The sequence below is a fragment of the Stutzerimonas stutzeri genome, from assembly GCF_018138085.1.
In the GTDB taxonomy this organism is placed as follows: Bacteria; Pseudomonadota; Gammaproteobacteria; order Pseudomonadales; family Pseudomonadaceae; genus Stutzerimonas; species Stutzerimonas stutzeri_AI.
On the sequence record NZ_CP073105.1, the window covers coordinates 673357 to 730337 of the forward strand.

50 protein-coding genes (2 of these 50 only partly in view) are annotated in these 56981 nt (G+C 64.5%); 19 read left to right on the forward strand and 31 right to left on the reverse strand.

Annotated features, from left to right (window positions below):
• The 3 genes from KCX70_RS03315 to KCX70_RS03325 form a co-directional block, all read right to left on the reverse strand.
• Positions 1 to 1014, reverse strand: the 5' portion of a protein-coding gene (locus KCX70_RS03315; RefSeq protein WP_021210031.1) for an AMP-binding protein. Its footprint begins 438 nt before the window's first position; only the first 1014 of its 1452 coding nucleotides appear in the window; its start codon is at positions 1012 to 1014; the stop codon falls past the left edge of the window.
• On the reverse strand, positions 998 to 1687 hold the full coding sequence (locus KCX70_RS03320; RefSeq protein WP_212619264.1) for a thermostable hemolysin: 690 nt from the start codon (positions 1685 to 1687) through the stop codon (positions 998 to 1000). Before KCX70_RS03320 ends, KCX70_RS03315 begins: the two co-directional genes overlap by 17 nt.
• A gap of 149 nt (positions 1688 to 1836) precedes the next feature.
• Positions 1837 to 2232: a YkvA family protein gene (locus KCX70_RS03325; protein WP_212619265.1), complete on the reverse strand. Its 396-nt coding sequence runs from the start codon at positions 2230 to 2232 to the stop codon at positions 1837 to 1839.
• A gap of 54 nt (positions 2233 to 2286) precedes the next feature.
• On the opposite strand from KCX70_RS03325, the gene KCX70_RS03330 reads away from it, so the two are divergent.
• Together KCX70_RS03330 and KCX70_RS03335 are read left to right on the forward strand one after the other, a co-directional pair.
• Positions 2287 to 3240: an SdiA-regulated domain-containing protein gene (locus KCX70_RS03330; RefSeq protein ID WP_021210028.1), complete on the forward strand. Its 954-nt coding sequence runs from the start codon at positions 2287 to 2289 to the stop codon at positions 3238 to 3240.
• A 133-nt stretch (positions 3241 to 3373) separates the two neighbouring features.
• Positions 3374 to 3799 carry a hypothetical protein gene (locus tag KCX70_RS03335; protein WP_021210027.1) on the forward strand — a complete coding sequence of 142 codons (426 nt, stop codon included), beginning with the start codon at positions 3374 to 3376 and terminating at the stop codon, positions 3797 to 3799.
• A gap of 85 nt (positions 3800 to 3884) precedes the next feature.
• On the opposite strand, the gene KCX70_RS03340 is transcribed toward KCX70_RS03335, so the two are convergent.
• Complete coding sequence (locus KCX70_RS03340) at positions 3885 to 4625, reverse strand: phosphatase PAP2 family protein (RefSeq protein ID WP_212619266.1); 741 nt, start codon at positions 4623 to 4625, stop codon at positions 3885 to 3887.
• A 240-nt stretch (positions 4626 to 4865) separates the two neighbouring features.
• Between KCX70_RS03340 and KCX70_RS03345 the strand changes: the two genes are divergently transcribed.
• The 6 genes from KCX70_RS03345 (at position 4866) to KCX70_RS03370 (ending at position 10858) form a co-directional block, all read left to right on the forward strand.
• Positions 4866 to 5549, forward strand: coding sequence for a response regulator transcription factor (locus tag KCX70_RS03345; protein ID WP_021210025.1), 684 nt, complete (start codon positions 4866 to 4868; stop codon positions 5547 to 5549).
• On the forward strand, positions 5539 to 6813 hold the full coding sequence (locus KCX70_RS03350; RefSeq protein WP_102847102.1) for a sensor histidine kinase: 1275 nt from the start codon (positions 5539 to 5541) through the stop codon (positions 6811 to 6813). The genes KCX70_RS03345 and KCX70_RS03350 overlap by 11 nt, the downstream gene beginning before the upstream one ends.
• Positions 6814 to 6895: 82 nt before the next feature.
• Entirely contained in the window at positions 6896 to 7573 is a 678-nt protein-coding gene (locus KCX70_RS03355) for a class I SAM-dependent methyltransferase (RefSeq protein WP_212619267.1), read from the forward strand.
• Between the two features lie 2 nt (positions 7574 to 7575).
• Positions 7576 to 8283, forward strand: coding sequence for a lipopolysaccharide kinase InaA family protein (locus KCX70_RS03360; RefSeq protein WP_212619268.1), 708 nt, complete (start codon positions 7576 to 7578; stop codon positions 8281 to 8283).
• A gap of 41 nt (positions 8284 to 8324) precedes the next feature.
• Positions 8325 to 8678 (forward strand): diacylglycerol kinase, encoded by a 354-nt coding sequence (locus tag KCX70_RS03365; RefSeq protein ID WP_021210021.1) that lies wholly within the window; start codon positions 8325 to 8327, stop codon positions 8676 to 8678.
• Between the two features lie 41 nt (positions 8679 to 8719).
• Positions 8720 to 10858, forward strand: coding sequence for an LTA synthase family protein (locus tag KCX70_RS03370; RefSeq protein ID WP_212619269.1), 2139 nt, complete (start codon positions 8720 to 8722; stop codon positions 10856 to 10858).
• A gap of 385 nt (positions 10859 to 11243) precedes the next feature.
• Here KCX70_RS03370 and trmA read toward each other — a convergent pair whose 3' ends face one another.
• Positions 11244 to 12332: a tRNA (uridine(54)-C5)-methyltransferase TrmA gene (trmA, locus tag KCX70_RS03380; protein ID WP_212619270.1), complete on the reverse strand. Its 1089-nt coding sequence runs from the start codon at positions 12330 to 12332 to the stop codon at positions 11244 to 11246.
• A gap of 39 nt (positions 12333 to 12371) precedes the next feature.
• The gene (locus tag KCX70_RS03385; protein WP_021210018.1) at positions 12372 to 13667 is read right to left on the reverse strand and encodes an NCS2 family permease; all 1296 of its coding nucleotides are present in this window, start codon (positions 13665 to 13667) and stop codon (positions 12372 to 12374) included.
• Positions 13668 to 13969: 302 nt separating this feature from the next.
• On the opposite strand from KCX70_RS03385, the gene KCX70_RS03390 reads away from it, so the two are divergent.
• The 5 genes from KCX70_RS03390 (at position 13970) to KCX70_RS03410 (ending at position 19673) form a co-directional block, all read left to right on the forward strand.
• A complete protein-coding gene (locus tag KCX70_RS03390; RefSeq protein ID WP_212619271.1) occupies positions 13970 to 14947 on the forward strand; it encodes an XdhC family protein in 978 nt (325 codons plus the stop codon).
• Entirely contained in the window at positions 14901 to 15533 is a 633-nt protein-coding gene (locus KCX70_RS03395) for a nucleotidyltransferase family protein (protein WP_212619272.1), read from the forward strand. The genes KCX70_RS03390 and KCX70_RS03395 overlap by 47 nt, the downstream gene beginning before the upstream one ends.
• Before the next feature lie 422 nt (positions 15534 to 15955).
• A complete protein-coding gene (locus KCX70_RS03400; protein WP_212619273.1) occupies positions 15956 to 16489 on the forward strand; it encodes a (2Fe-2S)-binding protein in 534 nt (177 codons plus the stop codon).
• Positions 16486 to 17472 carry an FAD binding domain-containing protein gene (locus KCX70_RS03405; protein ID WP_212619274.1) on the forward strand — a complete coding sequence of 329 codons (987 nt, stop codon included), beginning with the start codon at positions 16486 to 16488 and terminating at the stop codon, positions 17470 to 17472. Before KCX70_RS03400 ends, KCX70_RS03405 begins: the two co-directional genes overlap by 4 nt.
• Entirely contained in the window at positions 17469 to 19673 is a 2205-nt protein-coding gene (locus KCX70_RS03410; RefSeq protein WP_212619275.1) for a xanthine dehydrogenase family protein molybdopterin-binding subunit, read from the forward strand. The genes KCX70_RS03405 and KCX70_RS03410 overlap by 4 nt, the downstream gene beginning before the upstream one ends.
• 150 nt (positions 19674 to 19823) lie before the next feature.
• Here the strand turns inward: KCX70_RS03410 and KCX70_RS03415 are convergent, their stop codons facing one another.
• The 4 genes from KCX70_RS03415 to KCX70_RS03430 form a co-directional block, all read right to left on the reverse strand.
• Positions 19824 to 21050 (reverse strand): MFS transporter, encoded by a 1227-nt coding sequence (locus KCX70_RS03415; RefSeq protein ID WP_212619276.1) that lies wholly within the window; start codon positions 21048 to 21050, stop codon positions 19824 to 19826.
• 459 nt (positions 21051 to 21509) lie between these two features.
• Positions 21510 to 21917: a carboxymuconolactone decarboxylase family protein gene (locus KCX70_RS03420; protein ID WP_212619277.1), complete on the reverse strand. Its 408-nt coding sequence runs from the start codon at positions 21915 to 21917 to the stop codon at positions 21510 to 21512.
• A 56-nt stretch (positions 21918 to 21973) separates the two neighbouring features.
• Positions 21974 to 22351, reverse strand: a complete 378-nt coding sequence (locus tag KCX70_RS03425) for a MerR family transcriptional regulator (protein ID WP_212619278.1) — start codon at positions 22349 to 22351, stop codon at positions 21974 to 21976.
• Positions 22348 to 23475, reverse strand: a complete 1128-nt coding sequence (locus KCX70_RS03430) for a methyltransferase (protein ID WP_212619279.1) — start codon at positions 23473 to 23475, stop codon at positions 22348 to 22350. Before KCX70_RS03430 ends, KCX70_RS03425 begins: the two co-directional genes overlap by 4 nt.
• Positions 23476 to 23815: 340 nt before the next feature.
• Here KCX70_RS03430 and KCX70_RS03435 point away from each other — a divergent pair, with 340 nt between their 5' ends.
• Positions 23816 to 24592, forward strand: a complete 777-nt coding sequence (locus tag KCX70_RS03435) for a ferredoxin--NADP reductase (RefSeq protein ID WP_212619280.1) — start codon at positions 23816 to 23818, stop codon at positions 24590 to 24592.
• A gap of 157 nt (positions 24593 to 24749) precedes the next feature.
• On the opposite strand, the gene gdhA is transcribed toward KCX70_RS03435, so the two are convergent.
• A complete protein-coding gene (gene gdhA, locus KCX70_RS03440) occupies positions 24750 to 26087 on the reverse strand; it encodes an NADP-specific glutamate dehydrogenase (RefSeq protein ID WP_212619281.1) in 1338 nt (445 codons plus the stop codon).
• Positions 26088 to 26249: 162 nt separating this feature from the next.
• Positions 26250 to 27170: a choline sulfate utilization transcriptional regulator gene (locus KCX70_RS03445; protein WP_212619282.1), complete on the reverse strand. Its 921-nt coding sequence runs from the start codon at positions 27168 to 27170 to the stop codon at positions 26250 to 26252.
• A 112-nt stretch (positions 27171 to 27282) separates the two neighbouring features.
• On the opposite strand from KCX70_RS03445, the gene betC reads away from it, so the two are divergent.
• On the forward strand, positions 27283 to 28791 hold the full coding sequence (gene betC / locus KCX70_RS03450) for a choline-sulfatase (RefSeq protein WP_212619283.1): 1509 nt from the start codon (positions 27283 to 27285) through the stop codon (positions 28789 to 28791).
• Between the two features lie 56 nt (positions 28792 to 28847).
• Positions 28848 to 29786, forward strand: coding sequence for a choline ABC transporter substrate-binding protein (choX, locus tag KCX70_RS03455; protein WP_021210004.1), 939 nt, complete (start codon positions 28848 to 28850; stop codon positions 29784 to 29786).
• Between the two features lie 284 nt (positions 29787 to 30070).
• Here choX and betA read toward each other — a convergent pair whose 3' ends face one another.
• The 8 genes from betA to KCX70_RS03495 form a co-directional block, all read right to left on the reverse strand.
• Complete coding sequence (betA, locus tag KCX70_RS03460) at positions 30071 to 31780, reverse strand: choline dehydrogenase (RefSeq protein WP_212619284.1); 1710 nt, start codon at positions 31778 to 31780, stop codon at positions 30071 to 30073.
• Between the two features lie 85 nt (positions 31781 to 31865).
• Positions 31866 to 33338 (reverse strand): betaine-aldehyde dehydrogenase, encoded by a 1473-nt coding sequence (betB, locus tag KCX70_RS03465; protein ID WP_212619285.1) that lies wholly within the window; start codon positions 33336 to 33338, stop codon positions 31866 to 31868.
• Between the two features lie 34 nt (positions 33339 to 33372).
• The gene (gene betI, locus KCX70_RS03470) at positions 33373 to 33966 is read right to left on the reverse strand and encodes a transcriptional regulator BetI (RefSeq protein ID WP_212619286.1); all 594 of its coding nucleotides are present in this window, start codon (positions 33964 to 33966) and stop codon (positions 33373 to 33375) included.
• Positions 33967 to 34224: 258 nt separating this feature from the next.
• Positions 34225 to 35535, reverse strand: coding sequence for an OprD family porin (locus KCX70_RS03475; protein ID WP_212619287.1), 1311 nt, complete (start codon positions 35533 to 35535; stop codon positions 34225 to 34227).
• A 69-nt stretch (positions 35536 to 35604) separates the two neighbouring features.
• The gene (locus KCX70_RS03480; RefSeq protein WP_212619288.1) at positions 35605 to 36459 is read right to left on the reverse strand and encodes a glycine betaine ABC transporter substrate-binding protein; all 855 of its coding nucleotides are present in this window, start codon (positions 36457 to 36459) and stop codon (positions 35605 to 35607) included.
• Between the two features lie 251 nt (positions 36460 to 36710).
• Complete coding sequence (locus KCX70_RS03485) at positions 36711 to 37655, reverse strand: choline ABC transporter substrate-binding protein (protein ID WP_102847085.1); 945 nt, start codon at positions 37653 to 37655, stop codon at positions 36711 to 36713.
• 35 nt (positions 37656 to 37690) lie between these two features.
• On the reverse strand, positions 37691 to 38578 hold the full coding sequence (locus KCX70_RS03490) for an ABC transporter permease (protein WP_021209997.1): 888 nt from the start codon (positions 38576 to 38578) through the stop codon (positions 37691 to 37693).
• Positions 38579 to 38580: 2 nt separating this feature from the next.
• Complete coding sequence (locus KCX70_RS03495) at positions 38581 to 39777, reverse strand: quaternary amine ABC transporter ATP-binding protein (RefSeq protein WP_102847084.1); 1197 nt, start codon at positions 39775 to 39777, stop codon at positions 38581 to 38583.
• A 1073-nt stretch (positions 39778 to 40850) separates the two neighbouring features.
• On the opposite strand from KCX70_RS03495, the gene KCX70_RS03500 reads away from it, so the two are divergent.
• Together KCX70_RS03500 and KCX70_RS03505 are read left to right on the forward strand one after the other, a co-directional pair.
• The gene (locus KCX70_RS03500; protein ID WP_212619289.1) at positions 40851 to 42227 is read left to right on the forward strand and encodes an L-serine ammonia-lyase; all 1377 of its coding nucleotides are present in this window, start codon (positions 40851 to 40853) and stop codon (positions 42225 to 42227) included.
• Positions 42228 to 42623: 396 nt separating this feature from the next.
• Positions 42624 to 43721 (forward strand): GlxA family transcriptional regulator, encoded by a 1098-nt coding sequence (locus KCX70_RS03505; protein WP_212619290.1) that lies wholly within the window; start codon positions 42624 to 42626, stop codon positions 43719 to 43721.
• A gap of 159 nt (positions 43722 to 43880) precedes the next feature.
• Here the strand turns inward: KCX70_RS03505 and KCX70_RS03510 are convergent, their stop codons facing one another.
• The 7 genes from KCX70_RS03510 to KCX70_RS03540 form a co-directional block, all read right to left on the reverse strand.
• Entirely contained in the window at positions 43881 to 44129 is a 249-nt protein-coding gene (locus tag KCX70_RS03510) for a hypothetical protein (RefSeq protein WP_021209829.1), read from the reverse strand.
• Positions 44130 to 44173: 44 nt separating this feature from the next.
• Positions 44174 to 44947 carry an electron transfer flavoprotein subunit beta gene (locus tag KCX70_RS03515; RefSeq protein ID WP_212619291.1) on the reverse strand — a complete coding sequence of 258 codons (774 nt, stop codon included), beginning with the start codon at positions 44945 to 44947 and terminating at the stop codon, positions 44174 to 44176.
• Between the two features lie 113 nt (positions 44948 to 45060).
• Entirely contained in the window at positions 45061 to 46284 is a 1224-nt protein-coding gene (locus KCX70_RS03520; RefSeq protein ID WP_212619292.1) for an electron transfer flavoprotein subunit alpha/FixB family protein, read from the reverse strand.
• On the reverse strand, positions 46284 to 48278 hold the full coding sequence (dgcB, locus tag KCX70_RS03525) for a dimethylglycine demethylation protein DgcB (RefSeq protein ID WP_102852836.1): 1995 nt from the start codon (positions 48276 to 48278) through the stop codon (positions 46284 to 46286). Before dgcB ends, KCX70_RS03520 begins: the two co-directional genes overlap by 1 nt.
• Before the next feature lie 111 nt (positions 48279 to 48389).
• A complete protein-coding gene (gene dgcA, locus KCX70_RS03530) occupies positions 48390 to 50450 on the reverse strand; it encodes a dimethylglycine demethylation protein DgcA (protein ID WP_212619293.1) in 2061 nt (686 codons plus the stop codon).
• Positions 50451 to 50542: 92 nt separating this feature from the next.
• Positions 50543 to 51073, reverse strand: a complete 531-nt coding sequence (locus KCX70_RS03535) for a 4-vinyl reductase (protein ID WP_102847079.1) — start codon at positions 51071 to 51073, stop codon at positions 50543 to 50545.
• Positions 51074 to 51166: 93 nt separating this feature from the next.
• Positions 51167 to 52144, reverse strand: coding sequence for a dipeptidase (locus tag KCX70_RS03540; RefSeq protein ID WP_021209823.1), 978 nt, complete (start codon positions 52142 to 52144; stop codon positions 51167 to 51169).
• A gap of 262 nt (positions 52145 to 52406) precedes the next feature.
• Between KCX70_RS03540 and KCX70_RS03545 the strand changes: the two genes are divergently transcribed.
• Positions 52407 to 52877: a thioesterase family protein gene (locus KCX70_RS03545; protein ID WP_249121731.1), complete on the forward strand. Its 471-nt coding sequence runs from the start codon at positions 52407 to 52409 to the stop codon at positions 52875 to 52877.
• A 175-nt stretch (positions 52878 to 53052) separates the two neighbouring features.
• On the opposite strand, the gene fdhA is transcribed toward KCX70_RS03545, so the two are convergent.
• From fdhA to KCX70_RS03565, 4 genes are all read right to left on the reverse strand, one after another.
• Positions 53053 to 54252 carry a formaldehyde dehydrogenase, glutathione-independent gene (gene fdhA / locus KCX70_RS03550; RefSeq protein WP_021209821.1) on the reverse strand — a complete coding sequence of 400 codons (1200 nt, stop codon included), beginning with the start codon at positions 54250 to 54252 and terminating at the stop codon, positions 53053 to 53055.
• A gap of 87 nt (positions 54253 to 54339) precedes the next feature.
• A complete protein-coding gene (gene purU / locus KCX70_RS03555) occupies positions 54340 to 55197 on the reverse strand; it encodes a formyltetrahydrofolate deformylase (RefSeq protein WP_102847077.1) in 858 nt (285 codons plus the stop codon).
• A gap of 106 nt (positions 55198 to 55303) precedes the next feature.
• The gene (locus KCX70_RS03560; RefSeq protein WP_212619295.1) at positions 55304 to 55933 is read right to left on the reverse strand and encodes a sarcosine oxidase subunit gamma; all 630 of its coding nucleotides are present in this window, start codon (positions 55931 to 55933) and stop codon (positions 55304 to 55306) included.
• 207 nt (positions 55934 to 56140) lie between these two features.
• A protein-coding gene (locus KCX70_RS03565; RefSeq protein ID WP_212619296.1) for a sarcosine oxidase subunit alpha crosses the window boundary here: on the reverse strand, positions 56141 to 56981 show its final stretch. Its footprint extends 2192 nt past the window's final position; 841 of the gene's 3033 nt are visible here — the last part of the coding sequence; its start codon lies off the right edge, out of view; its stop codon occupies positions 56141 to 56143.

Genomic DNA, 56981 nt, shown 5'->3' on the forward strand with positions numbered 1-56981 from the left:
GAGGTAGCCGAGCATGTGCGGGCCCTTGACCAGCACTTCGCCGTCATCCGCCAGGCGCACCTCGACGTGTGCCAACGGCTGGCCAACCGTGCTGATGCGGCGCGCTGCCGGCGTGTTGAGGCAGACCACCGAGGCGCATTCGGACAGGCCGTAACCCTCGAACACCGGCAGCCCGAGCCGCTCGGCGCGCTCGAGTAACTGCGGGGCGACCCGGCCACCGCCGACGGCGACGAATCGAAGTGAATCGGGCAGTGGCACGCCTTGTTCGGCGGCACTGACAATGGCCAGCAGCAGTTGCGGCAGCAGGATCAGGCTGTGCGGTCGGCTCTGGTTCAGCGTGGCGAGAAAGCGCGGCAAGTCGAAGCCGGCGCTGCCACTGAAGCCGATCTCGGCCAGCGGACGCAGTTCGACGCAGGCGCCAGCCAACAGCGGCGCATAGAGCCCGGCGATATTTTCCAGCAGCGTCGCCAACGGCAGCACACACAGATGCTGCTGCACCGCGCAGGGCAGGCTGGCCTGCCACAGACTGTCGGCGACCGCCAGCTGGGCCTCGGCATCCAGGCAGGCGCCCTTGGGCTGGCCGGTGGTGCCGGAGGTGTAGGTAATCTTCAAGGTGCCGGCCGGTACAGATGTGACCGATTGCAACGGGCGTTGCAGCACGCCGGGCGCCGTCGCCTCGAAGCCGGACGCCTCGGTCAGCGGATTCGCCGTTCCGATCACACAATCAATGCCGGCATGCTGCAACACATGGGCATGCTGGGCCGGCGAGAAAAAGCCCGGCAGTGGCACGCAGACCAATTCGGCGCGCAGCAGCGCAAGGTCCCATAGTGCCCACTCCAGCCCGTTGTCCAGCGCCAGGGCGACGCGCTGCACGCCCAACCGCGCGAGCTGGTCGGCGCGGCTATCCACCGCCTCGCGCAGCTGCGCGTAGCTCAGTTGATGCGGACCTTCGCGCAGGGCGATGCCGGCATGGCGCTCGAGGGTCGCCCAGAAACGTTCAGCTGCAGGCTGCATGCGGTACCTCCCCGAAATTGAACAGTGGTTCGTAGCCCAGCCGTGGATAGATGCCTAGCTGCAGCAGACGCTGGTGGCCGGGCAGGATCTCGCCGGCCATGACCTGCGGCCGGCTGGCGTAGTAGCTGCCCCAGTCGGCCAGCTCCTCGCCCATCCGCGCCGGATCGGCCAGCCCCAGCGGCATCGGGTCGAGTGCCAGGCGCTGGAAGCTGTTGAGCAACGTCGGCGTGCCGGTGAAGACCACCCAGCGGAAGCCCTGGGCGATCAGCAGGTCGGTCAGGGCGACGATCAGCAGACGCGCCGAGGCATTGCCAAAAGCGGCCAGGTTGCCCACCTCGACGATCTCGCCGCGTGAAATCGGCATGCCGCTGCGCCTGCTCACGGCCTGCTCGATGGGCTCGTCCAGGTAGCGTTCGAGAAACAGCGGCCGGCGCCGGGCGCTGCGCAGGCCGACCGCGCCCTGCACCGCGCCGTCGTCGCCATGCAGGCCCAGCAGACAGGGCATGAAGTGGCGGATCCGCGCCTGGTAGCTCTCGGCGAAGCGCAGGGCGATGAAATGTTCCAGCGCCGCCCGCCGCGCCCCCTGGCCCGGTTGCGCCAGTTGCAGGGTCAGCGGCGATTCGCGGCCGATGCGCGCCAGTACGTCAGTGTGTTCAACCCAGGGCAGTTCCATCGGGGAACCTCGGTTAGAAGCCTGGGGCGATTGTTGGGGGCCAGCCTTAAGCCAGTCTTAAGCCCACCTCATCCACACGCTGGGCAGTGCGCCGCCGCTGCGCTCGCGACATTTTTTTCACATTCGCTTGTTTATGGTCGCCGTGTCGCTCAGCGCTGCATCAGCCAGTAGGCCAGGGCAGCGGCCCCCGATACCCAGATCAGCACCACCGCTACGGCGCCGGCGCGGGTTACCGGGCGCGGTGTGTCCTCCCAGGCCAGCGCCTGGGCGCGGCACTCGCTGAGGATGGCCGGAGGCATCAGGCGTATGGCCAGCCAGATGCCGAGGGGCAAAAGCAGCAGGTCGTCGAGATAGCCGAGCAGCGGGATGAAGTCCGGGATCAGGTCGATCGGGCTGAGCGCGTAGGCGACCACGCAGACCAGTAGCGCGCGCAGCCACCAGGGCGTATCCGGGTGGCGGGCGCAGAGCCAGAGCGTCATGACGTCACGCTTGAGCTGGCGTGCCCAGCCCCGCAGGCGCGACGTGAAGCGAGACAGGCTGAACATTGAATGCTCCCGGAGCAGAAACACTGGCGGTGCCAGCGCAGAGGATGAGTCGCGATGATGCAAACAGGTTCCTATAACACGCAACGCCTGGGTGTGTTGCTTCGGCGCCGCTACCGGCTGGCCGGCCTGGCTGTGTTGCTGCTGGCCTTTGTCGCAACGGCGCTGGCGCTGCACTGGAACGAGCGGCTGTATTTCTACCTGACCCGGCAGATGGACGTCACCCACGACGTCTCGGCTGATCGCTGGCTGCCCGGCTACGAGGTCGAGATTGACGGCAAGCCCGTCGCGGGCGTCGAGCGCAACTTGTCTGCCATTACCTATGACCGTGATCTGGACCGCCTGTTGGCGGTGGTCAACGGTGGCCCCACCGAATTGCTGGTGCTGAGCAAGACCGGCGAGCTGCTCGAGCACTATCCGCTGACCGGCTTCGGCGACATCGAAGGGGTGACCTACATGGGCGGCGGGCGAGTCGCGGTGTCGGACGAACGCGCGCAGCAGGTGAGCATTTTCACCCTTCCAGCTGCGCCGCGCAGCGTCGACGTGTCCGAAGCGCAGTTCTTTTCCCTGGGCATCCACCTCAACGGCAACAAGGGCTTCGAGGGCTTGAGCTACGACGCGGCGGGCGACCGGATGTTCATCGTCAAGGAGCGTGACCCGCGCCAGCTATACGAAGTGAAAGGTGTGGCGGCGAGCCTCGAGGGCCCGTTGCAGCTGACGATTGTCGACCACACCGACTGGATCGACGATCAGGTCTTTGCCACCGACCTGTCGGACATCCATTACGATGCCGAAACCGGCCACCTGATTCTCCTCAGCGATGAATCGCACCTGGTCATGGAGCTCAGCGACAGCGGCAAGATGCTCAGTTACCGCAGCTTCAATCGGTTCACCAGCGACCTCCAGCACACCGCACCGCACCCCGAGGGCGTGACCCTGGACGACGACGGCACGCTCTACGTGGTCAGTGAACCCAACCTGTTCTACAGCTTCCGCCGCCCGGGCCACTAGGCCCGCCGGTTGTTTTCACGCTTCATTCACGTCGGTTTGACGAAACCCTGACGACGGCAGGTGCAGGCTTTGCACTGTGGCCGCGGCGTGCACTGCACCGCGGCGCTGTCCTGTGCTTCAGGTGAGGTAACCGATGAACGTTCGTCTCCCGCATTCCGCCCGTCTCATCACATGCCGCCGCGTGCTGCCCGGCGCTCGCCTGGGTTTGCTGGCATTGTTGTGCGCCGGTATCGCAGGCCTTGCCGGTTGCCAGAGTTCGGCGCAAGGGCTGCTCGCCGAGGGCTATCCGGTGGATTATGCCGACGGCTTCGAGGCCGGCTGTGACAGCGGGCGACAGGCGGCTGGCGGGATGGCTTCCTTTCGCAAGAATGTGTCGCGCGCCCAGGCGCAGCCGCTTTATAGCGAAGGCTGGGGCGACGGTTATCGCCAGTGCCAGGCGATGCTCGAATCCAGCGGCGGGCTGTCGGCCTGGCGCAGCGACGCGCTGGAGCGTGAGCGCGATCGCGAGTGGCGCCATCATGTCGATCAGGCCAAGGCGCAGGCCTACCATCGCCGCTAAGCGGTGTCCTGGCGGCTATTTCCCGCCCATGGAATGTGGCGTAAGCGTGGCCGCGCAACCCGGATGGCTGCGCGGCAATCGGCTGTCAGCGAGCGGCGTCGATGGCCGGCGCCATTGCCGGTGAGGCGATACGGCGGTACAGCACCAGCCGGTAGCAGGCCGTTCCGATCAGCCAGTCGAACAGCAGCGTCCAGACGTTGTGCGACATGAAGTGCGCGCCCTGCATCACCCGTCCGATCGACAGCACGGTACCGAGCGTCAATGCGAAGGCCAGCGCGTAACGCGCCGCGCGCGGGCGCCGGTCACGCAGGACGAAGAACAGCGCCAGCAGCGAAAAGCCCGCCGACGCATGGCCTCCCGGCCAGCAGCGTCCTGGCTTGAGCGTGGGTGCCCGTTCGCTGAGCAGCGGTGTGTAGGTCTCGCTGCCGCCGAAGTCGGTCAGGCTCCAGGGACAGTGCACGCCGGTCAGCGCCTTGAACGGTGTGACGATGCTGGTCGACAGTGCCAGTGACAGCACCAGGCAGCCCAGCGGCCGACGCCACGCGGCCAGCCGCGTCGGCAGCAGGCTGAGGACGAAGCCGACCAGTGCCAGCACGGCGAGCAGGATCACCAGCTGTTTGACGCGGTCATGCAGAACGTCTTCGAGCAACCAGCTGTGGCGGCCGACGAACCCCGAGCCCGGCTCGTAGAACAGCCGCGACAGGGCGAAGTCGAGCTGGCTCGGGTCACCGAGCAGCAGCACCAGCATCGCCAGCAATGGCAGGCCGAAGGCCAGGGTGAAGTTGAACGGGCGGCTGTCGAGGGCGGTGTTGGGCAGGGCAGGCATTGGAGCTCCGGAGAAGCGCCATGAGCGGCGCCGGCAAGATTCAACGCTGGCCGAAATGAGCGGCAACCGGAAGAGGCGTGTCGCCTCGGCAAGCGAGCGGTAACGAAGTCAAGCAGGGCGCGCAGATGTCATCATATGATCCACGGGCGAGGCCGGACCCGCCGAAGTCTGAGCACCTGCCTGTGAGGCCGTCGTAAAGAAGCCGTGAAAATTCCGTCATTGTTCCGCTAGCGAGTCGATATGCGCATTCTGGTGATCGAAGATAACCGAGACATCCTGGCCAACGTTCTGGACTACCTCGAACTCAAGGGCTTCGTGGTCGACTGCGCCCAGGATGGGCTCAGCGGCCTGCATCTGGCCGCGACGGCGCACTACGACCTGATCGTGCTGGACATTATGCTGCCCGGAATAGATGGGTATCAGGTCTGCAAGCGTTTGCGCGAGGATGCCGGGCGCGACACGCCGATCATCATGCTCACCGCCCGCGATGCCCTGGACGATCGGCTGCAGGGGCTCAAGTCCGGGGCCGACGACTACCTGATCAAGCCGTTCGCGCTGTCCGAGCTGGTGGCGCGCATCGAGGCGGTGCTACGGCGCAGCCAGGGCGCGCGCAAGCAGAAGCTGCAGGTTGGCGACCTCCAGTATGACCTCGACACCCTGCAGGCGACGCGAGCCGGGCAGTCTCTGCGGTTGAACCCGATCGGTCACAAGCTGCTCACCGTCCTCATGCAGAAGAGCCCCGCGGTGGTGCGCCGCGAGCAGCTGGAAGAAGCCCTCTGGGGCGACGACGTTCCCGACAGCGACAGCCTGCGCAGCCATATTCATCAGTTGCGTCAGGTACTCGACAAACCCTTCGACAAGCCGCTACTACATACCGTGCATGGCGTTGGCTTTCGTCTGGCGGAGCTCGATCATGCTGACTAAGCAGCCGTTTGCGCGGCGTATCGTCATCGCCTTCACCCTGATGACGTTCGTGGTCAGTGGCGTATTCTCGCTGGGCATCGTTGCGGTGGTGCATTTCATCGAGGAGCATCTGGTCACGCAGGAGCTGGGCGGCGAGCTGGATGGCGTGCTCAATGATGTGCTCGTGCTCAAGACCGCGCCGCGACTGGATGCGGCTACGCGTTTCTTTGCTTCGGATGTGCCGGGATACGAAATTCCTGAGGCGTTTCGAGATGTGGCTCCCGGCTTCACAGAAGTGGTCAGCCATGACGACGCCTACTACGTTTACCTGCGCGAGATCGACGGCGAGCGATACATGCTGGTCGAGGAGCAGCAGGAGTTCGAGGCGCGCGAAACGGCGTTGTTCGGCGTGGTGCTGGCAGGCTTCCTGCTGAGCATCGTGGGTGCCTGGGGGCTGGGGCGGCTGATGGCGGACAAGGTGATGGCGCCGGTGTCACGCCTGGCTCAACAGGTGCGCCATCGCGATCAACTGCATGCCTTGGCCCCGCCGCTGGCCTTGCAGTATCCGGACGACGAGGTCGGCCATCTGGCTGCCGCCTTCGACAGTACCCTGGGACAACTGCGACAGAGCCTGGAGCGCGAGCGGCTGTTCACCAGCGATGTCAGTCACGAGCTACGTACCCCGCTGATGGTGATCCTCGGCGCCTGCGAACTGCTCGCTCAGGCCGACCTGCCGGTCAAGTCACGAACACAGGCCCAGCGCATCGAGCGCGCGGCGCAGGAGATGCATGAGCTGGTGGAGACCTTCCTGATGCTGGCCCGGGCGCGTCCCGAGCAGACGGCGTTTCTCGGTACGGCTCGGCTTGCCGCGGTCGCCGAAGACCAGACTGACCGCTGGGCGCCTCTGTTCATCGAAAAAGGCCTGGCGTTTTCTCTTCGGTCAGAAGGTGAGGATAGCGGCGAATACAATCCCATATTGCTCGGCTCGGTAATGTCGAACCTGCTGCGCAATGCGCTGCATTACACCGAAGCCGGGTCAGTGCAACTGATCATCGAGTCGGGTGGCTTTCGCGTCGAGGACACTGGTGTCGGCATCCCGCCGGAACAGCAGGAACGTATCTTCCAGCCCTTCGTACGCGGCGCGCAAAGCCGCGGCGAAGGGCTCGGCCTGGGACTCTCGTTGGTTCGTCGCATCTGCGCGCATCAGGGCTGGTCAGTCAGCCTCGAGCAGCGTGCGCCGAGTGGCAGCTGCTTCCGAGTCCACTTCAGTGAGGCCGCGGCTTGACGGAATTTTCACATTCCCTTGACGGCAGCTTGATGCCCCTGCCGCTAGCGTGGTGGTCTGTTTAACAACTGGACTGCCCGCCATGACCCGCTCAAGCCCGATCGAACTCGAGTTTTCGCGCAAATATGACCGTGAGCATGCTCGCCAGTATCTGCGCAAACATCAGGACGGCTTGGCCCGTCGGCTGTCGCACTGGCGTGACGAGCAAATGGCCCGGCGAGCGTTGAAGCTGGCCGGCGATCCCGATCTGGTCCTGGATCTACCTTGCGGCGCGGGGCGGTTCTGGCCGTTGTTGGCCGAACACCCGAGCCGGATGATCTTTGCTGCGGACAATTCTGCCGATATGCTGGCCATCGCGCGTGCGGCACAGCCTCCTCAGGTGGTCAAGCGGGTAGAAACCTTTCGAACCTCAGCCTTTGCCATCGACATGGGCGCCAATGCGGTCGATTGCATCTTCAGCATGCGCTTGCTGCACCACATCGCCGAGCCGGCGCATCGCCTGACCATGTTGCGTGAGTTTCACCGGGTGTCCCGTGATACGGTTATCCTCTCGCTCTGGGTAGACGGCAACTACAAGTCCTGGAAACGCAAGCGCTTGGAGCGCCGGCGACCGGACCAAGAAAATAAAAACAGATTCGTGGTTCCGCGCTCGAAGATCGAAGCGGAATTCGGCGAGGCCGGATTCGACATTGTCGGCCACAGGGACTTTCTCCCGGGATACGCCATGTGGCGTGTCTACGTGTTGCGCAAAAGGAGCTGAGCATGGCTGCTGTCGTTCTCCCGCGTTCGGTCGAGGCCGCCGATGATTTCGAACAATGGTGGAACACGCAGGGCGAGTGGGTCGAACCACCGAACTTGCGCCGCGACGGCGAGAGCGGGGTGCAGCGGCTGCAGGCCCGTCGAGGCGGCCTGCTCTACTGCAAGCGGCAGATCGGCCACCTGTATCGCTCCCTATGGCATCCGCTCGGTCGGCCTACCGTGCTGCGTGAGCGCGACGCGTTGCAGGCGTTCTCGCGCCTTGGCGTGCGGGTGCCGGCCATCGCGTTCTGCGGTACTCAACGGCAAGCGGGGCAGTGGCAGGCGTTGCTGGTCACCGAAGAGCTGCAGGGCTTCGTCAGTCTCGAACAGTGGTATGAAGACCGCCTGGACCAGCGCTACGGCGCAAGTGTGCACCAGCAAATGCTCGAGTCCGTCGGCCGCACGCTGAGCCGTTACCATCGGGCCCGCTGGCAACACGGCTGCTGTTACCCCAAGCACATCTTCATCAAGGTCGTCGGCGAGGCGGATGCCGTCCTGATCGAAATCGCACTGCTTGATCTGGAAAAGAGTCGTCGGCGTCTGCGTTCCCGTGCGGCCGCCGGCCATGACATGCGGCAGCTAGCGCGTCATCGCGATGCGATGCCCGAGACGGATTGGCAGTTGCTGCAAAGTGCGCATGCTGCGGCTTTTGCACATGGAGGAGACCAGTGACGGCACCGGAACCGACACCTCTGGTCAGCGACGGCGCTGCCATGAAAGGACGCAGCGGCCTTGCCCGTATCTGGCACGCTTCCGGCTATTCGATGGCGGGCCTGAAGGCTGCCTACCGCGGCGAGGCGGCGTTCCGTCAGCTGGTATTGTTGAACCTGATCCTGATACCCGTGGCATTGTTGCTGGATGTCAGCCGCGTCGAGCGTGCCGTGCTGGTCGGCGTGGTGTTCCTGGCGCTGATCATCGAGTTGCTGAATTCCGCCATCGAGGCGACCGTCGACCGCATTTCCCTCGAACTGCATCCGCTCTCCAAGCAGGCCAAGGACATGGGCAGCGCCGCGCAACTGCTGGCGCTCTGTCTGATCGGCCTGGTGTGGGCGGTGATCCTGCTCTGAGCCACCTCCCGTACGTCTTCTGCCTTCACTAAGGAAAATCCATGCGCGCGACCCCGCGGCGGTCCAGCCGAGACCTCAATCCGCCTGGCCCCATCACCCTGGCCGCGCACCTGCGCTTCATCCTGGCCAGCGCACTGGCGCTGCTGTTCATGTTCGCCCTGTTGCGCCTGGGCCTGCTGCTGTTCAACCGCGAGCTGATCGGCAACACGCCGCTTGACAGCTTCGTCGAGGCGTTCGGCAATGGCCTGCGCTTCGACCTGCGAGTGGCGGTGTATGCGCTGTTGCCGCTGCTGCTCGGCACCTTGAGTGTCCGGGTGACGGCGGCGCGCGGTCTGTTGCGCGCATGGCTGACCGTCTGCGCCAGCCTGGCGATTCTGCTCGGGCTGATCGAGCTGGACTTCTACCGTGAATTCCACCAGCGGCTGAACGGTCTGGTCTTCCAGTACCTGCAGGAAGATCCGGCGACCGTGCTGAGCATGCTGTGGAACGGCTTTCCGGTCCTCCGGCTGTTGGCAGTCTGGGGTGTGGCGAGCCTGGCCATGTACGCCCTGTTCGGCTGGTTGGAACGCCTGACGCGCGGCCGCCCGACGTTGCCCTCGACGGGCGTGCGCCGCAACGGCGCGCCCTGGTACACCCGTGCGGCGGTGTTCACGCTGCTGGTGCTGGTCTGCGTGGTGGCCGCACGTGGCACGCTGCGCCAAGGGTCGCCGCTGCGCTGGGGCGATGCCTACACCACCGATTCGATGTTCGCCAACCATCTTGGCCTGAACGGCACGCTGTCTCTCTACGACGCGGCCAAGAATCGCTATTCGAGCCACCGCGAAAATACCTGGAAGGCGACCTTGCCGGCCGACGAGGCGCAGTCCGTCACCCGTGAGCTGCTGCTGACCGACAACGACACACTGGTCGATACCGAGCTGGCACCCGTACGGCGCGATTATCAGCCCCCGTCGGACGGCCAGCTGGCGGTGCGCAACGTGGTGGTCATCCTGATGGAGAGTTTCGCCGGTCACTTCGTCGGTGCGCTGGGCAGCCAGGACGGCATCACGCCGTACTTCGATCGCCTCGCCAAGGACGGGCTGCTGTTCAGTCGCTTCTTCTCCAACGGCACCCACACCCACCAGGGCATGTTCGCCAGCATGGCCTGCTTCCCGAACCTGCCCGGCTTCGAATACCTGATGCAGACACCCGAGGGCGGGCATCGTTTTTCCGGCTTGCCACAGTTGCTCGGCGGTCGGGGATTCAACGACGTCTATGTTTATAACGGCGATTTCGCCTGGGACAACCAGTCTGGCTTCTTCGGCAACCAGGGCATGACACGCTTCGTCGGCCGGAACGAATACATCGATCCGGTGGTGGAAGACCCGACCTGGGGCGTATCCGACCAGGACATGTTCGGTCGCGCCATCGAAGAGCTGGACAAGCTGGATACCGGCGAGCCCTTCTACGCGCTGTTGCAGACCCTTTCCAACCACACGCCTTATGCGCTTCCCGACCCGCTGCCGGTCGAGCCGGTAACGGGGCACGGCTCGCTGGATGAGCACTTGACTGCGATGCGTTATTCCGACTGGGCGCTGGGCCAGTTCTTCGAGAAGGCGCGCAAGGCACCCTGGTTCGACCAGACCCTGTTCGTGGTGGTCGGCGACCATGGCTTTGGCGCTACCGAACAGCTGACCGAGATGGACCTGTACCGCTTCAACGTGCCGATGCTGCTTATCGGGCCGGGTGTGACCGAGCGCTTCGGCAGCCGTCGTGACGTGGTCGGCACGCAGGTAGACATGGTGCCGACCATCATGGGCCGTCTCGGCGGGGAGGTTCGTCACCAGTGCTGGGGACGCGATCTGCTGGCGCTGCCGGCAAATGACCCCGGTTTCGGCATCATCAAGCCGTCGGGCGGTGACCAGACCGTCGCAATGGTGCGGGGCGACCAGATTCTGGTGCAGCCCAAGGACCAGGAGCCGCGCTTGTACCGCTATCAACTCGGTGGTCAGCCGCAGGCGCAACGGCTCAAGGCGGACCAGATCGATCCGCTGATGGCTGAGCAGCTGCAGGCGTTCCTGCAGACCGCGACCACCAGCCTGCTGGCCAACACCAGCGGTGAACGCGAACGTGACGGTAAAACGACGGGCGTGGCGGTCATCGGAAAGTCCGACAGGCCGGTGCCGCAAGACAAGGACTGAACCGGTTCGGGTGGGGGCAGGCATGCCCCCCACTCGTTCAGTCGCCGCCCGGCGGGCGCTGGCCAGCGAGGCTGACGATGGGCGTGTTCGGGGCGGTCGGGTCGCAAGCAGCTCCGGCTGTCCCGCTTCAGCGCGGGATATCAACCGGTGTTCGTTGAAATCGCCCCGCTCGGCGTCGCGGTGACAGGCCACACAGTTGGCGCGGCCGCCGACTGACTCACGGCTGAACTTGGCTTCGCTCACTTCATGGTGCTTGCGTTCGAACCAGCCTGTCTGGCTGATGCGTGGCGGTTCGCCCTCCGTTGGCGGGGGCTCCGCAGGCAGACGGAACAGAAAGTCCCGTCAGCTGCGGTGGTTCATCGCTGCGCGGAATCTCGGACGAGGCTCAGCGCCGCACCAGCAGCACGCCCGATTCCATGTGATGGGTGTAGGGGAACTGGTCGAACAGGGCGCAGCGCTCGATGCGGTGGGTATCTTGCAGCTGGGCGATGTTCGCCGCCAGGGTGTCCGGGTTGCAGGAAATGTAGAGGATGCGCTCGAAGCGCCGGGTCAGCTCGCAAGTGTCCGGATCCATGCCGGCGCGTGGCGGGTCGACGAAAACGCTGCCGAAGTCGTAGCTCTTCAGATCGATGCCGGCCAGGCGGCGGAACGGGCGCACTTCGTTCAATGCCTGGGTCAGCTCTTCGGCGGACAGGCGCACCAGGCTGACGTTGTCGATGCCGTTGTCATCGAGGTTGGCCAGCGCGGCGTTGACCGAGGACTTGCTGATCTCGGTCGCCAGCACCTTGGGCACGCGGGTCGCCAGCGGCAGGGTGAAGTTGCCGTTGCCGCAATAGAGTTCCAGCAGATCGTCGCTGCGCTCGCCCAGTGCGTCGAACGCCCAGTTCAGCATCTTCCGACAGACCTCGCCGTTGGGCTGGGTAAAGGCGCCTTCGGGTTGGCGATAGTTGAAGGTGCGGCCGGCGACGGTCAGCTGCTCGGTGACATAGTCCCGTCCGATGACGATGCGCTTGCCCTTGGAACGGCCGACGATACTAGCGCCCAGGCTCGCTGCGAGCTTCTCGGCTTCGGCCTGCCAGGCGTCGTTCAGCGGGCGATGATAGGCGAGGGTGATCAGCGCATCGCCAGACAGGGTCGTCAGGAACTCTACCTGGAACAGCTTGAAGCTCAGGGTTTCGCTGGCTTGCCAGGCGGCCTTGAGCTGCGGCATCAACTGGTTGATGCGGCGGCTGGCGATAGGGAAGTCGTCGATCAGGATCGGTGTGTGCTTGTCGCCGGGCTCGAACATCGCGTAATGCCGCTGGCCGTCCTCGCGCCACAGGCGGAACTCGGTGCGCAGGCGATAGTGTTCGCGTGGCGAATCGAAGACTTCTGGCGCGGGGGCATCGAAGGGCGCCAGCAGTTCCACCAGCCTTGCTGTCTTGTCGGCGAGTTGGGCATCGTAGGTGGCGGGGTCGAAATGCGGTGCGCTCATGAAGACTCTTGAAGTGATGGGTAATCGTAGGGTGGAACGTCAGCCGTTGAAGAAGCCCAGCTTGATCACGAACAGGATCGACAGCACCCACATCGCCGGGCTCAGGTCGCGCCAGCGACCGGCGAGCAGCTTGATCGCCGTCCAGGCAATGAAGCCAAAGGCGATGCCGTTGGCGATGGAGAAGGTCAGCGGCATGGCCAGCGCGGCGATGGCCACCGGCGCGGCGACGGTGAGGTCGTCCCAGTCGATATTGGCCAGGCTGCTCATCATCAGCACCGCGACGAACAGCAACGCCGGCGCGGTGGCGTAGGCCGGTACGGCGCCCGCCAGCGGCGCGAAGAACAGACTCAGCAGGAACAGCAGCGCAACCACGCAGGCGGTCAGGCCGGTGCGCCCGCCCGCGCTGATGCCGGCGGCCGATTCGATGTAGCTGGTGGTGGTCGAGGTGCCCAATGCGGCACCGGCCATGGTCGCGGTGCTGTCAGCCAGCAGCGCACGGCCCAGGCGCGGCATGCGACCGTCCTTGTCCAGCAGGTCGGCCTTCTGCGCGACGCCGATCAGGGTGCCGGACGTATCGAACAGGTCGACGAAGAGGAACGCGAAGATCACGCTCAGCAGGCCGATGTCCAGCGCGCCGGCGATATCCAGCTGCAGCAGGGTGGGCATCAGCGAGGGCGGCATCGACACCACGGCGTTGAGTTCGGACAGGCCGAGCACGATCGACAGCACCGTGACTACGAGAATGCCGATCATCACCGCGCCAGTGACGTTGCGGTAGGCCAGTGCGGCGATCAGGAAGAAGCCCAGGCAGGCCAGCAGCGGACCGCCGGCGGTCAGGTCGCCGAGGCCCACCAGCGTGGCCGGATTATCGACGACGATGCCGGCATTCTTCAGGGCGATGATCGCCAGGAACAGGCCGATACCGGCGGCGATACCCGAACGCAGCGCCAGCGGAATGCTGTGGATGATCCACTCGCGGATCTTGAAGATCGACAGCAGGAAGAAGATCGCGCCGGAAAGGAACACCGCACCCAACGCCGTCTGCCAGGTGTAGCCCATGGTCAGCACCACGGTGTAGGTAAAGAAGGCGTTGAGACCCATGCCCGGAGCCAGGGCGATCGGGTAGTTGGCGATCAGGCCCATGACTGCCGAACCGATGGCCGCGGCCAGGCAGGTCGCGACGAACACCGCGCCGTGGTCCATGCCGGTCTCGGCGAGGATGCTCGGGTTGACGAAGAGGATGTAGGCCATCGTCAGGAAGGTGGTGAGACCGGCGAGGATCTCGGTGCGCAGCGTGGTGTTGTGCGCCTTGAGTTGGAACAGCTTCTCCAGCATGGTCAATCCTCGTGTGGGCCGGTCAGGGCTGGCAGTGTGCGTGGTGGCTGCCTCTTTGGGCAGTTGGTTGCTATAGCAAAGCCCATCCAGGCGTTGCTCGCAAAAGCCGCGCATCTTACACCGACCCTGCACCGGGTTGAATTTCATTCGGTGACCGGCTGGTTTCGCTTCCCGGTTGCGCTTGCCAGAGGCATTGCTCATCCGCGATCGATAGGCCGCAGGCGAACTAACCTGACGTGCGGCCAGTCATTGAAGACATGTCGGCGCGACCGGCGCATCGTCTGAAATTCACGGGGAAAACGATGGACAGTGTCGATCTGGGGGTGCTGCGACGCGCCCACGACTGGCTGCGTGAAGGGCATGCAGTGGTGCTCTACACGGTGCTGGAAACCTGGGGCAGCGCACCGCGGCCGGTGGGCGCACTGCTGGCACTGCGTGATGACGGTCGCGTCGAGGGCTCGGTCTCCGGCGGATGCGTCGAGGATGACCTGCTGGCGCGCCGAAAGGCGGTGGTCGATCGCGGTGCCGCGTGCGAGCTGATCACTTATGGCGTCAGCAAGGAGGAATCCGCGCGGTTCGGCCTGCCTTGTGGCGGTACCTTGCGCCTGCTCGAAGAGCCGCTGACCGACGTGGGCTGGCTGGACGAACTGCTGCAGCGCTGCGCCGATCATGAACGCCTGTTGCGCTGCCTGGATCTGTCCAGCGGCGTGGTGACTCTCCTGCCAGCCGGGCGCAACGAGACGCTGCGCTTCGATGGCGCGACCCTGCGTGCGCCCTTCGGTCCGACCTGGCGCCTGCTGATGATCGGCGCCGGGCAGCTGTCGCGCTATACCGCCGAATTGGCAAGCGGCCTCGGCTTCGAGGTGCTGATCTGCGACCCCCGTGAAGGCTACGGCCACGACTGGGGCGACACCGCCGTCCGCTTCGTGGCGGGCATGCCGGACGATGCCGTGCTGGCCATCGAGCCGGACGCCCACACCGCCATCGTGGCGCTGACCCACGACCCGCGTCTGGACGACATGGCGCTGCTCACCGCGCTGCAGTCCGATGCCTTCTATGTCGGTGCGCTGGGCTCGCGGGTCAACAGCGAGAAGCGCAAGTCCCGGTTGCTCTCGCTGGGGCTCAGCGAAGGCGACGTGAACCGGCTGCACGGCCCGATCGGACTGCCGATCGGCAGTCGCACGCCGGCCGAAATCGCCCTGTCGCTGATGGCTCAGGTGGTGGCCATCAAGAATGGCGCGGCGCGCGAACGAGTCGCGACGGAGCGGCGCTGTGCCTGACGATTTGTGCACCATCGTCCTCGCCGCGGGACAAGGCAGCCGTTACCGCCAATACAGCGACGAGGACAAACTGCTGGCCGGCTGTACGTCGGCCGTCGATGCGCCGCCGGTCCTGGCAGCCACGCTGCGCGCAGTGGCCGGCATCGGTGATCGCCTGCTGGTGGTGACGCGCGAGGACAACGCCAGCCTGGTCGCCTGGCTCGAGCGCGAGGCCCACGCCTTCGGCGCACAAACGCTGGTGGTTCGCAGCAACGGCCTGGGGCACAGCCTGGCCCAGGCGGTGTCGCGCTGCCCGGCTCGCCGCGGCTGGCTGGTAGCACTGGGTGACATGCCGTACCTGCAACACGACACCCTCGAGCGCATCGCCGCAGCCATTCAGCCGCAACGGTTGGTGGTGCCGGTGTACCGCGGGCAGCGCGGTCATCCGCGCGGAATAGGGGCCGACTTCGGTGCGTTGTTGCGCGTGCTGACCGGCGAGCGGGGCGCGCAGGCGTTATTCGATGGGCCTTCGGTGATCGAGATCGAAGTGGACGATCCCGCCGTGCTGCAGGACATCGATCGTCCGGAGGATCGACGGCCGGGTTGAGCCGGGTGGCGCCCCGAGGCCTCCGATTTCCCGCTGAACGATTTTTCCGCCGGGGCAGTCGTACCCTAGGGTCTGATGGCGTTTCGTACGCGGCCGCGCCGGAGCCTGTTTTTGCGCGAGGCAAGGCATGAGGAGGGACGTTTGGTTGTTCCAAATGAGCGACGAATAACGCCGCATCGCGCAAAAACAGGCCCGTCCCGAAGGGTTGCGCGTCAAATGGCGCCATGCAGCGTTGCGGGACTTGGCAAGGGAACACCATTACCTGCGTCCCGCGCCTTGCCTGGCGTCATTTGACGCAGCAACGCGGCTCGCGACGAAACGTCAACAGACCCTAGGCGCACGGAAAGCGCATCGAATGCCTGAGGTCTTCGCTGATCCTGCACAGAACAGGCGCGCGAGGCCCCCCGAACCGTGAGGCTGCCATGAGCGAAACGTCATCCACTGCAGGTGGGATCTCCGCCTGTTCCATCACCCTTCAACTGAACGGCCAGCGCCGCGACGTCGAGGTTTTCCCCTGGACCACGCTGCTCGATCTACTGCGCGAACAGCTGCACCTGACCGGTACCAAGAAGGGCTGTGACCACGGCCAGTGCGGCGCCTGCACGGTGCTCCTCAATGGCAAGCGCATCAACAGCTGCCTGACCCTGGCAGTGATGCACGACGGCGCCGAACTGACCACGATCGAAGGGCTGGCCAAGGGCGAAGCGCTGCACCCGATGCAGGCCGGCTTCGTCAAGCACGATGCCTTCCAGTGCGGCTATTGCACGCCCGGACAGATCTGCTCGGCGGTGGGCATGATCGGCGAGGGGCGCGCCCAGAGCCGTGACGACCTGCGCGAACAGATGAGCGGTAACGTCTGCCGCTGCGGTGCCTATCCGAACATCCTCGCCGCCATCGAGGACGCCGCGGACGAGACGCGCGAACGGCTCGCGGGTGCGAAGGAGGTGACGCCATGAATCCCTTCAGCTATGCCCGCCCCGTCAGTGTGGAAGACGCCATCGCGCAGTTCCGGCCCGACAGCCGCTATATCGCCGGCGGCACCAACCTGCTCGACCTGATGAAGGAAAACCTCACCCGCCCGTCGCAGCTGATCGACATCACCCAGCTGCCGCTGGCCGATATCGAGGAGACGGCCGATGGCGGCTTGCGCATCGGTGCCCTTGTCAGCAATGCCGATCTGGCCTGGCATCCAATCGTCGAAGCGCGTTATCCGCTCCTGTCCCAGGCGATTCTCGCGGGCGCCTCGCCGCAGCTGCGCAATATGGCGACCACCGGCGGCAACCTGCTGCAGCGCACGCGTTGCTACTACTTCTATGACGCCACCACGCCGTGCAACAAGCGCGAGCCCGGCAGCGGGTGCCCCGCGCGCGACGGCCTCAACCGCATCCATGCCATCCTTGGCCACAGTGAGGCCTGTATTGCCGTTCACCCGTCCGACATGTGCGTAGCACTGGCCGCACTGGAGGCGGTGGTGCACGTGCAAGGGCAACGGGGCGAGCGGCGCATCCCCATGTCCGACTTCCATCGCTTGCCGGGCCAAACGCCCGAGCAGGACAACACTCTGGTCGATGGCGAGCTGATCACCGCCGTCGAGTTGCCACCACAGGACTTCTCCGCGCACAGCAGCTACCTCAAGTTGCGTGATCGTGCCTCCTACGCCTTTGCACTGGTTTCGGTCGCGGCTGCTCTGGATATGGACGGTGCAGGCATCCGCAGCGCCCGCATCGCCATGGGCGGGGTGGCCCACAAACCCTGGCGCAAAGCCGAGGCGGAGGCTGCGCTGGTCGGCAAGGCGCCCGACGAGGCCGCCTTCAACGCTGCGGCGGACATCCTCCTCGAAGGCGCCAGCGGCTTCGAACACAACGCCTTCAAGATCGAACTGGGCCACCGCGCCATCGTCCGCGCCCTGACCGACGCTGCCAAAGGAGCCGCCCGATGAAACCTGCCACTTCCCCGTTCGGCCAGCCGCTCGACCGCGTCGACGGTCCGCTCAAGGTCACCGGCCAGGCGCAATACGCCGCCGAATTCGATGTGCCCGGTCTGCTCTATGGCAGCGTGGTCAACAGCAGCATTGCGCGTGGGCGCATCGTCTCCATCGACGCCAGCGCGGCCGAAGCCGTGCCGGGCGTCCAGCTGGTGCTGACCCACCAGAGCCGCCCGCCCGTGGCCAGCTATGACAAACCCTACGAAGACGACGATGCCGCCGATGGCTCGCCGTTCCGCCCGCTATATAACGATCGCATCCTCTACAGCGGCCAGCCGATTGCGCTGGTGGTGGCGGACAACCTGGAGCTGGCGCGCTACGCCGGCAGCCTGGTGAAGGTCGAGTACGAAGCCGAATCCCATCGCACCGACCTGCTCAGCGAGCTGGGCAGCATGCACAAGGCACCGGCCGAACTGCCGCCGCCGCGTGGCGATGTGGAGCAGGCGTTGCAGAGCGCCGCGGTGAAGGTCGAGGTCCAATACAGCACGCCGGTCGAACACCACAACCCGATGGAGCCGCACGCCTCGACGGTGCATTACCTGCCCGACGGCACGCTGGAGATCTACGAAAAAACCCAGGGCGTGCAGAACTGCATGCGCTACGTCGAAAACATATTCGACATGAAGGGCCGGGTGCGCATCCTCTCGCCGTTCGTCGGCGGTGCCTTCGGTTCAGGCTTGCGCCCGCAGTATCAGTTGCCGCTGGCCGTGATGGCGGCGCTCAAACTCAAGCGTTCGGTGCGCGTTGCGCTCAAGCGCCAGCAGATGTTCACCTTCGGCTACCGGCCGCGGACGGTTCAGTGTCTCTCGCTGGGCGCGACGGCGGACGGTCGGTTGCAGGCCATCACCCATCAGGCCATCGGCCAGACCTCGTCCTTCGAGGACTTCACCGAACACGAGGTCGAGTGGTCGGGGATGCTCTACCAGTGCGCGAACGTGAAGCTGGACTACCAGCTGGTGCCGCTCGACGTCTACACGCCGCTGGACATGCGTGCCCCCGGCGCGACCATCGGCGTATTTGCGCTGGAGTGCGCCATGGACGAGCTGGCCTATGCGGCGAACGTAGACCCGCTGGCCCTGCGCCTGGTCAACTATTCCGAGCGCAACGGCAACGAGGACAAGCCGTACTCCAGCAAGGAGCTGCGCCAGTGCTACGAGCAGGGCGCCGAGCGTTTCGGCTGGTCACGCCGCTCCATGGCGCCGCGCTCCATGCGCGAAGGCAATCAGCTGATCGGCTGGGGTATGGCCACCGGCGTCTGGGAAGCCATGCAGATGCCGGCCAGCGCCAAGGCCTGCCTGGGCCCGGATGGACGCCTTGTGGTCAGTAGCGCCACCTCCGACATCGGCACCGGGACCTACACGGTCATGACGCAGATCGCTGCGGCAGCCACCGGCATGCCGATGGAGCGGGTCGAGTTTCGCCTCGGCGATTCCAGCCTGTCCCAGGCGCCGCTCGAAGGCGGCTCGGCCACGGTGTCGTCTGTCGGCAGCGCCTTGCAGCAAGCCTGTGAAGCGCTCTGCCAGAAGCTGCTCGACGCCGCCCAGCAATCGCCGGTTTCGCCCTTTACCGGGGCGAAGCTCGAGGATGTCGAGTTCGCCGACGGCCAGATGCGCCTGAAAGCTTCACCCGAAACGGCCGTTGCGCTGGAGCAGGTCGTCGCCGTGAGCGGCGTGCTGGAAGCCGAGGTGAGCCTCAAGCCCGGCGAAAAGCGCAACGGCTATTCCACCGCAACGCACTCCGCGATCTTCGTCGAGGTGCGCGTGGACGAATCCCTGGGCACCGTGAAGGTCAGTCGCGTGGTCAGCGCCGTGGCAGCGGGCCGGGTGGTCAATCCCAAGACCGCTGGCAACCAGATCGCCGGCGGCGTGGTGTGGGGCATCGGCCAGGCCCTGCATGAGGAAACCATGATCGACCACAAGCTGGGTCGCTACATGAACCACAACCTGTCCGAATACCACGTCCCGGTGAACGCCGACATCAACGACATCGACGTGTTTTTCGTCGAGGAAAAGGACGAGATCGTCAACGCGCTGGGTTCGAAAGGGGTCGGCGAGATCGGCATCGTCGGCGTCGGTGCGGCAGTGGCCAACGCGATCTTTCACGCCACCGGCAAGCGGGTAAGGGATTTGCCGATTACGTTGGATAAGCTTTTTTAGGGCGGCAGGCGGCAGGCGGCAGGCGGCAGGCAAAAGCATAAAAGCGCTTGCCGTTGCTTTGGTGCCACCGCGCACACTTTGAAGCCTGAAGCCTGAAGCCTGAAGCCTGAAGCCTGAAGCCTGAAGCCTGAAGCCTGAAGCCTGAAGCCGCTATCCCAGATCCCGATGCAACTGATCTCGGTCTCTCAGTGTCGGGAACAGCTTCATCCAGGCGCCGGTGATGAGTAGCGTACCGACGCCGCCAATCACCACGGCCGGTACGGTGCCGAACCAGTGGGCGGTCAGGCCGGATTCGAATTCGCCGAGCTGGTTCGAGGCGCCGATAAACAGGCCGTTGACCGCGCTGACCCGGCCGCGCATGGCGTCTGGCGTTTCCAGCTGCACGAAGGCGCCGCGAATGACCATGCTGATCATGTCCGCCGCGCCGAGTACCGCCAGCACACCCAGCGACAGCCAGAACGAGGTGGACAGGCCGAAGGCGATGGTCGCCAGGCCGAACACCCCAACGGCCGCGAACATGACCCTGCCGACGCGCTTGTTGATGGGATAGCGCGCCAACCACAGCGACATCAGCAGCGCCCCCACCGCCGGCGCCGAGCGCAGCAGCCCGAGGCCCCAGGGCCCGGTGAGCAGGATGTCCTTGGCGAACACCGGCAACAACGCCGTAGCGCCGCCCAGCAGCACGGCGAACATGTCCAGCGAGATGGCGCCGAAAATATCCGGCCGGCTGCGGATGAAGCGCATGCCGGCGAGCAGGTTGTCCATCGCAGGGCCTGTCTGCTTCGGTGGCGCGGGGCGTTTTGGCAGGCTCAGCATCAGGCTGCAGGCCAGGGCGAAAAGCAGCGCCACCGGGCCATAGACCCATAGTGGACCGATGGCGAACAGCAGGCCGCCCAGCGCCGGCGCGACGATGGTGGCCGATTGCATCGCCGAGGACGAAGCCGCGACCGCCGCGGGAAATAGCTGCGTGGGCACCAGACTCGGCAATAGCGCTTGGGTCGCCGGCCCTTCGAAGGCACGGGCGGTACCGAGCAAAAAGGCCAGCACGAAGATCATTTCCCGTGTTACCCCGAGCCCGCCGGCGCCGAGCACCAAAGCCAGCGCGATCAGCCCCTGCAACCCCTGGCACAGCGCGGCGATCCGGCGCCGATCGAAGCGGTCCGCGACCTGCCCGGTCCAGAGCACGAACAGCAGGCGCGGAAAGAATTCGGCGAGGCCGACCAGGCCCAGGTCGAGGACGCTGCCGGTCAGCGCATACATGTGCCAGCCAATGGCCACGGCGAGCATCTGAAAGCCGCTCGCGGTGAAGACGCGGGCGAACCAGAACTTGATAAAGGGACGTTGGTGGCGCAACAGCAACTTGGCGTGAGTGGACATCGGGCAGGCGCAATGGAGGCAGGGCCGGGCAGGGTAGCATGCTGCCGTTGGCCTGACGGGGCGGTGGCTTGGTGATGACGTTGTGCGTTGGTTCGGCGGTGTAGTGGCGTGGTGGTGGTGATGCGGTGGTGTGGTGATGCGGTGGCCTGTGGGAGCGGTCTTGACCGCGAATAGCCCGATCCCCGAACAGGGGGCAGGCTTGTCTCGGGATCGATAGGGTGGGCTGGGAGCCATCTGTGCGGTGGGGCTGTGTCCGGTGTGCCTGGGCCGTTCGCGGTCAAGACCGCTCCCACAGGGTTCGGGCTTGGCTTGGCAGCGGTAGGGCGAGCTGGGCGCCGTCTGTGCGATGGTCTGTGTCCGGTGTGCCTGGGCTGTTCGCGGTCAAGACCGCTCCCACGGGGGCGGAGTCCTCGCATATTCGCAGCTGTACCCCGCGGCGCTTCGCTCATTTCGTCTGATTCAGCTCGCATTCGGCGTCGAGGCGGTCAGCAGCCCGCGTTCGGTAAACACGGCCTTGGCCGTTGTCATGCCGTTGAGCGCGGCGGGGAAGCCAGCGTAGACGGCCATCTGAATGATCACCTCGACCACCTGCTCCGGTGTGCAGCCGACATTCAGCGCGCCGTGGATGTGCACCGCCAGTTGCGGCTGGCAGTGGCCAAGCGCGGTCAGCGCGGCGACGGTGGCCAGCTCACGTTGCGGCAGGTCGAGGCCGGGACGCTGGTAGATATCGCCGAAGGGGAACTCGATGACGTAGCGCGCCAGATCCGGGGCGATGGCTTGCAGGCTGTCGATGACCTTGCGGCCGGCCTCGCCGTCGATTTCTTCGAGCTTGGCCAGGCCTTCGGTGTAGCGGGTCGTTGCAGACATGGGAGGTTCCTCTCGATTGGGTAGAGGAAAGCCTGCGGGTTGGAGTCAACTCCAGGTCAAGCGATTGTTTGCCGGCGGTACAGCTCGATCTTCGCCTGCAGCGCGTCGAGGTGTTCCTGGTCCCGTTGCAGGCGCGCCTGCAGCCTGGCGGCATGGGCTTCGAGTAGGGCCTGGCGCGCTGCGAGCGTCGTCTCGCCCTGTTCGCGCAGGTCGGCATAGCGGGTGATGTCGTCCAGCGGCATTCCGGTGTCCTTCAGGCGCAGGACGAAGGCCACCCACTCGAGATCACGCGGGCCGTAGACGCGAAAGCCACTGGCGTCGCGGGCAACGTGGCGCAGCAGGCCGATCTTCTCGTAATAGCGCAGCGTGTCGGCGGACAGCCCGGTGCGTGCCGCGAACTGCTGAATGCTCAGCCGAACCGGTGCTTCGCTCATGGCTTGATCGCCCGCAGGATGACGAACTTGGGTGTCGCCGCGACCTGCTCCACCTTGCCGAACAGGCGCTTGAGCTTGAGGTGGTAACCGAGGTGGCGGTTGCCGACGATCCACAGCTCGCCGCCCTTGGCGAGTGCCGTCTTGGCCTGGGTGAACATGCGCCAGGCGAGGAAATCGCCAACCACCTGCTGCTGGTGGAACGGCGGGTTGCACAGCACCAGATCCAGCGAATCCATCGGCTGTTCGGCCAGCCCATCGCCGGCGCGGATGTCGGCCGGCCGGTCGCCGAGGATGGCCTGCCAGTTTTCCCGCGCCGACTGCACCGCCATGTAGCTCTCGTCGACCAGCGTCAGCTGCGCTTGCGGATTGCCCAGTGCGTAGACGATGCCGAGCACGCCGTTACCGCAGCCGAGATCCGCCACTCGCAGGTTGCCGAGCGCCCTGGGCAGATGCGGCAGAAAGGCGCGGGTGCCGATGTCCAGGTCCTCGCGGCAGAACAGGTTGGCGTGATTGAGCAGTTCGATGGCCGGCTGATCCAGCCGGTAGCGGGTCGGGTAGGGCGAGACGGGCGCGGCTTTCTCGACCGGCGTTGCAGTCAGCAGGCGCGCCTTTTTCACCGCCAGCGACGCCTGCACCGGGCCGATGTACTTTTCCAGCAGGTCGCCAGCGGCACGCGGCAGATGCTTGATCATCGCGGCGGCGATCACCTGGGCGCCGGGTGCCAGCTGGCCATGCAGGCGGATCAGTTGTTCTTCGAGCAGCGCGAGGGTCTTGGGTACGCGAATCAGCACCCGGTCGAACGGGCCTTGTACGGCCTCACTAGCGGGAACGAAGGTCGCGCTGTCGGTGGCGAGCCCGTTGCGCTGAAGATTCTTCTCGAGGGCCAGGTGCGCCAGGTGTGAATCGCCACTGCTGGTGACCTCGGCCTGCTGCGCCAGTGCACAGGCCAGCGCGCCGAAGCTGTCGTTGAGGATCAGCACGCGGCTGCCTGCCGGTAATTGCTGCTCATGCAGTTGCGTCAGCAGGTACTCGTCGGCCGCGTCGAAGGCCTGCAGCGGCTCGTTGGGCTGCTCGGGCTGGCGGATCAGGTCGAGGCGGGCGTAGGGCGATTCGAGAATAGGCATAAGAACTGGCGGTGTTTGTGGGCGTCGGAATGGAGTATCAAGGGTTCAAATCGAGGAGAAACTAGCCGCGTTGGCAATACGCGTTAAAACAGCCTCGGAGATCGCTCGTGATCCACGCGCTTCAAGCGCGAGAGGAGTGAGTCATGTTCATCGGGAAATCTACTCGCACGCGAGCCCGGTCCGCTTGCCGGCTGTTTTGACTCGCTACGCTCGCCTGCGGGCCGGCCGTCGGCTGTTGTTTCCGCGGGTCGTTGCCTTGTCTTGCCAGCCTCGCCTGGGGGTTTTCCCAAGCCTGAGCAACCCTCGAAAACCGATAAGTTGTCCGCGAAGGGAGCGAAGTATGACCGTCAGCGAAGAGAAGTTCACCCGCCAGCGTCTGCTCGAGGTGCAGACGTTGACGCCCAACCTGTTCACCCTGCGCACCACGCGTGACCCGGGGTTTCGCTTCACCGCTGGCCAGTTCGCCCGCCTCGGGGTGCGCAAGCCCAGCGGCAGCATCGTCTGGCGTGCCTATTCGATGGTCTCCGCGCCCCATGACGAATTTCTCGATTTCTTCTCCATTGTGGTGCCGGACGGCGAGTTCACCAGCGAGCTGAGCCGCCTCCAGCCCGGCGACGAGCTGCTGGTGGACAAACAGGCGTTCGGCTTTCTGACGCTCGATCGCTTCATCGACGGCCGAGACCTCTGGCTGCTGGGTACCGGCACCGGGCTCGCGCCGTTCCTGTCGATTCTGCAGGACTTCGAGGTCTGGCAACGATTCGAGCGAATCATCCTGGTCTACAGCGCGCGTACCGCGTCGGAGCTGGCCTATCAGGCGCTGATTCGCGACTTGCCGCAGCGCGACTACCTCGAAGGCCTGGGCTCGAAGCTTACTTATCTGCCGGTGGTCACCCGCGAGCAGGTTCCCGGCGCGCTGCACGGGCGCGTCACCACCCTGATCGAAAACGGCGAGCTGGAACGCGCCGCGGGCCTCGCGCTGGAGCCAGAGCATTCGCGGATCATGCTCTGCGGCAACCCACAGATGATCGAAGACACCCGCGCCATGCTCAAGGAGCGTGATCTCAATCTCAGCCTGACCCGGCGGCCAGGGCAGGTGGCGGTGGAGAATTATTGGTAGGGAGCTGGAAGAAAAAGCGCGGTGAAGGCTGCACGGCGATGCGAGCAGCTTTTCGCTGGGAAAAGAAGGCCGATCATCACGCAAGCGTCGAGGAAGCTGGCTCCTGCCGAACGATTCGGCAGGAGCTTTTGCGCTTCAACACGGGGCGTCGAACGGCTTAAACCACGCCCTGCGCCAGCATGGCATCGGCGACCTTGACGAAGCCGGCGATGTTGGCGCCCTTCACGTAGTTGGTGCGGCCGTTTTCTTCGCCATACCCCACGCAAGCGTGATGAATCGACTGCATGATGCTGTGCAGCTTGGTATCCACCTCGCCGGCGGTCCAGTGCAGGCGCATGGCGTTCTGGCTCATTTCCAGGCCGCTACAGGCCACGCCGCCGGCGTTGGATGCCTTGCCCGGGGCAAACAGGATGCCCGCCTCTTGGAACAGGTCCACCGCTTCGAGCGTCGAGGGCATGTTGGCGCCTTCGGCAACGCAGAGGCAGCCGTTGTTCAACAGGGTGCGGGCATCCTCGCCGTCGAGTTCGTTCTGCGTGGCGCAGGGCAGGGCGATCTCACAGGCCAGCCCCCAAGGGCGCTGATCGGGTAGGTGGGTCACGCCGAAATGCCGTCCCATTTCCTCGAGCCGGCCGCGACGGACGTTCTTGAGCTCCATCAGGTATTCCCACTGCTCGTCGGTCAACCCGTCAGGGAAATGCAGCGTACCGCCCGAATCCGACAGCGAAACCACCTTGCCGCCCAGCTCCATGACTTTCTGCGCGGCGTATTGCGCGACGTTGCCCGAACCGGAAATCGCCACGCGCTTGCCATCGAAGCTGGAGTGAGTGGTCTTGAGCATTTCCTCGGCGAAATAGACGCAGCCGTAGCCGGTGGCTTCGGGGCGGATCAGGCTGCCACCGTAGGACAGACTCTTGCCGGTGAGCACCGAGGTGAACTGGTTCGACAGGCGCTTGTATTGCCCGAACAGGTAACCGATCTCGCGCGCGCCGACGCCGATATCGCCGGCCGGCACATCCAGGTCGGCGCCGACATGGCGGAACAGCTCGCTCATGAAGGACTGGCAGAAACGCATCACCTCGCCGTCGCTCTTGCCCTTGGGGTTGAAGTCCGAGCCGCCTTTACCGCCGCCCATGGGTAGCGAAGTGAGGGAGTTCTTGAACACCTGTTCGAAGGCGAGAAACTTCAGCACGCCGAGGTTGACCGAGGGATGGAAGCGCAGGCCGCCTTTGTAGGGGCCGATGGCGCTGTTCATCTGGATGCGAAAGCCGCGGTTGACCTGGACCTGGCCGCGGTCATCGACCCAGGGTACGCGGAAAATGATGGTCCGCTCCGGCTCGACCATGCGCTCGAGGATGCCGGCCTGCTGGTACTTCGGGTTTGCTTCCAGGAAGGGCCAGAGGCTGCCGAGGACCTCTTCGACGGCTTGATGGAATTCGGGTTGGTGCGGGTCGCGCTGCTTCAGGCGGGCAAGAAATCCATGGACGGTTTCAGTCATTCAGATGGCCTCGGAAGACCGCGGTTGCGGTCACGAAAAAGAAATATGGCCGTCGACTCTAGCAAGCGCGTTTGCCTCGCGATAGTGCGTTCTAGCGCGTGACGCACATCAATGGTGCGCCACCGCTGCGTCGTCTGCACGAGTTGCCTGGATTGCCTCACTTCAGCCCTGTGCCCCGTCGCTCGCCAGTTCGGCCTGCAACCAGGCCACGAAACTGTCGATCAGGCGCTGGCGCCGTTTGCGCTCGGGCAGCACGACGTAATAGCCGAATTCGGTTCGCACGCTTTCGTCGCAGACCCGACAGAGCAGCCCCTGGGCCAGGAGCTCATCGACCAGATGACGCCAGCCGATGGCGACGCCCTGGCCGGCAATCGCCGCCTGGATCAGCAGGGTGTAATTGTCGAAACGCAGCATGCCCGAGCCGGGTGTCTCGGTAATCCCGAATGCGCGGAACAGACTGCTCCAGTCGAGCCAGCGCGAGCGGCTTTCCGGGCGCAGATGCAGCAGCGGCAGCCGCGCCAGGGTCGCCGGCGCCAAGGGCGCGGCCTCATTTTTCAGCAGTAGCGGGCTGCACACGGGATAGACCTCCTCGTGAAACAGCAGGTGCGCCTCGCCATGCTTGGAGCGGCCATCGCCGAAGACAATGGCCACGTCCGTCTCCGATGGCAGTACCCCCAGGCCGCGTTCGCTGGTTACCAGGCTGACATCCACCGCCGGATGCAGCCGATGAAACCGCTCCAGGCGCGGCATCAGCCAGTACGCGGCGAAGGCGAAATCGGTAGCGACCTGAAGCACCTCGTGCTGTTGCTGTGCGGTGACCGCGGCAAGGCCGGCATCGAGCGTCCCCAGGCCCTGCTGCACGTAACTCAGTAGAAGCTCGCCGGCCTCGGTGAGGACGATGCCGCGATAGACCCGATCGAACAGGCGAACCGCCAGCTGCTGTTCCAGGCGCTTGATCTGCTGGCTGATCGCCGGCTGAGTGCTGCCCAGCTCCAGCGCGGCGGCAGTGAAGCTTTGTTGGCGTGCGGCGGATTCGAATACCCGCAGCGCATCGAGGGGAATCTGATCGATCCGGTTTGGCATTAGCTGTGCTTATCCTAGGCATATATGGCAGCCGGGTTTACCGCAGATTTACAGGGTCCAGACTGTGTTCCCAGGCAATCTCGCATAAAAACAAGGCATGGACCATTCGCATATGAAGCGCCCCAACATCCTGTTCATTATGGCCGACCAGATGGCCGCTCCCATCCTGCCGATGCATGACCCGGCGTCGCCGATCAAGGTGCCTAACCTTATGCGCCTGGCCACCGAAGGCGTGGTGTTCGATTCGGCTTACTGCAACAGCCCGCTCTGCGCACCGTCGCGCTTCACCCTGGTCAGTGGCCAGCTGCCCAGCAAGATCGGCGCTTACGACAATGCCGCCGACTTTCCTGCCGACGTGCCGACCTATGCGCACTACCTGCGGCGGCTCGGTTACCGCACGGCGCTGTCCGGCAAGATGCATTTCTGCGGTCCGGACCAGCTGCATGGCTACGAGGAGCGGCTGACCAGCGACATCTACCCGGCCGACTACGGCTGGGCGGTGAACTGGGATGAGCCCGAGGTGCGGCTGAGCTGGTACCACAATATGTCCTCGGTGCTGCAGGCCGGGCCCAGCGTCCGTACCAATCAGATGGATTTCGATGAGGAGGTGGTATTCAAGGCGCAGCAGTATCTCTACGACTTCGTTCGCGCCGACGACAACCGGCCGTTCTGCCTGACGGTCTCGATGACCCATCCGCACGATCCCTACACCATTCCCGAGGAGTACTGGAACCGTTATAGCGACGAGGACATCCCGCTGCCGCGCCAGAACATCGCTCAGGACGAGCAGGACCCGCACTCGCAGCGTCTGCTCAAGGTCATCGACCTATGGGGCAAATCATTGCCCGAAGAGAAGATCCGTGATGCTCGCCGCGCCTATTTCGGCGCTTGCAGCTACATCGACGACAACGTCGGCAAGCTGCTGAAGACGCTCGAAGCGTGCGGCCTGGCCGAGGACACCATCGTGGTCTTCTCCGGCGACCACGGCGACCAGCTGGGCGAGCGTGGCCTCTGGTACAAGATGCACTGGTTCGAGATGGCCGCGCGCGTGCCGCTGATCATCCGTGCCCCGGGAATCGATCCGGCGCGGATCGGCGCTTCGGTATCGACCGCCGACCTGTTGCCGACCCTGGTCGAGCTGGCCGGCGGCACGCTGGAGGCGAACCTGCCGCTCGATGGCCGTTCGCTGCTGCCGCACCTGACCGGGCACGAGGGCCATGACGAAGTGATCGGCGAGTACATGGCCGAAGGCACCACCAGTCCGCTGATGATGATCCGGCGCGGCGCCTACAAATTCATCTATTCGGAGCAGGACCCCTGCTTGCTGTTCGACGTGGCCAACGACCCGCTGGAGCGCGAGAACCTGATGAATTCCGCCGATCATCAGATGCTCGCCGACGCCCTCCTGGCCGAGGCGCGGCAGCGTTGGGATATCCCGGCCATCCATGACCAGGTGCTCGCCAGCCAGCGCCGGCGGCGGTTGGTCAGCGAAGCGCTGAGCCTCGGCAAGCGCACCAGCTGGGACCACCAACCCTGGGTCGATGCCAGCCAGCAATACATGCGTAACCACATCGACCTGGACGATCTCGAGCGCAAGGCACGTTACCCTAGACCCGAATAGCGATGGCTGCCAGCCAACCGTGCACAGGGAACCCATTCGAACAAGAGCGAAGGCAGATGGATATGAAAAAACACACACTGAGCGCAATCCTGGCCAGCGGCATGCTGCTGGCCGCCACCAATCTCCACGCCCAGACCGAGGGTAGCCAGTGCGCGACCGTGCGCCTGGGCGACCCGGGCTGGAGCGATATCGCGGTCACCAACGGGATCGCCAGCCTGCTGCTCGAGGGGCTCGGCTACAAGCCGAAGGTCATGACGCTGGGTGTGCCGATCATCTTCGCCGGGCTGACCAAGGACCAGGTCGACGTCTTCCTGGGCAACTGGATGCCGGCGCAACAGGACAACTACGACAAGTTCGTGGCGAGCGGTGAAATCGACGAGCACAGCGTCAACCTGACCGGTACCGAATACACCCTGGCGGTCCCGACATCGGTCTGGAACGCCGGGGTAAAGCGCTTCGAGGACCTCGACAAACATGCCGAACTGTTCGACAAGACCATCTACGGGATCGCCGCCGGTGCGCCGGCGAATCTGTCGATCCAGAAGATGATCGACCAGGACGAGTTCGGCCTGGGCGACTGGCGACTGGTGGAATCCAGCGAGCAGGCGATGCTGGTGCAGGTCGGACGCGCGGTGAAACGCGACAAGGGCGTGGTCTTTCTCGGCTGGACACCGCACCCGATGAACGTGCAGTACGACATCAAGTATCTCAAGGGTGGCGAGGCCTATTTCGGCGAGAGCGGAACGGTCAACACGCTGGTACGCAAGGGCTACGCCGCGCAGTGCCCGAATGTCGGCAAGCTGCTCAGCAACCTGAAGTTCACCCAAGACATGGAGAACGCCATCATGGACGAGGTGCTGGCCAGGAACGCCAGCAACGACGCGGCAGTGAAGGCGTGGATCAAAGCCCACCCCGAGGTGCTCGAAGGCTGGCTGCAAGGCGTCACGACCCTCGAGGGTGAAGAGGGGCTGGCAGCGGTGAAGGCCTCGCTCTGAGGGTCCTTAACGGCATACGCACGTAGGGCGTGGAACGATCGCCACGCCGCTCTGCAGCTGTGGGCTGAAGCCCACCCTACGTAAGGGCTTTGGTTAAACGCTTGAATGATTCCTGAGCGTGCCCACGCTCGGCGTGGGCGTTTGACTGTCCGTAGGGTGGGCTTCAGCCCACCGCCCTGCAGTGACGTGATGACCCTACCCACGTTTCGCATGGCACGCCATTGCGACGTGCGGAAGCGCGGTGGTTGTAAAAGCGACAGCCACCCTACGTCAGATTTCTATACCTAAACGCTCTCTGCCATGTGCGCACCAACCGGCTGTGCCGGCGCCGCGTTGCGTGCCGGGGCGTTTCCGGCGACGTAGTAGGGCGCGGTGCTGCGCGGCAATGGTGTGCGCCCGCGAATCCGGTCGGCGAGCTTCTCGGCCATCATGATGGTCGGTGCGTTGAGGTTGCCGGTGGTGATCAGGGGCATGATCGAGGCATCGATCACCCGCAATCCGTCCAGCCCGTGTACCCGGCCCTGGCCGTCGACCACCGCCATGTCGTCCTCGCCCATCTTGCAGGAGCAGGAGGGATGGAACGCGGTTTCGGCGTGTTGGCGGACGAACTCGTCCAGCTCGGCATCGCTTTGCACGTCAGCGCCGGGGCTCAGCTCGCGGCCGCGATAAGGATCCAGGGCCGATTGCGCCATGATTTCCCGGGTGATCCGGATCCCGTCGCGGAACTCCTGCCAGTCCTGTTCGCAGGACATGTAGTTGAACAGGATGCTCGGATGCTGGCGCGGGTCCCGCGAGCGGGCATGCACACGCCCGCGGCTGGGCGAGCGCATGGAGCCGACGTGGGCCTGGAAGCCGTGTTCCTTCACCGCGTTGCTGCCGTTGTAATTGATCGCCACCGGCAGGAAGTGGTACTGGATGTTCGGCCATTCGAACTCGGCGCGCGAGCGAATGAATCCGCCCGCCTCGAACTGGTTGCTGGCGCCGATCCCCTTGCCCATGAACAGCCACTCGGCACCGATCAGCGGCTGGTTGTGTAGCTGCAGGGCGGGGTAGAGCGAGACCGGCTGCTTACACGCGTATTGCAGGTACATCTCCAGGTGGTCCTGCAGGTTGGCGCCGACACCCGGAAGATCATGGACGATCGGAATGCCGAGTTCGCGCAGCAGCGCGCCCGGACCGACGCCCGAGCGTTGCAGGATCTGTGGCGAAGCGATGGCGCCGCTGCATAGCAGCACTTCGCGGCGGGCATGGACAGTTACCGGCGTATCGCTGTTGCCGTGCAGATAAGCCGCGCCGATGGCCCGCTTGCCGCTGAACAGGATGCGATCGGTCAGTGCGTGGGTCACGATGGTCAGGTTCGGCCGGCCCCGGGCCATGTCCAGATAGCCGCGCGCGGTGCTGGCGCGACGGCCCTTGGGCGTGACCGTGCGATCCATCGGGCCGAAGCCTTCCTGGCGATAGCCGTTGAGGTCGTCGGTTTCCGGGTAGCCGGCCTGCACACCGGCCTCGATCATGGCGCGGAACAGCGGATTATTGCCCGGCTTGGGCGTGGTCACGCTCACCGGGCCGTCGCCGCCGTGGTAGTCGTTGGGGCCGATGTCGCGGGTTTCGGCCTTGCGGAAGTAGGGCAGGCAGTCGAGATAGGTCCAGTCTTCCAGGCCGGGCGCCTTGGCCCAGCCGTCGTAGTCCATGGCATTGCCACGGATGTAGCACATGCCGTTGATCAGCGAGGAGCCACCCAGGCCCTTGCCCCGGCCGCACTCCATGCGGCGGTTGTTCATATGCGGTTCGGGGTCGGTCTCGTAGGCCCAGTTATAGCGCCGACCCTGCAGCGGAAAGGCGAGCGCGGCGGGCATCTGGGTACGGAAGTCCATCCGGTAGTCGGGGCCCCCGGCTTCGAGCAGCAGCACGCTGACATCAGCGTCCTCGGTCAGGCGAGTCGCTAGCACGTTACCGGCCGAACCGGCGCCGATGATGATGTAGTCGTATTCCATGAAAGCTCTCCTGCGGAGGCGGCAGGCCACCGGCTTCAGGTGGCTCGTTTTAGCCTGGACCCCTGATGCCTGCCGCCTGTAGCCCTTAGAAAACCGAGGCGAAATCGCCCAGCTCGACCTGGATCGATTTGGTCCGGGTGTAATGCGTCAGGGTCATCAGCCCGTTTTCGCGGCCCACACCGGATTGCTTGTAGCCGCCGACCGGCATTTCGGCTGGCGATTCGCCCCAGGTATTGATCCAGCAGATGCCCGCTTCCAGGCGGTGAATCACGCGGTGAGCGCGGGCCAGGTCGTTGGTCACCACCCCTGCGGCGAGGCCGTAGTCGGTGTCGTTGGCGCGGCGGATGACTTCCGCTTCGTCATCGAAGACCAGGATGCTCATCACCGGACCGAAGATCTCTTCGCGCACGATGCGCATGTCGTCACGGCAGTCGCTGAACACGGTCGGCGCGACATAGGCGCCCTTGGCGTACTCGCCCTCGGTCACCCGCGTTCCGCCGCAGAGCAGGCGTGCACCTTCGGCCCGGCCCGACTCGATGTAATCAAGCACGTTGTCCATGTGCGCGAAGCCCACCAGCGGACCGAAGTTGGTCTGCTCGTCCAGCGGGTCGCCCAGGCGGATGCGCTTGATGCGTTCGAGCACCTTGGCTTCGAAGCGCGCCTGCAGCGAACGATGGATGAACACGCGGGTGCCGTTGGTGCAGACCTGGCCGGAACTGAAGAAGTTGGCCATGACCGCGATGTCCGCGGCACGGTTGAGATTGGCGTCCTCGAAGATGATCAGCGGCGACTTGCCGCCCAGCTCCATGGTCACGTCCTTGAGCGACGAGCTGGACGCACTGGCCATGACCTTCTTGCCGGTGCTGGTGCCGCCGGTGAAGGAGATCTTCGCGATGCCCGGGTGCTCGGTGAGGCAGGTGCCGACTTCTCGGCCGCTGCCGGTGAGTACGTTGAACACGCCGTCCGGTACGCCTGCCTCGGTATAGATCTCGGCCAGCTTCAGCGCGCTCAGCGAGGTCATCTCACTGGGTTTGAAGATCATGGCGTTGCCGGCTGCCAGGGCTGGCGCGGATTTCCACAGGGCGATCTGGATCGGGTAGTTCCAGGCGCCGATACCCGCCACCACACCCAGCGGCTCGCGGCGGGTATAGACGAAGCTGGTGTCGCGCAACGGGATCTGCTCGCCTTCGATGGCCGGGATCAGCCCTGCGTAATACTCGAGCACATCGGCACCGGTGACGATGTCCACGGCGCGGGTCTCGGCCAGCGGCTTGCCGGTGTCGAGGGTTTCCAGCTCGGCCAGTTCGTCGTTGCGCTCGCGCAGGATATCCACCGCGCGGCGAAGGATGCGCGAGCGCTGCATGGCCGTCATGGCGGCCCAGATATTCTGCCCGGCGGCGGCGCTGGCCACGGCCTTGTCGACATCCTCTGACGAGGCGCGCTGCAGTTCGGCGAGTACTTCACCGGTCGCCGGATTGACGGTCTCGAAGGTGTCGCCGCTGGTCGCGTCGACATAGCGGCCGTCGATGTAGAGTTTCTGTTGCTCGAAACGGGGCATGGTCATCCTCGTGCGGTGCGTATTGGAGAAGGGGTCAGTGCACCTGCTTGGTCAGGAGCTGATCCAGGTAGTCGTAGGCCAGTTGCAGCGCCTGCTCGATATCGAATTCATTGCTGGCCAGTGCGCCGCGCAGCCACAGGCCGTCGATCAGCGCTGACATTCCGCGCGCGGCCGAGCGTGCTTGCTCCTTCGGCAGAACGCGGCGGAACTCGCAGCAGAGATTGGAATACAGGCGGTGATCGTTGATCCGCTGCAACCGGTGCAGGGAGGGCTGATGCATGCTGAACGCCCAGAACGCCAACCAGGTTTTCATCGCGGGACCGTTCACCTGGCTGTCGTCGAAGTTGCCCTCGATGATCGCCTTCAGGTGCGCGCGCGGACTGTCATCGGCAAGCGCCTCGCGGCGTATGCGAACGGCCTGGTTCAGCGCCTTCATCAGGTGCCGCATGGTGGCCTCGAGCAGGCCGTTCTTGTCCTGGAAATAGTGAGCGATGATGCCGTTCGAGACGCCCGCCAGGCGGGCAATCATGGAGATGCTGGCATCGCTCATTCCGACCTGGTCCACGGCCGCCAGGGTGGCGTGGATCAGTTGCTTGCGTCGGATGGGCTGCATTCCAACCTTGGGCATTGGAGGCTCCGGGAAGACAGTGACTGCGGTACACCCTAGATTTTATTGATTGAACGATCAATCAATAAAAACGGCGTTGTCGGGAATGGATAAGATCTGTCGCGGACCGCAAGGGCAGGAGCCCGAGACCGAACACCGGCCGTGAGCAGGCCTTCGCGATGCGGTACGCCGCCACTCACCGACAGCCGCTGGGCATGGCCGCGGCGGCGTTCCGACAATGTGGTACGGGCGCATTCAGCGCCCATACGCCGGTACTGCTTACAGAATGTCCAACGGGTACTCGGTGATCACGCGCAGCTCGTCGATGTCGCCGGCGAAGCCGCGTGCGGTGGCGTAACGCACCCGCAGGGAAAGGTCCTTGAGGTCGCCTTCCTGCACCACGTACTTGGCTTCGAGGTCGCGTTCCCACTCCTTGCCCTTGCCGGCATCTCCCGCGTAGTAGGCGTAGGCGCCGCCGGTGTCGACGCTGGCGCCGTCGATATCACCCTTGATGTAACGGGCCATTAGTTTCAGACCCGGCACGCCGTAGGCCTCCATGTTCAGGTCGTAGCGGGCTTGCACGGACTTCTCGCCCGGCGCGTTGAAGTCCGACCACTGCGAGGAGTTGGCCAGGTAGATGGAATCACCGGCGTTGGTGCCGTCCATGCTGATGTAGTCCATGGGCGAGTTGCCGTTCACCTGCTGGTGGGCGAGGGTGAAGGTATGCGCGCCGATCGTGTAGCCGGCCGCCAGCGACCAGGCGGTGGTGTTGATGTCGCCAGCCAGGGCGGAGCCTTCGTCACGGGTGTCGTAGGCGTTGAAGTCGAACGACAGCGCCTGACCTTCGGAGAGTGGCAGCGCGTAGTTCAGGTTGCCGTAGTACTGAGTCCAGACATCCTCGTACTTGGAGCCGTAGAGGGTGGCGCTGAGGCTGTCGGTGAGCTGGTAGGTGCCGCCCAGGTAGCTGACGGTCTCCGAATCGATGGCACCGGCGTAGACCAGGGTGATCTCGCCGTCGTGGTTGAGCGAGCGGTTGCGGTCACGAATCGAGGTGAAATAGCCCGCGTCGACGGTCAGCTGGTCGATCTCGTTGGAGGTCAGCTGAAAACCGGTGGCGGTGCTGGCGAAGATGCGTCCGGTGCCGGGGGAGAAGACCGGAGCGGTGGGCGTCAGGTCCCCGTACTTCAGGGTGGTATTGGAGACACGTACCTTGACCGCGCCGCCAGCGAAGCCGAAGTTGTCGGCAGCACGGCCGTCGCTATCGACCGGCAGCAGGCCGGTGCCGCTGGTGCCGCGGCCGCTGTCGAGCTTGACCGCGCCACCAGCATGCAGGTCGACGCCGAAGCCGACGGTGCCCTGGGTGAAGCCGGACTTATAGGCGAGTAGCAGGCCGTGGGCCCACTCTTCCCGACGGCTCTGGGCGGCGCCCGGTGCGTGGTTGTCGCGGGCGAAGTAGTAGTTCTTGTTCAGCAGTGTCAGCTTGCCGCCGTCGGCGAAGCCGGTGGCTTCCGACTGTTCGCTGGCCACGGCCAGTTGAGCAGAGGCGGCCGTGACGGCCAGCGCCAGGGCGCTCCATCTCAATGTGTGCATGTTGGTGACTCCGTTGCATCAGCGGCGCCCACTGGGCACCGCTGTGGATGAGGGTTTGGTTGGTGGGGGTTATTCGAGCCAGCCGGCGACGCGTTCCGGGTGGTTCTTCACCCACTCGCGTGCGGCATCGTCCGGCTTGGCGCCGTCGCGGATCGCCAGCATGACCTCGCCAACTTCTTCGGCGCCCCAGCTGAATTTCTTCAGGAAGGCCTCGGCTTCGGGCGCCTTGCTGGCGAGCCCCGGATTGGCGACCGTGTCGACATGTTCGTCGTCACCGAAGACCTTTTTCGGATCTTCCAGGAAGCGCAGCTTCCACTTGGCGAACATCCAGTGCGGGATCCAACCGGTGACGACGATCGGCTTCTGTGCCTTCTCCGCGCGCGTCAGCGCAGTGGTCATCGCTGGTCCGGAGCTGGGCATCAGGCGGATGTCCAGATTGTATTGCTTGATGGCATCTTCGGTCCGGCGCATGACGCCGGCGCCGGCATCGATGCCGGTGATCTTGCCGTCGAACGCCTTGCTGTACTTGTTGAGGTCCTCGATGCTTTTGGCCTCGACGTAATCCGGCACGATCAAGCCGATCTTCGCGCCTTCATAGTTGGTGCCGAGCACCACGACCTTGTCCTTCAGTTTCTCGAAGTACTCACCGTGGGTGGCGGGCAGCCAGGCGGAGAGCGTGGCATCGAGGTCGCCGCGCGCGACGCCCTGCCACATGATGGCCGGTTCGACCGGTTGCAGCTTGACGGAATAGCCGAGTTTGCTTTCGAGAATTTCGCCCGCCACGTGCGTGGCGGCGACGCTGTCGTCCCAGCCGTTGACGTAGCCGATCTTCAGCTCGGGCTTGTCCGCCGCCATGCTGCTGGCCATGCCGAGCGCCATGGTGGCGGCGCCGAGGCCACAAAGAAGGTGCTTGAATAGACTCATGCGTGTTAGCTCCATGTCAGGAAATGGCAGTGATGCCAACCATGGTCCCGCTCTGCGAAGGCCACGGTTTGTCGCAGGGACCTCGGCGTTTGGGCGAGGTCCCGTGCACGGTTCGGCGCGCTGGTTCTGCTTGCGCACCGGCGAATGGAAAAATGTTTGGTGTTGGGGCGGCAGGGCAGGCTCGTCTCGGTGCGTGGGCCGAGGCGGGCCTGCCGGCTATGCGCGCCTGGCCCTGTCTTGTCCGCCGGGGCTCAGAGGCCGATGAACTTCTTGACGGCGGCGACGCCGTCCTGACCGTCCTGAGTGGTGACTCCGGCCAGCCACTGATCGAGGACGTCCGGATGCGCCTTGAGCCATTGCTTGGCGACGGTTTGCGGATCGTCCCGCTCCTGCGCCATCTGCATCAGCTCGCTTTCCATGGCGACGCTGAATTGCAGGTTCTGCAGCAGCTTTCCAACGTTCGAGCAGCGCTCCAGGTAGTCAGGCGGCACCACGGTGTAAACCTTGGCGGCACCGAAGTCAGGTCCGAACACGTCATCGCCGCCGGCGAGATAGGTCAGGTCGTACTGGGTGTTCATCGGGTGCGGAGCCCAGCCGAGGAAAACCACCGGCTCCTTCTTCCGAATCGCCCGTTGCACCTGCACCAGCATGCCGGCCTCGCTGGATTCGACCATGCGGAAATCACCGAGACCGAACTGGTCGTTCTTGATCATTTTCTCGATCAAGAGGTTGCCGTCGTTGCCCGGCTCGATCGCGTAGATGCGGCCGCCCAGCTGATCCTTGAACTTGGCGATGTCCTGGAAGCTCTTCAGCCCGGCTTCGGCCGCGTAGGTCGGCACCGCCAGGGTGTACTTGGCGCCTTCGAGGTTGGGTGACTCGAGCACCTTGACGCCGTTGTCCTTGGCGAAGGGTTCGATCACGGCGTCCATCGAGGGCGACCAATAGCCGAGAAAGGCGTCGATCTGCTTGTTCTTTACGCCGGTGAAGGCGATCGGTACCGAGGCCATCACCTTGCTCGGGTGGTAGCCCAGGCCCTCGGTCAGGACCATCGCGACACCGGTGGTCGCGGCGATGTCGGCCCAGCCGATCTCGGCGAAACGCACCTTCTCGCAACTCGCCGGCTCTTGTGCCCAGGCGCTTTGCAACAGCGTGCAGGCGAGCAGGCCGATACCCGTGATCGTCTTGAAATTGGTCATTCTGATTTCCTTTTTTCCGAATGGGATCGTTGCGCTTACTGGCCCTGCGGCCTGAGCTTGGTGGTCACCCAGGTGTACCAGGTCGCTTTCTGCGTGGCCCGCTTGGCGGTGCCGAAACTCTCGGTGATGCGGTCGAGGATGATCGCCAGCAGCACCACGGCCATGCCGCTTTCGAAGCCGAGGCCGATGTCCAGCCGCTGGATACTGGCCAACACGTCGTTGCCCAGGCCGCCGGCGCCGACCATCGAGGCGATGATCACCATTGACAGCGCCATCATGATGGTCTGGTTGACCCCGGCCATGATCGACGGCATGGCGTTGGGCAACTGGACCTTGAACAGCAGCTGCCGGCTGTTGCAGCCGAACGACTGGCCGGCTTCGACGATCTCCTTGTTGACCTGACGGATGCCAAGGTTGGTCAGGCGTACCGCCGGCGGCATGGCGAAGATCACCGTGGCGATGATGCCGGGCACGCGGCCGAGGCCGAACAGCATCGCGGCCGGGATCAGGTAGACGAACGCCGGCATGGTCTGCATGAAGTCCAGAATCGGGCGGGTGATGGTGGCGACCCGCTCACTGCGCGCCGACCAGATGCCCAGCGGAATTCCCAGCAGCAGGCTGATCAGTGTGGCGGAGAAGGTCAGGCCGAGGGTCACCACGGTCTGTTCCCAGAAACCGGTGAGCACGATGAGAATGAAGGACACCGCGGTGAAGGCGGCGAACCGGGCGCCTATGCGCCACAAGCCGAGGCCGACGAAGATGGCGATGAGCAGCCAGGCCGGCGGCAGCATCAGCAACGCTTCGACGCCTTCGGAGAATCCGCTGACCACGCTGCCGAGGCTGTCGAAGGCGCCGCTGTAGTTCTCCAGCAGATGCTGGACGACGTCGTTGACCCAGCTCCCCAGATCGAGATCTTTGCTCATGATCAATCCTCCTGCAGGCGGGTCAGAAGGCGGCCTTTACTGATGGCGCCCGCGTAGAACCCTTGGCTGTCCACCACGGGCATCGGTCCCTCGTTATCCACCAGGCGTTCGATCACCTGATCGAGCGGCTGGTCTTCGGTGAGGGGTTCGATCTGCTTCAACACGTTCGCTTCGAGCGGGCAGGTCTTGCCGTTCTCGACCAGCAGGGCGATGCGCTCCAGGCTGATCGAACCGCGGAATTTCTTGTCCTCGTCGACGATGAAGGCGTAGTGCTTGTCCATCGCCTGCAGTTCCTGGCAGACCTGCAGGGCGTCCGGCGCCTTGCCGTTGTGCACGTAGAGCGGAACGCTGTCGGCCTTGAGCTGGCCGGCGGTGAGGTAACGGCTGGTGTTGACGGTTTCGAAGAAGTTGCGCACGTAGGAGTTGGCGGGGTTGTCGATCAATTCCTGCGGCGTACCGACCTGAACCAGCTTGCCGCCTTCCATGATGCCGATGCGATTGCCGATGCGCATGGCCTCCTCGATGTCATGGGAGACGAAGATGATGGTGCGTCGATGGGTCTTCTGCAGCTCCAGCAGGACGTCCTGCATTTCGCGGCGCTTGAGCGGGTCGAGCGCGGAGAAGGCTTCGTCCATGATGATCATCGAGGGGTTCACGGCCAGCGCCCGGGCGAGGCCGACCCGCTGTTGCATACCGCCGGAAAGCTCGTGCGGAAACTTCTGCGCGAAGGTGTCGAGGCCGACCTGCGTGAGCACCGCCATGGCGCGCTCCTCGCGTTCCTTGCGGCCGACGCCGGCGACTTCCAGGCCGAAGGCGGCGTTGTCCAGAACCGAGCGCGAGGGCATCAGGGCAAACGACTGGAAGACCATGCTCATGTCGCGACGGCGCAGGTCGATGAGCTGTGAGTGGGGCAGTTTCGCGACGTTCTGCCCATCGATGAAGACGTTTCCGGCGCTGGGCTCGATCAAGCGATTGATCAGGCGTATCAGCGTGGATTTGCCGGAGCCGGACAGGCCCATCAGCACGAAGATTTCGCCTTCTTCGACGCTGAACGAAACATCACTCACGCCGATGACCGCGCCGCGCTCGGCGAGAATCTTGTCCTTGCTCCAGCCTTGCTTGAGCAAGGCGATGGCTTCTTGTTCTTGTGGGCCGAAGACCTTGTACAGGTTCTCGACGACGATTTTTCCAGACTGCATGGGACGGTTCCCCTCAGTAGACATCCAGATCAGCTAAACGGAGGCCGCAAGCGTCTCGCAACGCTCGCCGGCTTATGCCAACGGTTATGGCTGTGGGTTGGCATGTTCTTGGCTGGAAGCGGTCTCGCGGTGGCTCGACGGGCTGCGACCGTGCAGGCGGGACAGTGGCCCGTCTCGCACGTTTGCTGGCTCGGCATCGTTGCGTATTCACCGCAGTGTCGTAACCGCTTCTATCCTTTGGCAGTGCTAGTAAGCTCATCGTGGTCGTCGCTCTGTGTGGAGCGGAACCGGTACCCATTTCTTGTTATGTGTACAGCCGTTTGGGACGGCTGTAGCTATGTCTCGCAAGGCACCCAGTGGCCAACGCTGTTGGCTGGCGGCTGAGGAATATGGATTAACGATATCCCCCTCCGGCGGCAGCAATTGTCGAGTTACGACGCTTACATACTGAACGGCGACATGCACTGCTTAAAAAACCATAACAGAAAAAAATTCATCATGGCACCGCTGCGCTTTTCAGCGCTTGGCTCCACAAGTCCGCGATTTTGCTGGAGCTCCTATATGCCGTGGCCTGTAGCCACCAAGCAGAAGATGAAAAAAATTCAGCAGAAAGGCGCGATTACTCAACGGCCGGCGCTCTAGTCAGGGGTATTTTCGCCATTTCCCAGCGTTGTTCCGGAGCGGCTGGAACGGCCGCGCCAGCGCCGGAGGACAGGCGTTATAAGAAGGGCTTTTCCCGGCGATTCGAGCCGGTTGCCGCGAGCACCTTTCGGCTGATTTTTTGTTCATGAGCCTGTCACAAGCTGATGCTAGGCACCGGTTGGCCGCCGCCCAGGCGACCTCTGAAAGCGGCCGTGCGCTGTCCGCAGGCAAGCGCACCGAGCGGCCCTGATGATGACGAAATGCCGGCGGCTATCACTTGTTCGAACGGCGCAGCCGCCCGCAGGACTCATTGGTCACTTATTGGGCGATTTGACGGATTTGGGCATGACCACGTCGGTGCCAGACTTCTATGTGTCCGTAAAACCACCATGATGGCGCCTGTTTCCAGGGCATCCAGTGGAGTGTTCAGCGTGGCGATCAGCGTATTCGACCTTTTCAAAATCGGCATTGGTCCGTCCAGCTCGCATACGGTTGGCCCCATGCTCGCCGGGGCGCTATTCGTCGATGCCTTGCGCGAGCGCAAGCTGCTCGAGCGGGTATGGCGTGTCGAGGTGCGCCTGTATGGCTCGCTGTCGGCCACCGGCGTCGGGCATGGCACCGACAACGCCGTGATCATGGGTCTGATGGGGGAGCGCCCGGACCTGATCGATCCCGAGCAGATCGGACCACGCATCGCAGCGCTTCGGTCCTGCGGGCAGCTGCGGCTCGCCGGCCACTGGCCGGTGGCGTTCGACTGGACGAGAGACCTGCTGCTGCTCGAGGAGAACCTGCCGTATCACCCCAACGCCGTGACCTTCATCGCGCACGGACACTCGGAAGTATTGCACCAGGACACCTACTACTCCGTTGGGGGTGGCTTCGTGGTCAATGCCGAGCAGGCCGCCGCCGGTCAGCTGGACCAGGACCACACGGTGCTGCCGTACGACTTTTCCAGCGCCGTCGAGTTGCTGCAGCTGTGCAAGCGCCACGGGCTGCGCGTCAGTCAATTGATGATGGCCAACGAGCTGGCCTGGCGCAGCGAGGCGGAGGTCCGCCAGGGGCTGTTGCGTCTGTGGGAGGCGATGAAGCAGTGTGTCGCCAATGGTCTGCGCCACGAGGGCATATTGCCCGGCGGGCTTAAGGTGCGCCGGCGGGCCGCCAAGCTGCATCAGAACCTGATGGAGCTGGGCAAGCCGAATGTCATCGGCTCGACCATGAGCGCGATGGAGTGGGTGAACCTGTTCGCCCTGGCGGTCAACGAGGAAAACGCGGCGGGTGGTCGCATGGTCACGGCACCCACCAACGGCGCGGCGGGCATCATCCCGGCTGTCCTGCACTACTACATGAAATTCCATCCGGAAGCGTCCGACGACGACGTGGTCGACTACCTGCTCGCCGCCGCGTCGATCGGCATCCTGTGCAAGAAGAACGCATCGATTTCGGGCGCCGAAGTGGGCTGCCAGGGCGAGGTGGGCTCCGCTTGCGCCATGGCCGCAGCCGGCTTGGCCGAGTTGCTCGGTGCGACGCCCGAGCAGTTGGAGAATGCCGCGGAAATCGGCCTGGAGCATAACCTGGGCCTGACCTGTGACCCGGTCGGCGGCCTGGTGCAGGTGCCCTGCATCGAACGTAATGCGATCGCCGCCATGAAGGCGATCAATGCGGCCCAGATGGCGATGCGTGGTGACGGCGAGCATTTCATCTCGCTCGACCGGGTCATCCGCACGATGCGTGACACCGGTGCCGACATGCACGACAAGTACAAGGAAACGTCCCGTGGCGGCCTGGCGGTCAATGCCATCGAGTGCTGAGCCGAAGCGGTGCATCAGCACCGTTACGCCGATCAGCCGTGGTGCGTTTCGCCGAGCGCGAGCGGTCCTGTCCCGCGCTTGTAACCCGGGCTTGTTACCCGCTGCTGTTACCACCGCATGACAGTGCGTGGTTTATGCCGGTCAGCCCTTCGGCCACTGCTACGAAACTGCCCGCCGAGGGGTAACGCCCAGGCGTCTTCAGCGCCCGTTCCGCTTGTTGCAAGCCTTGCGCGGCGGGCGTTCCAGGCTGTCGGGTGGTTTTATTGAACGAGCATTCAAAATAGGCATGTTGTTTGCCTTGATATATGCATGAGCTGGCGCCGTTGAGCGTCGGAAACACAAAAATAAGAGCCTCGTCGAAGGCTCACGAGAAATGCCTAGCGTGAGGGTCCGTCATTGTCACAGATCAATCCCGGGTCGCAGCCCCCAAATCGGCTCCCACAGACCATCGGCTTCCTGCTGCTGGATAACTTCACCCTGATCTCCCTGGCCTCGGCCGTGGAGCCTTTGCGGATGGCCAATCAGCTATCGGGCAAAGAGCTGTACCGCTGGTTCACCGTGACCCAGGCGGGGCAGCCAGTGACCGCCAGCGATGGCTTGCAGATCACCCCGGACGCCAGCTTCGATACCGCACCCAGCCTGGATAGCGTCATCGTTTGCGGCGGCGTGGACATTCAGCACAGCGTGACCCGCGAGCATCTGCACTGGTTGCAGGTGCAAGCTCGCCACGGGCGCCAGCTCGGTGCGGTATGCACCGGCAGTTGGGCCCTGGCCAAGGCCGGTTTGCTCGACGGCTATGACTGCAGCGTGCACTGGGAATGCCTGGCGGCGATGCAGGAAGCCTTCCCGCGTACCTCGGTCACCCCTCGGCTGTTCTCCATCGATCGCAATCGCCACACCGCCTCCGGCGGTACCGCGCCGATGGACCTGATGCTGCAGCTGATCGGCGCGCGGCATGGGCGTGAACTGGCCGCGGCCATCTCCGACATGTTCATGTACGAGCGCATTCGCAGCGAGCAGGATCTGCAGCGCGTGCCACTCAAGCACATGCTGGGCACCAACCAGCCGAAGCTGCTGGAAATCGTGGCCCTGATGGAGGCCAACCTCGAAGAGCTGATCGACCTGGACGAACTGGCCTGCTACGTCAATGTGTCCCGGCGCCAGCTCGAGCGACTGTTCCAGAAATACCTGCACTGCTCGCCGTCGCGCTATTACCTCAAGCTACGGCTGATACGTGCCCGTCAGTTGCTCAAGCAGACGCCGATGTCGATCATCGAAGTGGCTTCGGTCTGCGGCTTCGTCTCGACTCCGCACTTTTCCAAGTGCTACCGCGAGTTCTTCGGCATTCCGCCGCGTGACGAGCGCTCGGGCCAGCAATCGGCGCAGGTGGTTGCGCTGATACCGCGCCCCGATGACGGCAACAGGAACCCCGCGACCATCGCTGCGTTGCAGCGTGCCCAGGGTGAGTCGACCTTCGCCAGCGTTCGCGTCTGACGTCGCTCACAGCCTGTCCGAAGAAGGCGGATGACCGTGTCATCCGCCTTTTTTCTTGCAGCTTTTTTGCGGCCCTTTTTTTGCAGCGGCTGCGCTCCGCTTCGACTCTAGCCATGCACCTGTGACGCCGTCATGTGGCGTCACAGGTGACCTGCGAGGTTAGTTGGCGCGTACCAATGCCGGAAGCAGATTCCGGCTGATGGCTTCACGCACCGCAGGCAGCAGCGTCGCGGAACCGCCTAGCAGCTCTTCGACCAGGCGGCGTAGCGCCTGCGCGCGCTCGCGGGACAGGCCAACGACGGCGCGTTCGCAAGCTTGTTCAGCGGTGGCGCCACTGGGAATCTCAAAGCCCAGTGCGACGAGACGATCACGGAAATCGTCCTGGTCGATCAGATCGGCGTGCATCATCGTGTTAGCTCCCTTTGGCTTCGGTAGGCGAGGCGGCGCTACGCTCAGCGCAGCACGCCCTCGTCGCGCAGTAATTTGAAGATAGCCTCGGCACCGACTTGCGGCGATACGTCTTGAAGTACTTGCCCACCGCCGCCGGAGGCCTTGGCCGTGGCCGCCTTCATCCGTTCGGCGCCGGTCTTGGCCTTGATCACCTTGAGCCGCTTGGGACGTGGTCGCGCCGGTTGCAGCTGCGCCTCCTCGAGCAGGCTGTCCTCGATCACGGCGACATCCTCGGCGCGCAGCTCGCCTCGGCGGGCCGGACCGAAAGCGCTCTGGCGCGCCGCCGGCGCCGCATTGTCGACACTGGCGACGAACGGCAGGCGTACCTTCAACCGGCGCCGCTGGCCGCGGGGCAGGGCCTGCAGCACCTGAGCCACGCCGTTCTCGACCTTCTCCACCTCGGCCAGGCCGACCACCAGGGGCCAGCCCAGGCGTTCGGCCAGCAGGTAGGGCAGCAGCCCTGAGCCTTCTCCGGTTTCCGCCTGGCTGCCGGTCAGCACCAGATGGGCGCCAGCATCCTGCAGGTAGTTGTTCAGCAGTGGCAGCGCATCGCAGTGGCCGGGCTGCTCCAGCACGGTCATTTCGCTCAGGCCCATGCCCAGGTAACCACGCAGTGCCGGCTCCTGCGGGTCGCCAGCATGCAGCAGCTGCAAGCGTTCGCCGGCGAGCCGCAGGCCGAGCTCGACGGCGCGGGCATCCTGCTCGGCGCGGCGGGAACGGCCCGAGGTCGGATGGGCGCCTACCGAGACCAGGGCGATGATGTTCAGGTCAGTCATGACGCGACTCCGTAGGGTGGAAGACGCTTTCTTCTTCCACCATCAATGTGCAGTCTTTCCCGGTGGATGGGTGACGCGTCATCCACCCTACGGGTTTTTCGTGAGCTCGCTGTTCACGCCGCATCGCGAGCGTCTCCCTGGCGATATTCGGTGGCCAGCTCGATCAGTGCGGCGAGGATCTCGCTGGAATTGCCGATCACCGCCAGGTCGGCGCGCTTGATCATGTCGCAGCCGGGGTCCATGTTCACGGCCACGACCTTGTCGCAGGCACCGATACCCTGCAGGTGCTGGATGGCGCCGGAAATCCCGACGGCCAGATAGACCCGTGCGGTGACCCAGGTACCGGTGGCACCGACCTGGCGGTCGCGCGGCATGAAGCCGTCGTCCACTGCGACCCGCGAGGCGCCTTCGGTCGCGCCGAGCGCTTCGGCGGCCTGGTGGAACAAGGCCCAGTCCTTGACCCCGTTGCCGCCGGAGAGAATGAACTCGGCTTCGGCCATGGGGATAAGGGCCGGATCGACCGCCACCGCGCCGAGGTCTTCGATGCGTGGCAGGCAACGGGTGATCGCGTTCTCGAGCGGCAGGTGGCGCACTTCATGGCGGGTGTCGCTGACCGGATCGGCACACTCGACGGCGGCCAGAATCAGGCGCGGCGCCTTGCGTACCAGATCCTGCTGGCCGGCACCGGCGCGGCCGATGCATTGGCCGTCGGCGACCTGCCAGATGCGGGTGGCGGGGCGCTCACCAAGCTTGGCGCCGAGGCGCCGGCCGAGCTCGCCACCGCCGGTGCGGCTGTCCGGCAGCAACCAGTGGCGTGGCGCCAACTGGCTTTCCACCGCGCTGAGGGCCAGTACCCGCGCTTCCGGCGCATAGCCTTCGAAGGCTTCGCCCTCGATGTGCACCAGGCGATCGACACCGGCGGTGTCGAAGGCGGTCTCCTTGTAGTCGCCGAACACCACGGCGACCACTGCGCCCGCTTCCCCGGCCAGCTTGTTGGCCAGGCCGAGCAGGTCCTTGTCGTGACTGCTCAGACGGCCGCCGACCATGTCCGGTACCACGGCGATGTAGAAAGCCGGTTGTTCGACCACATGCAACGGCAGCTGAACCACCGCGCTGGCGGCGCTGCGTTTGGCGCTGCCGCCTTGCTGGGCACCGCTGCGGTCGATGCGCTTGAGTCCGTTGGGGCCGATGAAGCCGACCGCATGCGGGTTCTTGCGGATGATGCCGTTGGGTCCCATCCAGCTGGTTTCGGCCTTCTGCATGGCTGCGTGCAACGGATGCAGGCGGTTGCGGGCGATCCACTCGGTGCGTGGGTCGCGGCGGATGATATCGCTCATCAGTGCACCTCCAGGGCTTCAGGCTTGGCCGTCGCGGGCTTTTTCGCCGGGGCGGGTGTCTCCAGCAATACGTCCGCTACCAGCTCGGCGATGTCCTTGATCTGCGGCCGCGGTTCGACCACGCCTTCGAGCATCGCCGTGCACTGTGGGCAACCCACGGCCACCAGCTCGGCGCCGGTCTCCTTGATGTCGGCCATGCGCATGTCGGGAATCCGCTGCTTGCCGGGGATATCGGTGATCGGCGCACCGCCACCACCGCCGCAGCAGCGTGAACGGAAGCCGGAACGCTCCATTTCCTTGACCTCGATGCCGATGGCCTTGAGCACGCTGCGCGGGGCTTCGTACTCGCCGTTGTAGCGGCCCAGGTAGCAGGGATCGTGATAGGTCACGCTGCCGCCATGCTGTTGAGATAAGGGGTGCTGACCGAGGTTGAGTTTCTGCGAGGCGATCAGCTCTTCCATGTAGGTACTGTGGTGCAGCACCAGGTACTCGCCGCCCAGTGCCCCGTACTCGTTCTTCAGCACGTGGAAGCTGTGCGGGTCGCAGCTGACGATCTTGTTGAAGCGGTACTTGGCCAGGGTTTCGATGTTGCGTTTGGCCAGCGTCTGGAAGGTCGCCTCGTCACCCAGGCGGCGTGCCACGTCACCGCTGTCACGCTCCTCCAGGCCGAGCACGGCGAAGTCGACGTCGGCGGCTTTGAGTACCTTGACGAAGGCGCGCAGGGTGCGCTGGTTGCGCATGTCGAAGGCACCATCGCCCACCCAGAACAGCACATCGGCCTGTTTCTTCTCGCTCATCAGCGGCAGGTTCAGGTCGGCGGCCCAGTTGAGGCGACCACCGGGAGCGAAACCGCCCGGGTTGTCGGTGGCGATCAGGTTGTCCAGCACCTCGGCGCCCTTGTTCGGCGTGGCGCCCTTTTCCAGGGTGAGGTGGCGGCGCATGTCGACGATGGCATCGACGTGCTCGATCATCATCGGGCACTCCTCGACGCAAGCGCGGCAGGTGGTGCAGGACCACAGCGTTTCCGCCTCGACCAGGCCCTTGCCCTCGGCGAAGACGATGGGCTGGTGCGGGTTGCCGCCGTGCTCACCGACCGGAATGCCTGGGTAGGGGCTGCCGAAATAGCCTTTGTCACTGCCACCAGCGAGGCCGACGACCATGTCCTGGATCAGCTTCTTCGGGTTCAGCGGCTGGCCGGCGGCAAAGGCCGGGCAGGCCGCCTCGCAGCGACCGCACTGCACGCAGGCATCGAAGCCGAGCAGCTGGTTCCAAGTGAAGTCCTTGGGTTTTTCCACGCCCAGCGGTGCGTTCGGATCGGTCAGATCCAGTGCCTTGAGGCCGCTGGAGCGGGCCGCGCTGGCATTGTGCGGGGTGCGGAAACGCTCAGGGCGACGGTGCCAGGCCAGGTGCAGGGCACCGGCGAAGGCATGCTTCATCGGCCCGCCCCAGGTCATGCCGAAGAACATCTCCGACACGCCCCAGGCCACGCCCAGCGCCAGCACGGCGGCGAGGATCCAGCCGCCAAAATCGGCCGGCAGGATGCCGGCGACCGGCAGGGTGGCGATGAAGAAGCTGAACGAGAACATCAGCAGGCTTTTCGGCAGGCGCATCCAGGGGCCTTTCGACAGCCGTGCCGGCGGGTTGCGACGGCGCTTGGCGACGAACAGCGCACCCACGAACATCAGCACACAGGCAGCCAGCAGGGCGAAGCCGAGAATCCGGTTCTGCAGGCCGAAGCCATGCACGACGATCGCCAGCAAAGCCGCCAGGACGAAGCCGCCCGCCGTGGCGACGTGGGTCTTGGACATGTACTTGTCGCGCTCGACCACGTGGTGCAGATCGACCAGGTAGCGTCGTGGCATGGCCATCAGGCCACCGAGCCAGTTGACCTTCGAAGGGCGACCGCGGCGCCACATGGCGAAGCGCCTGCCTGCGCCGAGTACGGCAAGCCCGAGGGCGGCGAACAGCAGGATGGGAAGGATAACGTCAAGCATCGCAGCTTACCGGATTGGGGCTGCAGGCCTCAGGCTGCAGGCTGCAGGAAAAAGCAAGGGCGCAACCCTGGCTTCTAGCCTGTCGCCTGACGCCTGCGGCCTGTCGCGGGGTCAGAAGTCTTTGCACAGCCGCAGCGCGTCGTAGATCGCCGCGTGGGTATTGCGCTGAGCCACGCAGTCGCCGATTCGGAACAGCAGATAGCCGTCGCCGCTCTGCGAAAGACAAGGCTGCGGTTGGATAGCGAACAGCGCCTCGACGTCGATCTGGCCCTTGTTGCGCGAACCTTCCTTGAGCGCGTAGTACAGGGTCTCGTCAGGACGCACGCCGTTCTCCACCACCACCTGGTCGACCACCCGCTCTTCCTTCGCGCCGGTGTATTCGTTCTCCAGGACCGCCACCACCTTGTCTCCCTCGCGATAGACCTTTTCCAGCATCAGGTCGCCGGTCATGATCACTTCCTTCGGGTACAGGCTGCGGTAGTAGGTGGGGAAGCTGGTGCCGCCAATGGCCACGCCAGGCTTGATGTCATCGGTGACGATCTCCACCTTGGCGCCTTTCTCGGCGATGAAGTCGGCCACCGACATGCCGGTGAATTCACAGATGGTGTCGTAGACCAGCACGTTGTTGCCGGGCGCCACCTTGCCATCGAGGATGTCCCAGCTGCTGACCACCAGGCCTTCTTCCGCGCCCCAGTGCTCGTTCTGCTCGATGAACGGGTGGCCGCCGTTGGCCAGCACCACGATGTCCGGACGCAGGTCGAGGATGGTTTCGGGGTCGGCGCCGGTGCCCAGGCGAAGGTCGACGCCGAGGCGGGCGAGCTCCAGCTGGAACCAGCGGGTGATGCCCGCCATCTGGTCACGTTGCGGTGCCTTGGCGGCGAGGTTGATCTGCCCGCCGAGGCTGTCCTTCTTCTCGAACAGGGTCACGTCATGGCCGCGCTCGGCTGCGACGCGCGCCGCCTCCATGCCGGCCGGTCCACCGCCGACGACTACCACCTTGCGCTTGGGCCCGGTGGACTTCTCGATGATGTGCGGCAGGCCCATGTACTCGCGGCTGGTGGCCGCGTTCTGGATGCAGAGCACGTCCAGGCCCTGATACTGGCGGTCGATGCAGTAGTTGGCGCCGACGCACTGTTTGATCTGGTCCACCTGGCCCATCTTGATCTTGGCGATCAGGTGCGGGTCGGCGATGTGGGCGCGGGTCATGCCGACCATGTCCACATAGCCGCCCTCGAGGATGCGCTGGGCCTGGTTCGGGTCCTTGATGTTCTGCGCATGCAGAACCGGGACATTGACCACTTCCTTGATGCCAGCAGCCAGGTGCAGGAACGGCTCCGGCGGATAGCTCATGTTCGGAATGACGTTGGCCAGGGTGTTGTGAGTATCGCAACCCGAGCCGATCACGCCGAAGAAGTCGACCATGCCGGTGGCGTCGTAGTACTTGGCGATCTCCTTCATGTCCTCGTGGGTGAGGCCGTCCGGGTGGAACTCGTCGCCGGTGATGCGCATGCCGACGCAGAAGTCGTCACCGACCTCGGCGCGTACGGCCTTGAGCACTTCCAGGCCGAATTTCATGCGCCCCTCGAAGGTGCCGCCCCATTCGTCGGTACGCTTGTTCACACGCGGCGACCAGAACTGGTCGATCAGGTGCTGGTGCACGGCGGACAGCTCGACGCCGTCCAGGCCGCCTTCCTTGGCGCGGCGTGCGGCCTGGGCGTAGTTGCCGATGATGCGCCAGATCTCTTCCGGCTCGATGGTCTTGCAAGTGGCGCGGTGTACGGGTTCGCGGATGCCCGATGGCGACATCAGGGTCGGCCAGTTGAAGCCGTCCCAGCGCGAGCGACGGCCCATGTGGGTAATCTGGATCATGATCTTGGCGCCATGCTTGTGCATGGCGTCAGCCAGGTTCTGGAAGTGCGGGATGATCCGGTCGGTGGCCAGGTTCACCGACGACCACCATTCCTGCGGGCTGTCGATGGCTACCACCGAGGAGCCGCCGCAGATCGCCAGGCCGATGCCGCCCTTGGCTTTCTCTTCGTAATACTTGACGTAACGCTCGGTGGTCATACCGCCGTCGGTGGCGTAGACCTCAGCGTGGGCGGTGCTGATCACGCGGTTGCGGATGGTCAGTTTGCCGATCTGGATCGGCTGGAACATTGCTTCGAAAGCCATTGCGGCACCCTCACGGAAAAGCAGCCTAGCGTTTTCTTTGTGGAGGGCTGGGCGGCCATGTCGCCGCTAAGCCCGTCTCACATACCTTTTTTTTAGAGTGGTTTGACGCGGAACAGACCGTGGTCGTGGCCTTCTTGCGAGGCGCCATACACCTGTTCGGCGACGGTGCGGATCTCGCTGCCCTGCGCTTGGAGAATCTGATCCATGGCACCGGCGAACCAGCCGGTGAACATGTAATCGACCGGGCGCCCGCATTTGCCATAGACGTACACGAAGGCCGAGTGGTCCAGGCGTACCTCACAGGTGCCGGCGTCCAGGTCGATCGACTGGATCTTGAACAGGCCCCAGCCGCGCTGCGACAGGCGCTTCATGTAATGCTCGAAGACTTCCACGCCAACCAGACCGTGGCATTCGGCTTCCTTCTCGCACCAATGCCAGGCCGATTTGTAGCCGGCCTTGTAGAGGATCTCGGCGTACTTCTCGGCGCCGAGCACTTCCTCGATGCCGATGTGGTTGTTGACGAAGAAATGCCGCGGCACATACAGCATCGGCAGGGCGTCGGTGGTCCAGACGCCGGTTTCGTCGTCGACCTGGATGGGCATTTCGGGGGCGTGGGTGGACATGTGTTCAAACTCCAGAATTCGTTGTCTTGCGTGTTGGAATAGTGCGGATGAGTGCCTGTGGAGCCGTAGCGCAGTCGGCTCCGGAGGTATTCATCACTCGCCCCAGACGTCCTTGAGTACCCGCACCCAGTTCTCGCCCATGACCTTGCGCACGGTGCGCTCGGGCATGCCGCGCTTGAGCAGGGTCTCGGTGAGGTTGGGGAACTCGCCCACGGTGCGGATGCCCAGCGGGTTGACGATCTTGCCGAAGTTGGTCAGGCGGCGGGCGTAGCCCTTGTCATGAGTCAGGTACTCGAAGAAGTCCTGGCCATGGCCCTGGGTGAAGTCGGTGCCGATGCCGATGGCGTCTTCGCCGACCAGGTTCATCACGTACTCGATGGCCTCGGCGTAGTCGTCGATGGTCGAGTCGATGCCCTTGGCCAGGAAGGGCGCGAACATGGTCACGCCGACGAAGCCGCCGTGGTCGGCGATGAACTTCAGTTCTTCGTCGGACTTGTTGCGCGGATGCTCTTTCAGGCCGGACGGCAGGCAGTGCGAGTAGCAGACCGGCTTCTTCGATTCGAGGATGACTTCCTCGGAGGTTTTCGAGCCGACGTGGGACAGGTCGCACATGACGCCGACGCGGTTCATCTCGGCGACGATCTCGCGACCGAAGCCGGACAGGCCGCCGTCGCGCTCGTAGCAGCCGGTGCCGACCAGGTTCTGGGTGTTGTAGCACATCTGCACGATGCCCACGCCGAGCTGCTTGAAGACCTCGACGTAGCCGATCTGGTCCTCGAAGGCATGGGCGTTCTGGAAGCCGAACAGGATGCCCGTCTTGCCCAGTTCCTTGGCCTTGCGGATGTCGGCGGTGGTACGCACCGGCATCACCAGGTCGCTGTTTTCGCGGATCAGCTTCTGGCTGGCGGCGATGTTATTGACGGTGGCCTGGAACCCTTCCCATACCGAGACGGTGCAGTTGGCGGCCGTCAAACCACCCTTGCGCATGTCCTCGAACAGTTCGCGGTTCCATTTGGCGATGATCAGACCGTCAATGACGATGCTGTCAGCGTGCAGTTCGGTTGGGTTCATCAGGTAACTCCCCAGTGCGGCGCATCGAAACGTTTTATCGACGCTTTGCGGCAGCTTATCCCCGGGGGGGATGTCGTCCCGATGCAAAAACGACTGGGGTATTGCTCAAAACGTCAAGACGGGATAACCAGGCGCTTCGGGCGGCCATAGTCGGTAGCACCGGCTGCGACCCCGTTACCCGGCGAGCGGTCATGCCGCTTGCGGCCGGCCATTTCCGGCCCGCGACGGCGCCCCCGAGAACCGGACACGACGAAGGACGACCATCAGAATGCTCACCACATATCGCACCCCGATCCTGCCCGAGTGGGTCGACTACAACGACCACCTGCGAGACGCCTTTTACCTGCTGATCTTCAGCTACGCGACGGATGCGCTGATGACCCGGATCGGCCTCGACCAGGCCGGTCGCGAGCGCAGCGGACACACGCTGTACACCCTCGAGTGCCATCTGAATTACCTGGCCGAGGTCAAGCTCGGTGCCGAGGTGGAGGTGCGCACGCAGCTGCTGGCCCACGATCGCAAGCGGCTGCAGGTCTACCACGGGCTTTATCAGACAGGGGAGGAGCGTCTGCTGGCAGCCAACGAGCAAATGCTGATCAACATCGATCGCCAGGCAGGCCGCTCGGCGCCGTTCGATCCGGCCGTGCTCGTCGCGGTACGGGACTTGTACGAGGCGCAGCAGGACTTGCCCAGGCCGATCCACGTCGGACGGGCCATCGGTCTGCCAGGCTGACTGGCGTTCGCATCGCGCGTGCAGGTCACGCAGGGGCAGCTGTGCCTCGGCCGCAATGAAACGCCGGTAACCTGGTCCGCAAAAAAAAAAGGGGAGCCAGAAGGCTCCCCAAAGTGCTTGATATCAGAGTCCTGCAGGCGCCAATCCGCAGGACGAATCAACTACTGGCGACGGATCAGGCGGCGCTGAACATCTTGTGCGGGTCGATAACGAATTTCTTCGGCACGCCGGCATCGAACTCGCCATAGCCCTGGGGCGCCTGGTCCAGGCTGATCACCTGCACACCGACCACTTCGGCGATGTTGATGCGGTCCCACATGATTGCCTGCATCAGGGCGCGGTTGTACTTCATCACCGGCGTCTGACCGGTATGGAAGCTGTGCGACTTGGCCCAGCCGAGGCCGAAGCGAATGCTCAGGCTGCCCATCTTGGCTGCTGCGTCCACTGCGCCCGGATCTTCTGTGACGTACAGGCCGGGAATACCGATCTTGCCCGCGACCCGAACCACGCCCATCAGCGAATTGAGCACGGTGGCAGGGGCCTCGTGCTTGGCGCCTTCATGGCCATGGCCACGGGCCTCGAAGCCCACGCAGTCAACCGCGCAATCGACTTCAGGCTCGCCCAGCAGGGCGGCGATCTGCTCGTGCAGCGGGGTATCCAGCGAAAGGTCGGCGATCTCGAAACCCTGGGCCTTGGCATGGGCCAGACGGGCGGGGTTGAGGTCACCGACGATGACCACCGCGGCGCCCAACAGGCGCGCCGAGGCGGCAGCTGCCAGACCGACCGGGCCGGCGCCAGCGATGTACACCGAGCTGCCCGGGCCGACACCGGCGGTGACCGCGCCGTGGTAGCCGGTGGGCAGGATGTCCGACAGGCAGGTCAGGTCGCGGATCTTCTCCATCGCCTTGTCACGGTTGGGCAGCTTGAGCAGGTTGAAGTCGGCGTAGGGCACCAGCACGTATTCGGCCTGGCCGCCGGTCCAGTCGCCCATGTCGACGTAACCGTAAGCGCCGCCGGCACGCGCCGGGTTGACGGTCAGGCAGACGCCGGTGTGCTGTTCCTTACAGGAGCGGCAACGGCCGCAGGCGACGTTGAACGGTACCGAAACCAGATCGCCGATCTGCAGGTTCTCGACATCGCTGCCTTTCTCGATGACTTCCCCGGTGATTTCGTGGCCGAGCACCAGGCCGACCTGGGCGGTGGTGCGGCCGCGCACCATGTGTTGGTCCGAGCCGCAGATGTTGGTGGAAACGACGCGCAGGATCACTCCGTGCTCGATCTTGCGTCCGCGTGGGTCCTGCATCTTCGGATAGTCGATTTTCTGGACTTCGACCTTGCCTGCGCCGAGGTAAACGACGCCACGATTGTCAGCCATCTGCCTTTCTCCTTTGTTTTTGTGAATACAAGGCGCGACGGGAGGTCGCGCGGTCTTGTAGTGGAGCGGTGAATCTGTGGCCGGGACCTAGAGCACCACCGTGCGGTTGGCGTGCAGGAATACCCGGCGTTCGAGGAAATAGCCGACCGCCTTGGCCAGGGTCAGACATTCGATGTCGCGGCCCTTGGCGATCAGGTCTTCGGGATAGTGGGTGTGGTCCACCGGTTCGACGCCCTGGGCGATGATCGGCCCTTCGTCGAGGTCGTTGTTGATGAAATGCGCGGTGGCGCCGACCAGCTTGACGCCTTTCTGGTACGCCTGGTGGTAGGGCTTGGCGCCCTTGAAGCCGGGCAGCAACGAGTGGTGGATGTTGATGGCGCGGCCGTCGAGCGTGCGGCAGAGCTCGGGCGAGAGCACTTGCATGTAGCGTGCGAGCACCACCAGTTCCGCGCCGCTGTCCTCGATCACCTGCAGCACCTGGCGCTCCTGGGCCGGCTTGTCGCGCGGGTCGAGCGGGAAATGGTGATAGGGGATGCCGTGCCAGCGCGCCAGTGGTTCCAGATCCGGGTGGTTGGACACCACCGCGGCGATGTCCATCGGCAACTGGCCGATACGCTGGCGGTACAGCAGATCGTTCAGGCAGTGATCGGACTTGGACACCATGATCACCACCTTGGCCCGGTAGCCCGGAGGCGTCAGCTCGGTGTGCATGTCGAAGGGCGTGACGCGCTCGATCAAGCCGGCACGGAATGCCGTTTCATCGAAGCCGTCCGGCGCGCGGAATTCGACCCGGATGAAGAAGCGATTGACCAGGCGATCATCGAAGCTGTGGTGCTCGGTGACATAGCAGCCCTGTTCGAACAGATAACGGGTCACCACGTCGACCGTGCCGAGCAGGCTCGGGCTGTTCGCGGTGAGAATCCAGGTATCGGGCGTGCGGCTCATGTTCATCTCCCAAGCTGGGCGGGCGTAGGGTGGGGCGCGTCGCTCGCGCGGCATCCTTGCGTCACTGGTTTGAGGCGGACGTGCGAGGCGCCGTCCGCCCTGGGTTTCACGCCTCGATCGCCAGCCCATACTCGGCGCTGGCATCCTGCAGCCAGAGCCAGATGTAGTCGGCGAAGCTGCGCCGTACCACCAGCTCCCAGACATCTTCGGCGGTGTGACGGATGATCAGCTGGCTCTTGGCGAAGTGTGTGCCCACCGCCTTGCCCACCGGGAAATTGCTCGGGTGCACGTCGTAGGGCGTCGACTTCATCAGCAGCTCGCGAACCTTTTCGCCGGAGAGCTCGACCAGGGTCTGGCCGCCGCTGACGTTGACGATCTGGATGTGCTGCCCGGCCAGGGCCTCGCGCAACCGCTGTTCGGTGGCGAATTCCTCGCCCTCCGGCACGATCAGCAGCCATTCATCCGGACCCATCCATTGCAAGGAGGTCTCGCCGTTCGCCACCAGCGTCAGCGCCACCGGCAAATCCATGCCGAGGACATCCTGTACGCCTTTGGCGAAGGCCGGGGCGTGGGCGTCGCCACGCAGGGTCAGGTGCCCGCGCAGCTTCTTTTCACGCAGGGTGATGCCGGCGCCGGATTTGCCCTTGCCCACCAGCTCGGCGAGGCCGGCATGGTGCAGCGGGGATTGCCCTTCAATCGTGTCGGGGCGTTGTTTGTAGACGTTGACTGCGGTCATGGTTCACCTGCCTGGGCGCTGTGGGGCGCCGTTGGAATTCTTGGTGTGGCGTTTTATGCGCTCGCCGAAGCATCGCCCCCTCACCCCTGCCCTCTCCCCAAAGGGGCGAGGGAGTTGTTCGTGCATGACCGCAACACCGTTGCCATCCCCTCTCCCCACTGGGGAGAGGGTTAGGGTGAGGGGGCGGAGTCCAGCCATACACATCGGTCACACGTTCTGCCGTTCGCCTTTCGGGTCGTAGAACACCGAGCTGACGATCTCGGCCTCGATCACGCTGCCATCGACCAGCGGCGCGTAGACCCGCTCACCGATGCGCTTGAGGCCGCCCTTGACCAGGGCCATGGCGAAGGAATAACCCATCGCCGCGCTCATGTAGCTGGAGGTGACGTGGCCGACCATGGTCATCGGTATGGGCTGCTTGGGATCGAAGACCAGCTGTGCGCCTTCGGGCAGCACCTTTTTCGGGTCCAGCGGCTTGAGGCCGACCAGTTGCTTGCGGTTTTCCTTGAGGCAATCCTCGCGGTTCATGCCACGCCAGCCGATCCAGGAGAACGGCTTGGTACGGCCGACGCACCAGCCCATGTTCAGGTCGTCCGGGGTCACCGAGCCATCGGTGTCCTGGCCAACGATGATGAAGCCCTTCTCGGCACGCAGTACGTGCATGGTCTCGGTCCCGTAGGGCGTCAGGCCGTGCTTCTTGCCCGCCTCGATGATCTGCTCCCACACACCCAGGGCGTAGTCGGCCTGGACGTTGACTTCGTAGGAGAGCTCGCCGGTGAAGGAGATGCGGAACACCCGTGCCGGTACGCCGCCGACCTTGCCTTCCTTCCAGGTCATGAAGGGGAAAGCGTCCTTGTCCAGGTCGATGTCGGTGACTTCGGCCAGCAGCTTGCGGCTGTTGGGACCGGACAGCGTCATGGTCGCCCAGTGGTCGGTGACCGAGGTGAAGTACACCTTCAGCTCCGGCCATTCTGTCTGGTGGTAGATCTCCAGCCATTCCATCACCCGTGCGGCACCGCCGGTGGTGGTGGTCATCAGGAAGTGGTTG

Excerpts from the sequence above, each read along its gene's own strand:
- KCX70_RS03320 (WP_212619264.1), bottom strand. The coding sequence starts at position 1,687 with ATGGAACTGCCCTGGGTTGAACACACTGACGTACTGGCGCGCATCGGC.
- KCX70_RS03325 (WP_212619265.1), bottom strand. The coding sequence starts at position 2,232 with ATGTTCAGCCTGTCTCGCTTCACGTCGCGCCTGCGGGGCTGGGCACGC.
- KCX70_RS03330 (WP_021210028.1), top strand. The coding sequence starts at position 2,287 with ATGATGCAAACAGGTTCCTATAACACGCAACGCCTGGGTGTGTTGCTT.
- KCX70_RS03335 (WP_021210027.1), top strand. The coding sequence starts at position 3,374 with ATGAACGTTCGTCTCCCGCATTCCGCCCGTCTCATCACATGCCGCCGC.
- KCX70_RS03340 (WP_212619266.1), bottom strand. The coding sequence starts at position 4,625 with ATGCCTGCCCTGCCCAACACCGCCCTCGACAGCCGCCCGTTCAACTTC.
- KCX70_RS03345 (WP_021210025.1), top strand. The coding sequence starts at position 4,866 with ATGCGCATTCTGGTGATCGAAGATAACCGAGACATCCTGGCCAACGTT.
- KCX70_RS03350 (WP_102847102.1), top strand. The coding sequence starts at position 5,539 with ATGCTGACTAAGCAGCCGTTTGCGCGGCGTATCGTCATCGCCTTCACC.
- KCX70_RS03355 (WP_212619267.1), top strand. The coding sequence starts at position 6,896 with ATGACCCGCTCAAGCCCGATCGAACTCGAGTTTTCGCGCAAATATGAC.
- KCX70_RS03360 (WP_212619268.1), top strand. The coding sequence starts at position 7,576 with ATGGCTGCTGTCGTTCTCCCGCGTTCGGTCGAGGCCGCCGATGATTTC.
- KCX70_RS03365 (WP_021210021.1), top strand. The coding sequence starts at position 8,325 with ATGAAAGGACGCAGCGGCCTTGCCCGTATCTGGCACGCTTCCGGCTAT.
- KCX70_RS03370 (WP_212619269.1), top strand. The coding sequence starts at position 8,720 with ATGCGCGCGACCCCGCGGCGGTCCAGCCGAGACCTCAATCCGCCTGGC.
- trmA (WP_212619270.1), bottom strand. The coding sequence starts at position 12,332 with ATGAGCGCACCGCATTTCGACCCCGCCACCTACGATGCCCAACTCGCC.
- KCX70_RS03385 (WP_021210018.1), bottom strand. The coding sequence starts at position 13,667 with ATGCTGGAGAAGCTGTTCCAACTCAAGGCGCACAACACCACGCTGCGC.
- KCX70_RS03390 (WP_212619271.1), top strand. The coding sequence starts at position 13,970 with ATGGACAGTGTCGATCTGGGGGTGCTGCGACGCGCCCACGACTGGCTG.
- KCX70_RS03395 (WP_212619272.1), top strand. The coding sequence starts at position 14,901 with ATGGCGCGGCGCGCGAACGAGTCGCGACGGAGCGGCGCTGTGCCTGAC.
- KCX70_RS03400 (WP_212619273.1), top strand. The coding sequence starts at position 15,956 with ATGAGCGAAACGTCATCCACTGCAGGTGGGATCTCCGCCTGTTCCATC.
- KCX70_RS03405 (WP_212619274.1), top strand. The coding sequence starts at position 16,486 with ATGAATCCCTTCAGCTATGCCCGCCCCGTCAGTGTGGAAGACGCCATC.
- KCX70_RS03410 (WP_212619275.1), top strand. The coding sequence starts at position 17,469 with ATGAAACCTGCCACTTCCCCGTTCGGCCAGCCGCTCGACCGCGTCGAC.
- KCX70_RS03415 (WP_212619276.1), bottom strand. The coding sequence starts at position 21,050 with ATGTCCACTCACGCCAAGTTGCTGTTGCGCCACCAACGTCCCTTTATC.
- KCX70_RS03420 (WP_212619277.1), bottom strand. The coding sequence starts at position 21,917 with ATGTCTGCAACGACCCGCTACACCGAAGGCCTGGCCAAGCTCGAAGAA.
- KCX70_RS03425 (WP_212619278.1), bottom strand. The coding sequence starts at position 22,351 with ATGAGCGAAGCACCGGTTCGGCTGAGCATTCAGCAGTTCGCGGCACGC.
- KCX70_RS03430 (WP_212619279.1), bottom strand. The coding sequence starts at position 23,475 with ATGCCTATTCTCGAATCGCCCTACGCCCGCCTCGACCTGATCCGCCAG.
- KCX70_RS03435 (WP_212619280.1), top strand. The coding sequence starts at position 23,816 with ATGACCGTCAGCGAAGAGAAGTTCACCCGCCAGCGTCTGCTCGAGGTG.
- gdhA (WP_212619281.1), bottom strand. The coding sequence starts at position 26,087 with ATGACTGAAACCGTCCATGGATTTCTTGCCCGCCTGAAGCAGCGCGAC.
- KCX70_RS03445 (WP_212619282.1), bottom strand. The coding sequence starts at position 27,170 with ATGCCAAACCGGATCGATCAGATTCCCCTCGATGCGCTGCGGGTATTC.
- betC (WP_212619283.1), top strand. The coding sequence starts at position 27,283 with ATGAAGCGCCCCAACATCCTGTTCATTATGGCCGACCAGATGGCCGCT.
- choX (WP_021210004.1), top strand. The coding sequence starts at position 28,848 with ATGGATATGAAAAAACACACACTGAGCGCAATCCTGGCCAGCGGCATG.
- betA (WP_212619284.1), bottom strand. The coding sequence starts at position 31,780 with ATGGAATACGACTACATCATCATCGGCGCCGGTTCGGCCGGTAACGTG.
- betB (WP_212619285.1), bottom strand. The coding sequence starts at position 33,338 with ATGCCCCGTTTCGAGCAACAGAAACTCTACATCGACGGCCGCTATGTC.
- betI (WP_212619286.1), bottom strand. The coding sequence starts at position 33,966 with ATGCCCAAGGTTGGAATGCAGCCCATCCGACGCAAGCAACTGATCCAC.
- KCX70_RS03475 (WP_212619287.1), bottom strand. The coding sequence starts at position 35,535 with ATGCACACATTGAGATGGAGCGCCCTGGCGCTGGCCGTCACGGCCGCC.
- KCX70_RS03480 (WP_212619288.1), bottom strand. The coding sequence starts at position 36,459 with ATGAGTCTATTCAAGCACCTTCTTTGTGGCCTCGGCGCCGCCACCATG.
- KCX70_RS03485 (WP_102847085.1), bottom strand. The coding sequence starts at position 37,655 with ATGACCAATTTCAAGACGATCACGGGTATCGGCCTGCTCGCCTGCACG.
- KCX70_RS03490 (WP_021209997.1), bottom strand. The coding sequence starts at position 38,578 with ATGAGCAAAGATCTCGATCTGGGGAGCTGGGTCAACGACGTCGTCCAG.
- KCX70_RS03495 (WP_102847084.1), bottom strand. The coding sequence starts at position 39,777 with ATGCAGTCTGGAAAAATCGTCGTCGAGAACCTGTACAAGGTCTTCGGC.
- KCX70_RS03510 (WP_021209829.1), bottom strand. The coding sequence starts at position 44,129 with ATGATGCACGCCGATCTGATCGACCAGGACGATTTCCGTGATCGTCTC.
- KCX70_RS03515 (WP_212619291.1), bottom strand. The coding sequence starts at position 44,947 with ATGACTGACCTGAACATCATCGCCCTGGTCTCGGTAGGCGCCCATCCG.
- KCX70_RS03520 (WP_212619292.1), bottom strand. The coding sequence starts at position 46,284 with ATGAGCGATATCATCCGCCGCGACCCACGCACCGAGTGGATCGCCCGC.
- dgcB (WP_102852836.1), bottom strand. The coding sequence starts at position 48,278 with ATGCTTGACGTTATCCTTCCCATCCTGCTGTTCGCCGCCCTCGGGCTT.
- dgcA (WP_212619293.1), bottom strand. The coding sequence starts at position 50,450 with ATGGCTTTCGAAGCAATGTTCCAGCCGATCCAGATCGGCAAACTGACC.
- KCX70_RS03535 (WP_102847079.1), bottom strand. The coding sequence starts at position 51,073 with ATGTCCACCCACGCCCCCGAAATGCCCATCCAGGTCGACGACGAAACC.
- KCX70_RS03540 (WP_021209823.1), bottom strand. The coding sequence starts at position 52,144 with ATGAACCCAACCGAACTGCACGCTGACAGCATCGTCATTGACGGTCTG.
- fdhA (WP_021209821.1), bottom strand. The coding sequence starts at position 54,252 with ATGGCTGACAATCGTGGCGTCGTTTACCTCGGCGCAGGCAAGGTCGAA.
- purU (WP_102847077.1), bottom strand. The coding sequence starts at position 55,197 with ATGAGCCGCACGCCCGATACCTGGATTCTCACCGCGAACAGCCCGAGC.
- KCX70_RS03560 (WP_212619295.1), bottom strand. The coding sequence starts at position 55,933 with ATGACCGCAGTCAACGTCTACAAACAACGCCCCGACACGATTGAAGGG.